The 57,032-nt window shown below is 66.1% G+C and carries 53 protein-coding genes and 4 pseudogenes (2 of these 57 cut by a window edge); 32 read left to right on the plus strand and 25 right to left on the minus strand.

From position 1 onward, the window contains the following. From E5P3_RS32620 to E5P3_RS32660, 9 genes are all read left to right on the plus strand, one after another. A protein-coding gene (locus tag E5P3_RS32620) for an IS3 family transposase (protein WP_162584305.1) occupies positions 1-1,111 on the plus strand; the annotation gives its coding sequence in 2 pieces (ribosomal slippage) (positions 1-228 and positions 228-1,111; 1,137 coding nt in all) (it extends 25 nt beyond the left edge of the window). A 39-nt stretch (positions 1,112-1,150) separates the two neighbouring features. Next, on the plus strand, positions 1,151-2,020 hold the full coding sequence (locus E5P3_RS32625) for a type IV secretion system protein (RefSeq protein ID WP_232073580.1): 870 nt from the start codon (positions 1,151-1,153) through the stop codon (positions 2,018-2,020). Positions 2,021-2,174: 154 nt separating this feature from the next. Next, entirely contained in the window at positions 2,175-2,897 is a 723-nt protein-coding gene (locus tag E5P3_RS32630; protein ID WP_162590193.1) for a virB8 family protein, read from the plus strand. Beyond that, entirely contained in the window at positions 2,894-3,736 is an 843-nt protein-coding gene (locus E5P3_RS32635) for a TrbG/VirB9 family P-type conjugative transfer protein (protein ID WP_162590194.1), read from the plus strand. The genes E5P3_RS32630 and E5P3_RS32635 overlap by 4 nt, the downstream gene beginning before the upstream one ends. Then, on the plus strand, positions 3,733-5,079 hold the full coding sequence (gene virB10, locus E5P3_RS32640; protein ID WP_162590195.1) for a type IV secretion system protein VirB10: 1,347 nt from the start codon (positions 3,733-3,735) through the stop codon (positions 5,077-5,079). The genes E5P3_RS32635 and virB10 overlap by 4 nt, the downstream gene beginning before the upstream one ends. A gap of 163 nt (positions 5,080-5,242) precedes the next feature. Then, complete coding sequence (gene virB11, locus E5P3_RS32645) at positions 5,243-6,196, plus strand: P-type DNA transfer ATPase VirB11 (protein WP_232073582.1); 954 nt, start codon at positions 5,243-5,245, stop codon at positions 6,194-6,196. Next, the gene (locus E5P3_RS32650) at positions 6,162-8,114 is read left to right on the plus strand and encodes a type IV secretory system conjugative DNA transfer family protein (protein WP_162590196.1); all 1,953 of its coding nucleotides are present in this window, start codon (positions 6,162-6,164) and stop codon (positions 8,112-8,114) included. The genes virB11 and E5P3_RS32650 overlap by 35 nt, the downstream gene beginning before the upstream one ends. Positions 8,115-8,167: 53 nt before the next feature. After that, positions 8,168-9,358: an LPD7 domain-containing protein gene (locus E5P3_RS32655; protein WP_232073583.1), complete on the plus strand. Its 1,191-nt coding sequence runs from the start codon at positions 8,168-8,170 to the stop codon at positions 9,356-9,358. 348 nt (positions 9,359-9,706) lie between these two features. Further along, positions 9,707-10,354 (plus strand): TraX family protein, encoded by a 648-nt coding sequence (locus E5P3_RS32660; RefSeq protein WP_269474023.1) that lies wholly within the window; start codon positions 9,707-9,709, stop codon positions 10,352-10,354. 252 nt (positions 10,355-10,606) lie between these two features. Here E5P3_RS32660 and E5P3_RS32665 read toward each other — a convergent pair whose 3' ends face one another. The 3 genes from E5P3_RS32665 to E5P3_RS32675 form a co-directional block, all read right to left on the minus strand. Beyond that, positions 10,607-11,680, minus strand: coding sequence for a relaxase/mobilization nuclease domain-containing protein (locus E5P3_RS32665; protein WP_162590197.1), 1,074 nt, complete (start codon positions 11,678-11,680; stop codon positions 10,607-10,609). Continuing rightward, positions 11,673-12,251, minus strand: coding sequence for a hypothetical protein (locus E5P3_RS36000; protein WP_232073585.1), 579 nt, complete (start codon positions 12,249-12,251; stop codon positions 11,673-11,675). Before E5P3_RS36000 ends, E5P3_RS32665 begins: the two co-directional genes overlap by 8 nt. Positions 12,252-13,433: 1,182 nt before the next feature. After that, a complete protein-coding gene (locus E5P3_RS32675; protein WP_232073586.1) occupies positions 13,434-14,540 on the minus strand; it encodes an ArdC family protein in 1,107 nt (368 codons plus the stop codon). Positions 14,541-15,505: 965 nt separating this feature from the next. Between E5P3_RS32675 and E5P3_RS32680 the strand changes: the two genes are divergently transcribed. The 8 genes and pseudogenes from E5P3_RS32680 (at position 15,506) to E5P3_RS36010 (ending at position 23,280) form a co-directional block, all read left to right on the plus strand. Continuing rightward, positions 15,506-16,042, plus strand: coding sequence for a hypothetical protein (locus tag E5P3_RS32680; protein ID WP_162590198.1), 537 nt, complete (start codon positions 15,506-15,508; stop codon positions 16,040-16,042). A 201-nt stretch (positions 16,043-16,243) separates the two neighbouring features. Continuing rightward, a complete protein-coding gene (locus E5P3_RS32685; protein WP_232073587.1) occupies positions 16,244-16,552 on the plus strand; it encodes a ribbon-helix-helix domain-containing protein in 309 nt (102 codons plus the stop codon). After that, a pseudogene (locus tag E5P3_RS36005) lies at positions 16,503-16,837 on the plus strand (type II toxin-antitoxin system RelE/ParE family toxin). Before E5P3_RS32685 ends, E5P3_RS36005 begins: the two are co-directional and overlap by 50 nt. A gap of 434 nt (positions 16,838-17,271) precedes the next feature. Beyond that, positions 17,272-19,086 (plus strand): S41 family peptidase, encoded by a 1,815-nt coding sequence (locus E5P3_RS32690; RefSeq protein ID WP_162590199.1) that lies wholly within the window; start codon positions 17,272-17,274, stop codon positions 19,084-19,086. 70 nt (positions 19,087-19,156) lie between these two features. Beyond that, positions 19,157-20,386, plus strand: a complete 1,230-nt coding sequence (locus E5P3_RS32695; RefSeq protein ID WP_162590200.1) for a cytochrome P460 family protein — start codon at positions 19,157-19,159, stop codon at positions 20,384-20,386. Positions 20,387-20,389: 3 nt separating this feature from the next. Further along, positions 20,390-22,045, plus strand: a complete 1,656-nt coding sequence (locus tag E5P3_RS32700) for an amidohydrolase family protein (protein WP_162590201.1) — start codon at positions 20,390-20,392, stop codon at positions 22,043-22,045. Between the two features lie 13 nt (positions 22,046-22,058). Beyond that, a complete protein-coding gene (locus tag E5P3_RS32705; protein WP_162590202.1) occupies positions 22,059-22,922 on the plus strand; it encodes a hypothetical protein in 864 nt (287 codons plus the stop codon). Between the two features lie 148 nt (positions 22,923-23,070). Next, complete coding sequence (locus tag E5P3_RS36010) at positions 23,071-23,280, plus strand: hypothetical protein (protein WP_162590203.1); 210 nt, start codon at positions 23,071-23,073, stop codon at positions 23,278-23,280. A gap of 150 nt (positions 23,281-23,430) precedes the next feature. On the opposite strand, the gene E5P3_RS32710 is transcribed toward E5P3_RS36010, so the two are convergent. Both E5P3_RS32710 and E5P3_RS32715 read right to left on the minus strand, forming a co-directional pair. Next, positions 23,431-23,628: an SDR family NAD(P)-dependent oxidoreductase gene (locus tag E5P3_RS32710; protein WP_162590204.1), complete on the minus strand. Its 198-nt coding sequence runs from the start codon at positions 23,626-23,628 to the stop codon at positions 23,431-23,433. Positions 23,629-23,713: 85 nt separating this feature from the next. After that, the gene (locus E5P3_RS32715) at positions 23,714-25,132 is read right to left on the minus strand and encodes an FAD-dependent oxidoreductase (RefSeq protein WP_332107414.1); all 1,419 of its coding nucleotides are present in this window, start codon (positions 25,130-25,132) and stop codon (positions 23,714-23,716) included. Between E5P3_RS32715 and E5P3_RS36015 the strand changes: the two are divergent. Further along, positions 25,051-25,347: pseudogene (locus tag E5P3_RS36015) on the plus strand (transposase); the annotation flags it as partial. The gene E5P3_RS32715 and the pseudogene E5P3_RS36015 sit on opposite strands and share 82 nt — an antisense overlap. Before the next feature lie 153 nt (positions 25,348-25,500). On the opposite strand, the gene E5P3_RS32725 reads toward E5P3_RS36015, so the two are convergent. The 7 genes from E5P3_RS32725 to E5P3_RS36020 form a co-directional block, all read right to left on the minus strand. Then, entirely contained in the window at positions 25,501-25,893 is a 393-nt protein-coding gene (locus E5P3_RS32725; protein ID WP_162590206.1) for a hypothetical protein, read from the minus strand. Continuing rightward, the gene (locus E5P3_RS32730) at positions 25,890-26,183 is read right to left on the minus strand and encodes a type II toxin-antitoxin system Phd/YefM family antitoxin (RefSeq protein ID WP_162590207.1); all 294 of its coding nucleotides are present in this window, start codon (positions 26,181-26,183) and stop codon (positions 25,890-25,892) included. Before E5P3_RS32730 ends, E5P3_RS32725 begins: the two co-directional genes overlap by 4 nt. A gap of 177 nt (positions 26,184-26,360) precedes the next feature. After that, positions 26,361-26,711, minus strand: coding sequence for a nuclear transport factor 2 family protein (locus tag E5P3_RS32735; RefSeq protein WP_162590208.1), 351 nt, complete (start codon positions 26,709-26,711; stop codon positions 26,361-26,363). 217 nt (positions 26,712-26,928) lie between these two features. Beyond that, entirely contained in the window at positions 26,929-27,252 is a 324-nt protein-coding gene (locus tag E5P3_RS32740) for a hypothetical protein (protein ID WP_162590209.1), read from the minus strand. Between the two features lie 82 nt (positions 27,253-27,334). Next, the gene (locus tag E5P3_RS32745; RefSeq protein WP_162590210.1) at positions 27,335-27,796 is read right to left on the minus strand and encodes an SMI1/KNR4 family protein; all 462 of its coding nucleotides are present in this window, start codon (positions 27,794-27,796) and stop codon (positions 27,335-27,337) included. A 230-nt stretch (positions 27,797-28,026) separates the two neighbouring features. Further along, complete coding sequence (locus tag E5P3_RS32750) at positions 28,027-28,422, minus strand: hypothetical protein (protein ID WP_162590211.1); 396 nt, start codon at positions 28,420-28,422, stop codon at positions 28,027-28,029. 128 nt (positions 28,423-28,550) lie between these two features. Further along, positions 28,551-29,054 (minus strand): H-NS family nucleoid-associated regulatory protein, encoded by a 504-nt coding sequence (locus tag E5P3_RS36020; protein WP_232073589.1) that lies wholly within the window; start codon positions 29,052-29,054, stop codon positions 28,551-28,553. Positions 29,055-29,347: 293 nt separating this feature from the next. On the opposite strand from E5P3_RS36020, the pseudogene E5P3_RS36365 reads away from it, so the two are divergent. From E5P3_RS36365 to fahA, 10 genes and pseudogenes are all read left to right on the plus strand, one after another. Then, positions 29,348-29,728: pseudogene (locus tag E5P3_RS36365) on the plus strand (anthranilate synthase component II); the annotation flags it as partial. Between the two features lie 79 nt (positions 29,729-29,807). Beyond that, positions 29,808-31,445, plus strand: a complete 1,638-nt coding sequence (gene pabB / locus E5P3_RS32760) for an aminodeoxychorismate synthase component I (protein WP_332107415.1) — start codon at positions 29,808-29,810, stop codon at positions 31,443-31,445. A gap of 1 nt (position 31,446) precedes the next feature. Continuing rightward, a complete protein-coding gene (locus E5P3_RS32765; protein WP_232073591.1) occupies positions 31,447-32,316 on the plus strand; it encodes a DMT family transporter in 870 nt (289 codons plus the stop codon). A gap of 480 nt (positions 32,317-32,796) precedes the next feature. After that, positions 32,797-33,528: a TetR/AcrR family transcriptional regulator gene (locus E5P3_RS32770; protein ID WP_162590212.1), complete on the plus strand. Its 732-nt coding sequence runs from the start codon at positions 32,797-32,799 to the stop codon at positions 33,526-33,528. Beyond that, positions 33,525-34,469, plus strand: coding sequence for an ABC transporter substrate-binding protein (locus E5P3_RS32775; protein ID WP_162590213.1), 945 nt, complete (start codon positions 33,525-33,527; stop codon positions 34,467-34,469). The genes E5P3_RS32770 and E5P3_RS32775 overlap by 4 nt, the downstream gene beginning before the upstream one ends. Continuing rightward, entirely contained in the window at positions 34,466-35,248 is a 783-nt protein-coding gene (locus E5P3_RS32780; protein WP_162590214.1) for an ABC transporter ATP-binding protein, read from the plus strand. Before E5P3_RS32775 ends, E5P3_RS32780 begins: the two co-directional genes overlap by 4 nt. A gap of 100 nt (positions 35,249-35,348) precedes the next feature. Continuing rightward, complete coding sequence (locus E5P3_RS32785) at positions 35,349-36,095, plus strand: ABC transporter permease (protein WP_162590215.1); 747 nt, start codon at positions 35,349-35,351, stop codon at positions 36,093-36,095. Next, positions 36,092-36,880, plus strand: coding sequence for an ABC transporter permease (locus tag E5P3_RS32790; RefSeq protein ID WP_162590216.1), 789 nt, complete (start codon positions 36,092-36,094; stop codon positions 36,878-36,880). The genes E5P3_RS32785 and E5P3_RS32790 overlap by 4 nt, the downstream gene beginning before the upstream one ends. 136 nt (positions 36,881-37,016) lie before the next feature. After that, complete coding sequence (locus tag E5P3_RS32795) at positions 37,017-37,835, plus strand: cyclase family protein (RefSeq protein ID WP_162590217.1); 819 nt, start codon at positions 37,017-37,019, stop codon at positions 37,833-37,835. Between the two features lie 6 nt (positions 37,836-37,841). Further along, the gene (fahA, locus tag E5P3_RS32800; RefSeq protein WP_162590218.1) at positions 37,842-39,176 is read left to right on the plus strand and encodes a fumarylacetoacetase; all 1,335 of its coding nucleotides are present in this window, start codon (positions 37,842-37,844) and stop codon (positions 39,174-39,176) included. A 298-nt stretch (positions 39,177-39,474) separates the two neighbouring features. On the opposite strand, the gene E5P3_RS32805 is transcribed toward fahA, so the two are convergent. Beyond that, entirely contained in the window at positions 39,475-39,810 is a 336-nt protein-coding gene (locus E5P3_RS32805; RefSeq protein ID WP_162590219.1) for a hypothetical protein, read from the minus strand. 442 nt (positions 39,811-40,252) lie between these two features. Here E5P3_RS32805 and E5P3_RS32810 point away from each other — a divergent pair, with 442 nt between their 5' ends. After that, positions 40,253-41,164: an AraC family transcriptional regulator gene (locus E5P3_RS32810; protein WP_232073593.1), complete on the plus strand. Its 912-nt coding sequence runs from the start codon at positions 40,253-40,255 to the stop codon at positions 41,162-41,164. On the opposite strand, the gene E5P3_RS32815 is transcribed toward E5P3_RS32810, so the two are convergent. Next, positions 41,152-42,066, minus strand: a complete 915-nt coding sequence (locus tag E5P3_RS32815; protein ID WP_162590220.1) for an AraC family transcriptional regulator — start codon at positions 42,064-42,066, stop codon at positions 41,152-41,154. The genes E5P3_RS32810 and E5P3_RS32815 overlap by 13 nt on opposite strands. Positions 42,067-42,202: 136 nt before the next feature. On the opposite strand from E5P3_RS32815, the pseudogene E5P3_RS32820 reads away from it, so the two are divergent. From E5P3_RS32820 to E5P3_RS32830, 3 genes and pseudogenes are all read left to right on the plus strand, one after another. Next, a pseudogene (locus E5P3_RS32820) lies at positions 42,203-42,968 on the plus strand (SDR family NAD(P)-dependent oxidoreductase). Between the two features lie 12 nt (positions 42,969-42,980). Then, positions 42,981-43,379: a VOC family protein gene (locus E5P3_RS32825; RefSeq protein WP_162590221.1), complete on the plus strand. Its 399-nt coding sequence runs from the start codon at positions 42,981-42,983 to the stop codon at positions 43,377-43,379. Beyond that, the gene (locus E5P3_RS32830) at positions 43,376-44,371 is read left to right on the plus strand and encodes a saccharopine dehydrogenase family protein (protein ID WP_162590222.1); all 996 of its coding nucleotides are present in this window, start codon (positions 43,376-43,378) and stop codon (positions 44,369-44,371) included. Before E5P3_RS32825 ends, E5P3_RS32830 begins: the two co-directional genes overlap by 4 nt. 154 nt (positions 44,372-44,525) lie before the next feature. On the opposite strand, the gene E5P3_RS32835 is transcribed toward E5P3_RS32830, so the two are convergent. The 11 genes from E5P3_RS32835 to E5P3_RS32885 form a co-directional block, all read right to left on the minus strand. After that, positions 44,526-46,166, minus strand: coding sequence for a Fic family protein (locus E5P3_RS32835; RefSeq protein ID WP_162590223.1), 1,641 nt, complete (start codon positions 46,164-46,166; stop codon positions 44,526-44,528). Between the two features lie 557 nt (positions 46,167-46,723). After that, positions 46,724-48,172 (minus strand): IS1182 family transposase, encoded by a 1,449-nt coding sequence (locus E5P3_RS32840; protein ID WP_162587111.1) that lies wholly within the window; start codon positions 48,170-48,172, stop codon positions 46,724-46,726. A gap of 308 nt (positions 48,173-48,480) precedes the next feature. Further along, positions 48,481-49,299, minus strand: a complete 819-nt coding sequence (locus E5P3_RS32845) for a GntR family transcriptional regulator (RefSeq protein WP_162590224.1) — start codon at positions 49,297-49,299, stop codon at positions 48,481-48,483. Between the two features lie 100 nt (positions 49,300-49,399). Continuing rightward, positions 49,400-50,368, minus strand: coding sequence for a Bug family tripartite tricarboxylate transporter substrate binding protein (locus tag E5P3_RS32850; RefSeq protein WP_162590225.1), 969 nt, complete (start codon positions 50,366-50,368; stop codon positions 49,400-49,402). A 62-nt stretch (positions 50,369-50,430) separates the two neighbouring features. Then, positions 50,431-51,558: a flavin reductase gene (locus E5P3_RS32855; RefSeq protein WP_162590226.1), complete on the minus strand. Its 1,128-nt coding sequence runs from the start codon at positions 51,556-51,558 to the stop codon at positions 50,431-50,433. Between the two features lie 8 nt (positions 51,559-51,566). Beyond that, positions 51,567-52,799: a bifunctional 3,4-dihydroxy-2-butanone-4-phosphate synthase/GTP cyclohydrolase II gene (locus E5P3_RS32860; protein WP_162590227.1), complete on the minus strand. Its 1,233-nt coding sequence runs from the start codon at positions 52,797-52,799 to the stop codon at positions 51,567-51,569. Positions 52,800-52,829: 30 nt separating this feature from the next. Then, positions 52,830-53,462: a 3-isopropylmalate dehydratase small subunit gene (leuD, locus tag E5P3_RS32865; RefSeq protein WP_162590228.1), complete on the minus strand. Its 633-nt coding sequence runs from the start codon at positions 53,460-53,462 to the stop codon at positions 52,830-52,832. After that, positions 53,462-54,895 carry a 3-isopropylmalate dehydratase large subunit gene (leuC, locus tag E5P3_RS32870; RefSeq protein WP_162590229.1) on the minus strand — a complete coding sequence of 478 codons (1,434 nt, stop codon included), beginning with the start codon at positions 54,893-54,895 and terminating at the stop codon, positions 53,462-53,464. The genes leuD and leuC overlap by 1 nt, the downstream gene beginning before the upstream one ends. Positions 54,896-54,920: 25 nt before the next feature. After that, positions 54,921-55,784, minus strand: coding sequence for an isocitrate lyase/PEP mutase family protein (locus E5P3_RS32875; RefSeq protein ID WP_162590230.1), 864 nt, complete (start codon positions 55,782-55,784; stop codon positions 54,921-54,923). 147 nt (positions 55,785-55,931) lie between these two features. Then, complete coding sequence (locus E5P3_RS32880; protein WP_162590231.1) at positions 55,932-56,507, minus strand: isochorismatase family cysteine hydrolase; 576 nt, start codon at positions 56,505-56,507, stop codon at positions 55,932-55,934. A 46-nt stretch (positions 56,508-56,553) separates the two neighbouring features. After that, on the minus strand, positions 56,554-57,032 hold the 3' portion of the coding sequence (locus E5P3_RS32885; protein ID WP_162590232.1) for an SDR family NAD(P)-dependent oxidoreductase. It continues 295 nt past the right edge of the window; 479 of the gene's 774 nt are visible here — the last part of the coding sequence; the start codon falls outside the window, past its right edge; the stop codon is at positions 56,554-56,556.

The following is a 57,032-nucleotide window of genomic DNA, read 5'->3' on the forward strand; positions in this document are numbered from 1 at the left end:
AGATCATTGGCTTCCTGCGTGAGGCCGATGCGGGCATGCCGGTCAAGGAGCTGTGCAGGAAGCATGGCTTCAGCGAGCCGAGCTACTACGCCTGGAAGGCTAAGTTCGGTGGCATGAACGTCTCGGACGCGCAGCGCCTGAAGTCGCTGGAGGCAGAGAACACTAAGCTGAAGAAGCTGCTGGCCAACTCGATGCTCGAGATCGACGCCATGCGCGAGGTGCTCAAGGGAAAGTGAAGGCCGTGGCGGCGCGGCGCGAGGTCGTGCGGCAGTTTCGGGGTCTGGGCCTGAGCGAACGCCGGGCCCTCAGGCTGGTGGGCATGAGTGCCAGCACGCTGCGCTACGAACCCCGCGACGACGGCAATGCGGCCTTGCGCGAGCGCCTGAAGGAGCTCGCGGGGCAGCACCGCCGCCACGGCTACCGCATGCTGCACAGCCGGCTGCAAATCGACGGTTGGGCCATCAACGTGAAGCGCACCTACCGGATCTATCGCGAAGAGGGCTTGATGGTGCGAAAGCGGCGGCGCAAGAAGCTGCCGGTGCCAGAGCGCCAGCCACTGGTACGCCCGACACAACCCAACGAGGTGTGGAGCATGGACTTTGTGTTTGATGAGCTGGCCAATGGCCGGCGGGTAAAGACGCTGACGGTGGTGGACGACTGTTCCAAGGAGTCGGTGCAGATCGTTGCCGACACATCGATCCCCGCGCTGTACGTGACGCGCGTGCTAGACCAGGCCAAGGCCGAGCGGGGCTTGCCCAAGGTGATCCGCACCGACAACGGCCCGGAGTTCGCCGGACGCACGATGCAGACCTGGGCGGCGAAGAACGGCGTGGAGCTGCGCTTCATCCAGCCCGGCAAGCCGGTGCAGAACGCCTACATCGAGAGCTTCAACAGCCGCTTCCGCGACGAGTGCCTGTCGCAGCACTGGTTTGCCAGCTTGAGCCACATGCGCAGCGTCATCGACAACTGGCGCGAGGACTACAACCATCGCCGGCCGCACAGTACCCTGGGGTACGTGCCGCCGGCCGTGTTCGCCGCGCGTTGCTGCCAGCTCGCTGGCAGCAACGCGCAAACAGTCGCATCAACTACGATGCAAACCCCTGGACTCTAGATCGAAGTGCTACGAATGCCGGGGGCAGCGCAGGAGGGCGTGAAGCGCATCCTTGTGCTCGGCATCGTGCTCGGCCTAGGCCTACGGCTCTGGACATACAACGATGTAGCCGTTGACACCTTCACCCGTGGGCCTGACCAGCTCGCTGCTGCCGTTCTCGGATCGCCTAAAACAATATCGATGGTGGACCAGATCTGGATCGACGGGAACTTGGTCGCAGAGCAGTTGCTGAGCAAGGGGAGCGTCCTCAATGCGAACTTTGCCTACTATCTTGCAGGCTTCCTCGTCTACCTTCTAGTTGGCCTCACCGTTGTGCTGACAGCTTTCCTGTTAGCTCTGTCCAAGGTCGCCCTCGCCTTGATCCTGGCTTTGGGGCCGATGTTTATCGTGCTCCTATTGTTCGACGCCACCAAGCGCTTCTTCGAGGCGTGGGTAGCACAGCTCGCGAACTACGCCCTCGTGACCATCGTCGCAACTCTGGCGGCAGCCCTCCTGCTAAGCGTTCTCCGCTCGTATACAAACAATGCTGTGTCGCTCGGCGGCGCGATCACCATTGCCGAAGGTGCCAGAGTTTGCATCGCCTCGGCACTAGTCTTTCTAGTAATGCGGCAAGTGATGTCGATCGCGGCAGGATTGGCAAGTGGGATAGCGCTGAGCTCGTTCAATGCAGTCAGCCGCCTCCTGAATTGGGCGACGAGTGGTGCCAAGCGCACCAGCTATGAGTTCAGCCGCGGCGTGCTCGACGGCCTGCGGCGAGAGCCCGGCGGTCGCTGGGATTCCTTCCGCCGCCTGGCGGGCAATCGCGTCGGCGCAGGCATGGCCTCTATTGGCCAGATCGGCCCGCCACGCCGCGGCGGCGCCGTGCTCCCAAGGGAGCACGTCACGTCGAACCACTCGCGCAATCTGTAGCAGCGGAGCGCCCGAATGAAGCCCTCGTCCACGCTTTTCCTGCTGTCCCTCCTCTTGGCGGCGTGCGGCACCCGCCCGCCCAAGCCGCCGGAGTGCGAAGGGCCCCTCACACCGATCAACGCCCCGGCCGGTGCTTTCAACTCAGGAGCGGCCCATGCGCCGGGACGCGGCTCTTGAGAACTACCTGCTCGAGGCCCAGAGCTGGGAGCTTGATCGCGCGCGTCGCGCAGAGCGATCGGCCAAGGTCGCCTGGATCGTCGCCGCGGTGGCAGCTGTGATCGCAGTGCTCGCAGTCGCCGCCGTCAGTGGCCTCACGCCGCTGAAGCAGCCCGTTCCATTTCTCATCCGCGTCGACAGCAGCAGCGGGATCGTGGACATCGTGCCCACCTATGAGGGCACCACCGACATCGAGCAGGTGGTGACGCGCAACTTGCTGCAGAACTACGTGATCGCGCGCGAACGCTATTTCTACGGCACTGCCGAAGCTGACTATGAGCTGGTCGCTTCCCAGAACTCACCGCGCCTCAACCAGGAGTGGGCGGCCCTGTGGGCCACCAACAATCCTGCTTCACCCCTGAACGTCTACAAGGACGGCACGTCCATCCGAACGCAGGTGCGCTCGGTCACCTTCCTCAAGCTGGATAGTGGCAAGGACAGCCTGGCCCAGGTGCGCTTCACCCGCTCGACGCGGCCCGGCGGCACCGGCGAAGATCAGGCGAGCCACTGGGTCTGCACGATCGAGTTTGCCTATGTGCAGCCATCGAAGGATGACAAGATGCGTTCGCTCAATCCGCTGGGCTTTCGCATCGTCGAGTACCGCCGCGAGCCCGAGGTCGCCCCCTCAGGCCCCGCGGCACGCAGCCAGGATGCGCGATGAACGGCAAAGGCGCACGCGGCACGTTTCCGTTCGCCCTCGGACTGGCGGCAGGCCTGGCGCTCACAGCGCCGTTCGTCCCCGCGGCGACCGTGCCGCCGGCCGGCAAGGTCGACGCGCGCGTGCGCGTGGTCGCCTACAACGCAGACGACGTCATCACGTTGCAAGGCTACGTGGGTTATCAGATCCATCTGCAGTTCGCCGAAGGCGAGGAGTTCGTCAACCTGGGTTCGGGGGACAACGGCGCCTTCGATGTCGGCGCCGAGCGCAACCATTTCTTCATCAAGCCCAAGGAGGTGCGCGCCTCCACCAACCTCACGGTCCTTACCACTCGACGGGCCTACCACTTCGACTATGTTATCTCTGCCCACCCCCCCGCCGGGGCTGCAGCCAGGCGCATGGTTTACTCGGTGCGCTTCAGCTACCCGGAGGACGAGGCCCTAGCCGCCGCAGCAGACCACGAGCGCAGACAAGCAGATGCGCGCATGAGCCGGGCGGCCGCCGACCGACTCCGCAACACCGATTACTGGTTCTGCGGCAGCGAGTCGCTCAAGCCCATGAGCGCGTACGACGACGGGGTGCACACCCGACTGCGCTTCCAGGCGCGCTCCGAGTTCCCGGCCATGTTTGTCCAGAACGATGATGGGTCCGAATCGCTGCTGAACTTCAACGTTGACGACGACGAAGTTGTCATCCACCGCGTGGCGCGCCGCCTCGTGCTGCGCCGAGGCAAGTTGGTCGGCTGCGTCGTCAACCAGTCCTTTGCCGGCGGGGGCGCACGAACCCCGGCCCGCACCAACGCGCCAGGCGTGCGGCGCATCACCACGAGAGACGAGCCGTGACCCGGCAGGATCGAAGGCGCAGCCGCTTCCAGGCGCATCGGCCAGAGGATGACGCTCCACCTGATATCGATCCGGACACCGGAGAGGTACTGTTCGGAGAAGGCGCCGGGGGCGGGGGAAATGAGGCATCGCGAACGCCCGCAGAGCGCACGACGATCCAGGGCGAGCGCACCATCCCGTCAGTCAATCGCGAGCGCTCAATCCAGTCACGCATCAGCGGCGGCCTGGCACTGGCGGCGATCATCCTATTGGGCGCCGGCTTCCTGTTCTGGTACTACAACACGCAGTACGCCAAGACCCGCCATGCCGAGGAAGCCTCAAGGAAGGCCGCCGCGGCACGCGCCGGTGGCGAGATGAAAGTGCCGCCGCTCGGCCGCATCGGGCCGCCGAGGGCGCCGATGGAGCCACAGCCGGACTCCACGAACCCCACGCCACCCTCACCTCCCGGCCCAGTGAGCACCGCGAATGGCGGTCCGCCTCAGAAGACGCCCGAGCAGATCGCGCTGGAGCGCCAGCTCGGCGTTCCCGTGCTTCGCCGCGCGCAGACGGCGCAGACGGCGCAGCCGGCAGGCGCCTCAACACCGCACGGGTTCCCGGAGTCGCCCATGTTGTCCGCGGGCGTTCCAGGCATGGCGCAGCTGATGGGCGCGTTGCAAGCGCCGGCGACGACCTCTGGTGCCGCGGCTGGCGGCAATCTCGCCGCCAGTCTCCGTCCCACCCCCACCCCGGCGGTCGCCGCCCAGACCCTGCCCACGCGGCGCATGCTGTTGCCCAAGGGTGCCTTCATCGACTGCACTCTGGAAACCGCCATCGATTCCACCTATGAGGGCATGACCACCTGCATCGGCGCGAGCGACATCTATGGCGCCGATGGCAAAGTGGTGTTGCTGGAGCGCGGCACCAAGTACGTGGGCGAACAGCGCGGGACGCCGCGGCAGGGGCAAGGTCGAGTCTTCGTCGTGTGGAACGAGGCCCGCACGCCCGCCGGCGTCGTGGTCCAGCTGGCGTCTCCCGGCACCGACGAACTGGGGCGCAACGGCCTCCAGGGCTATGTCGACACCCACTTCTGGGATCGTTTCGGTGCGGCGGTCCTGATCTCGGTGATCGACGGAACGATGCAGGCCATCGCCGCCCACCAGCAAAGCGGTACCAATGTTGGCAGCGGCGGCGGCGTGGTGCTCGGCCCGCAGGGCAGCCGCGAGGTGATCACGGAGGTGCTGCGCAGCACCGTCTCGATCCCACCCACCATCATCAAGAACCAGGGCGAGCGCATCCAGATCCTGGTGGCGCGCGACGTGGATTTCAGGAGCGTCTATGCGCTTCGAACCGACGCCACCCCTTGACCGCGAGCGCGGCCCCGCGACGGGCGGCGGACAGCGGGCGAACCGACCCGCGCCTGAGGCTGCGTCTGCACAACCGCCCTCGTCCCTTGCCCTGTTTCTGGGTCCGCTCGGCCGGCTGCTGGACGATCCCGAGGTCACCGAGATCTGCATCAATGAGCCCTGAGTGGCCTTCGTGGAGCGGCAGTCCGGTTGGGTGCGCGAGCAACTGCCCTTCGCCAGCTTCGACTGGTGCATGTCCATCGCCAAGCTGGTGGCGAACTTCACGCGCCAGCGCATCTCGGCGAACGAGCCCCTCCTGTCCGCCACCCTGCCTGGCGGTGAACGCATCCAGGTCGTGCTGCCGCCTGCCACCCTGGACCGGACCGTCTCGATCACGATCCGGCGTCCGTCCAGCGCCCTGTGGACCCTCGAGGATCTGGAGAGCCTGCGCATCTTCGAGGCCACCCGAAGCCTTCCCGCGACCCGCGCGCGGCAAAGCGACATGGAACCCCTGTCGCCGCAAGACCGGGAACTCACGGATCTTCTTGCGCGCAGACAGTTCGTCTCCTTCCTGCGCCGCGCGGTCCAGCTGCGCAAGAACATCCTGCTCTCGGGCGCCACGGGCTCCGGCAAGACCACCGTCAGCAAGGCGCTGATCCTCGAGGTTCCTTGCGAGGACCGTCTCATCACCATCGAGGACGTGATGGAGCTGTCGCTGCGCAACCAGCCCAATCACGTGCGGCTCTTCTACTCGCAAGGCGCCCAGGGGCAGGCCGAGGTCACCCCGGGCCAGCTGCTGGCCAGCGCCAAACGGCAGCGCCCTGACCGGGTGTTCGTGTCCGAGCTGCGCACGGGTGAAGAGGTCTACGACTACCTGGTGTCCGTGAACACCGGCCATCCGGGCTCCATCACCAGCGTCCACGCAGACAGCGCGGAGATGGCCTTTGTGGCGCTGGCCCAGCTGATGAAGCGCAGTCTGGCCGGCCAGGGCATGAGCACGCGCGAAGGCGTTGAGCTGGCCCAGCTGAGCGTGGACATCGTCGTGCAGTGCGCGAGAGATCGCCAGGATGACCGGCAGCGGCGCATCGTGCAGGAGATCTGGTATGACCCGGACACCAAGCTCCGACAGCTGGCCTAGCCTGTTCCAGATCGCAGTCGCGCTGCTGGCAGCGGCGGTGGTAGGCCTGTACGTCGCCGGCTACGCCTTCCTGATGGCCATGAAGCTTCCACCGCAACATGCAACGCTGCTGACCATTCATCAGTACTGGAAGGCATACGGCAAGCGGCCCGACGTTCGCCGCACGCTCATCGCGACGACGGCCGGCTCCCAGGGGATTCTGGTGGGGCTGGTGGGCTTCGCGATGTTGCCCCGGCGCCGCCCGCTGCATGGGAATGCTCGCCTCGCCACCCGCCACGAGATCGAGCAAGCGGGCCTGCGCAACGAGAACGGCATCATCCTTGGCCGTCTGGGCAGCCGCTACCTGGTCCTGCCCGGCCAGCAGGGTGTCGAGCTCGAGGCCCCGCCGCGCAGCGGCAAGGGCGTCGGCGTCGTCATCCCGAACCTGCTGAACTGGTCCGGCTCTGCGATCGTCAGCGACATCAAGGGCGAGAACTTCATGCGCACGGCGGGTTTCCGCCAAGCCCATGGGCAGGAAGTACATCTGTTCGATCCCCTGTCCGAGCACGAGCGCTCGGCCCGCTGGAACCCCCTCGGCTACGTGTCCGAGCTGCCCTACCGCTGCATCGACGACCTGCAGCGCATCGCCACGATGCTCTTTCCCGACCCCTTGGCCGGCGACCCCTTCTGGACCTCGTCGGCGCGCTCGCTGTTCCTGGGCATCGCGCTCTACCTCTTCGAGACAGAGGGCGCGACGCGCACCCTGGGCGAGGTGCTTCGCCAGGGCATGGCGAGCGACGCCGAAGGCTTCCAGAAGCACTGGAAGCGCGTGATCGACGCCTGCGAGCGCGCCGGCTATCCATTATCGCAGGAGGCGGTGCAGAGCCTCTACGACGTCATCGACCTTGCCCCGACCACCGCCTCCAGCATCCGCAAGACTTTCACCAGCCGCCTGGACCTCTGGCTCAACCCGATGATCGATGCCGCGACCTCCGCCAACGACTTCGACCTGCGCGAGTTGCGCAAGCGCCCGATCTCCGTTTACGTCCAGATCAACCCGGACAACATCGCCAGGCTGCAGCCGCTGCTGAATCTGTTCTTCCAGCAGGCGATCGGCCTGCAGACGCGCGAGCTGCCAGAGAACAACCCGCTGCTTCGCCACCAGGTGCTCCTGATGCTGGACGAGTTCCCGGCCCTGGGGCGCATTCCGGTGATCGCCGAATCGACGGCCTTCCTGCCCGGCTACAACGTGCGCACCGTCGTCATCGTCCAGTCCCACTCGCAGCTGGTCGAAAAGTACGGCGTCGAGGGCGCCAGGTCGATCCGCAAGATGCTGGCCGCGCGCATTGTCTTTCCGCCCAAGGAATACGACGATGCAGAAGCCATTTCCCGCGAGCTGGGCACCTGCACCGTGCATCAGAAGAGCGTGAGTCGCCCCATGTGGGGTGGCGCCGGCAAGGGGCCGACAGTGAGCATCAGCGAGCAGCCGCGCCGCCTCTTGCTGCCGCAGGAGGTGAAGGAGCTCGGCCCCGATCGCATGCTCCTGTTCTACGAAGGCCTGCGCCCCGTGATGGCGCACCGCATCTGCTACTTCCGGGACCGGTTCTTCGCCAAACGCGAAATGCCGCCGCCACGGGTGCCAAAGCTGGAGGTGAACAGGTCCAGGCGTGCCATCGCGCCCGCTCGCGCGGTGACGTCTGGGGGCCGCAAGGACGCCAGGGGCATGAATTCCGGATCCATCACCGAGGCCACGCCGAAAGGCGGCGGCTGCGCGCTGACGAAGGAGGGCAGCACGTTGAGCGGCGATGTTCTGAACGAAGACCTGAAACTGGACGACTTCTCGTTCGACTTCGGCGACGTGGAAATTCCCACCGAGAAGCTCAGCGACGACGACCTGAAGCGCCGCGCCGACGAGTTCATGGCGCGACTCCTGGACTGAAGCCGCATCGAGTCGCTCCAAAGCCTCATGAACGTAGCCGAAAGGACCCGCCCGTGTCCACAGACCCGCATCTCGAAGCCCCTGACAGCGCATTTGCAGGCGCGGCCCGCGGGGCCTTCGCCGGTACCGTACGTGGTGACACTCCGCCCGCGACCCACCGCCGGCTCAATGTGCCGGACGCCATCGAACGCCGCTACCTGCACGTGGATGACAGATACTTCTTCGCGGACCGGACTCTCGCGTTCATTGACGACGGCGACCGCATCCGCGTTCGAACCGAGAACCGCGAGGTTCTGCACAGCGTCGTGGCGATTTCGGAAGCGCGCGGCTGGCGGGCGATCGAGCTCAAGGGCACCGCGTCCTTCCGCCAGGGCATGTGGCGCGAAGCGGCGTTGCGCGGCATCGCGGCCCGAGGCTACGAGCCGACCGAGGCTGAAATCCTCCAGGTGCGGCGCACGTTGAAGAAGCGGCACCCATCCCACGAGATGGGACAGGGTTCGAGTCCGCAAGCGGCATCGGCGCACAGCGAGGCACCGACCGCAACCGCCGAGGCCGGCAGCAATGCCGGTGGGCATCCCCCGGGTGCAGCGCCAAACGGTCGATCGCTGCGCGAAGGCCCTAGACCGCCCGTCAGAGGCATGCTCGTGGCAGCGGCCGCGGCGCCGTACCAGTTTGATCCGGCGCAACGCATGTCCTTCTATGTGACGGTTCGCACGGAAGTCGGCGAGCGCAGCGTCTGGGGTGCGGACCTCGAGCGCGCGCTCGCCGAATCGGCCTCGCGGCCGGGCATCGGCGACCAGGTGGTGCTGACGCAGCACGGCAGCCATTCGGTCCATCTGCGCGTGCCCGCCCGCAATTCGGATGGCGACCTGGTCGGCGAGAAGAAGATCGTTGGGCAACGCGCCCGATGGAGCATCGAGACCCCGGACCACCTCCGCGCGCTGGAACACCGCGCCGAGCTCGTGCGCACCGGTGAGTTCCTGTCGGATGCGGCCCTGGCCCAGCAGCCGGAACTGGTTACGGCAGCGGGGTGCGTCCAGCTCGCCGAGCAGTACGCCCGGCGTGTCACCGCCGACAAGGCCTCCCAGCAGCGCCTGGTGCAGCTGATTCGCGAGCGCATGGCCGATGCGCTCGCGCAAGGGCACTCGATCCACCTCCCGGATCGCCGCATGCACCCCGCGCCCATGCAGGTGCGCCAGCGAACCGTTCGAGCCCGAGAGGAGTTGAGCCATGAGCGCTTCTAGCCATCGTTGGGGACCAGGGCTGCGCTCCACGGCTCTGGCAGCAAGCCCCACGCTCGCGCTGACGACACCTCGCGCCGGTTCAGTACTGACGGGAAGACCATGCAGACCGGCAGCAACTACCACACGTCGTCGGCCGCGCAGCGCAACGCCGAGAACGTGCTGGCCGTGCGCAACGCACAGGCGCTTGCCTCACGGTAAGGGGCCGAGTGGCGACGGCTATGGAACGGGGGCGCCGAGTTGCCGCCCGCGTTCAGAATCATGAGAGTTCCCGGTGCTCGCATCGCCAAGGCTCGAGGGCTCCGGCCGCCTGTCCCGAGGAAATGCCAGGCGTCGACGAAGGCCTGGGCGATCTCGAACGGCTCGCTCGAAGCGCTCAAATGGATTGGCCTGGTACTCATGGCGGGCGACCACGTCAACAAGTACATGTTTCACGAGGCCGCCCCTGCAGCCTACGCGCTCGGACGCATGGTGATGCCGCTCTTTGGCTTCGCGCTCATGGCCAATCTGGCTCGACCCGGCGCACTTGAGGCCGGGGTCCACGTGCGCGTCATGCTGCGCCTGGCGATCTTTGCGCTGCTGGCCACCCCTGCCTTCGTCCATCTGGTGGGTGTGTGGCCCTTGAACATCCTGGCGACCCTCCTCCTTGCGACGCTGATTGTCTGGCTGCTTGAACGCGGCGGCACAGCCAACCGCTGCACTGCATTCATCGCTTTTCTCCTCGGTGGGGCGATGGTGGAGTTCTGGTGGCCGGCGCTCCTCTGCTGCTTGGGTGCCTGGGCGTTCCTGCGCAGGCCCAGCGGGCTTCGGCTGCTGGCGTGGGCGCTGGCGATGGCATCGCTGGCCCTCATCAACCGCAACTTCGCAACGCTGGCCGCCCTGCCCTTGATTTGGTGCGCGAGCCGGGTAGACATGCCGCTGCCGCGCAAGCGCTGGGTCTTCTACGTCTTCTACCCGGCCCACCTCTCGCTGATCGCACTCGTGCGGCAGCTGATCTGAACGGCCTCACTGACGCAAGCGAACAGACAGCCGGCAACGAACCTCCGCAGCGCGCCTCCGGCACCAGCCAGGAGGGATCGTTCCTGCCGGTGCGACACAGGGGGCTCGTACAACTCGCGCTCGACACGGACAGCCTGAGCCTTCGCATGCGCATCGACGGCGCCTTCGCGGGAGAAGCCATGCAGATGGTCCACGCTCGGGCCATGGAGCTGTCGGATGTGGTCGACCGACGCTGTTCCTCTCCGTGGCCCCTTACCGGTCCAGCCCCCGACTTCTGCCCTGCTCTATCCAGCGCTCAGCCAATCGCTGCGCATCGGTCTGCACGGCCGGTATACGCGCAACGAAGCGGTCGACCAGTGCAGCCAGTTCGCCTTCGCCCTGCATACGAAGCGCATCCGCAGTCGCGTGCCAGTCCGCCTCCACGGCCCGCCGCGTGCTCTGCATTGCCTCCTGGCCGGCATCCAAGGCGCCCCGCCCCGACCACAGGACCCGGAGTACGCCATCGAGCTTCGCGCGCATGAAGATCGAGCTCCTGGACGGTTGACGCCTGGCCCGTTCTTCAACCGGCAACTGCCCGAACGCCCGAAGTGCGCGCAGCCGATGATGGATCGCATCCCGGTACGGCTTGCGGATCTGTCCTCGTACCTGCCTCGGCGTCGCATTGGCCGCCACGCCCTGCTCGCGCATCAGCGCGGCGAACTGTTCGCGCCATTGCCGCAAGGTCGCCTTGCGGATGTACAGGCGCCTGCCAGGCTCGAACTCATGCTCGCACTTGACCACCAGGTGCACGTGCGGGTGTGCCTGGTCGGTGTGCAGCACCATGGCATAGCGGTGCTGCAGCGCGAAGTTCTCGCGAGCGAAGACGCGCGCCGCAGCCAGCACCCCCTCGGCAGGCGTGCCCGCCGGCATCGACAGGACGATGTTGTGGACGAGCTTCGCACGGGTGTCCTTCCGGCCCTCGGCCGGCTTGGGCTTGTAGTGGCTTCTGCAAAGATCCAGCTGCCAGTCTGCCGTGATCTCCTTGGCGGCGCCCCGGCCCTGCACCGACAGCCCCTCGTCGGTTTCCACCGGCAGCTTGCCGTGCCGGCCGATGTAGCGCAGGTGCGCTTCGACGCCACCAACATCCCGCCCACCGCCGGAGACCTTCACCATCACCTCGGGCGTGCGGCCTACCGTGCGCTGGATCTGCGCGATCTGCTCGGCGCCGAGGTGCAGGTTGCCAGGCGGGCCCCGGCGGCCATAGCTCACGATGTCCAGCGCCAGGTCGCGCGATCCGTCCGCCGACGCGCACGTGCGTCGCCCGACCCCCACCGTCTGCTTAGGCATGGCCGATCTCGCCGCCAGTCTCCCAACTGACCAGGTTCCGGCGCACGACCGCGGCCGTGGCTTCGCGCGCCGCCTCGATCTCGCGCCTGGCAGCCGAGATCGCATCGCGCAGTTCGTACGCCAGCGGATCCGCCAGCATGTTCGGCATGCCGAACCTTTGAAGCTGCCGCCCGAGCGCAGCCAGTTGCGCGCCAGTCGCCTTGAGCAGATCCAACTCGTTCGGCGGCAGCACCGCTGAGCTTCGAACATGGTTGTGAACCAGCATGGCCAGGTAGCTGCCGGTCTTCATCCCGCGGGCGCAGGCCCGCTCTGCCGCGAGCATTCGATCGCCATGGCGAAGCCGCAGCGTGACGCGATCCTCCCGAACACCATCGATGGTCGACATTCGGTCGAGCCGTTGCCCGCCCGCTTGTTGCACCGGGGCGTCGTTGGCCTGCAGCACTTCATCAATCAGTTTGGCGAGCAGGCCCGACTCGCTGAGCTGATGGTGCGCGGCCAGGGCGGCAATCCGGGCCCGCTTGTCGGTCGATACCCGGGTCCCAATCACGCTCGATCGAGAGGTCTTGGTCATCGCTACGCAGTGGCTGTTAACAAGGTCTGACGGCAGTCTATCCTGCCCTCAATGCCGCACAAGGCCTGAGCTGTTCGGCATGCCGACAGCTTCGATTCCCATCACACCCAAGGTACAAGCTAGGTGTACTTCCTCACCTTCGCGCGAGCTCGTCGAGGGGGCAAACGATGACAGCAGCCGCTGGCCTGCGAGACAGAGTTCCACCATCAACATCGACAGGCCTGCGACAACTTCAACGCTCGCTCTGGATGTCGATCGCCTCTTCGTCATTCCTGCGGGAAGCGGACATCGTCCGCACTCCGTGGCGGCTGGCCGCAGCGCCAGCTTCATGCAGTGATTTCACGGGGAGCTCCTATGGCAAACAGACAAGTTCGCTCGGCTCCATCGTGGGTTGCACGCCCGTCCACAGCTATCCAGACCTTGCACGGGCAGTCCACCCGCTGCATGAACCCGCCCCGGGGAAAGTCCAGGACGGCATTCCTTCCCGTCGTGCCGGGATCGCCGGTGCTGTCCGTCAGGCAACAGCGCGACGTGGATAGCGTGTTCGCAAACCGGACAAGGACGGCGAGCCGCACTTTCTATCACTGCTTGAAGGCTTGGGTGTGCTGCACCAGTCCACGCCTGCATTTGCCAGGAAACATCGGGATCCTTTTTCGAGGACTCGGACTTCCCCATCCGGCGCGGCAAAAAGTCCCTTGGCAGAGGTGAGCCCCAGCTCGAACACCGTCAGGTATTTCTGAGCCAGTTCGGCGCGAGCGTAATGCCAGGGGTCGCCAGGCGCGTTCATTGGTTTGAATCTTCCTCATCTCGTTTGAGGAGTATCAAGACTGATGAAACCAAGTGAAACCCGGGTGCCCAAGCCCGGCGTTGCGCGCTGCGCCCCACCCATTTTTCAGCCACCGACCTCCCTGTGCCAGAAACGCACGCCGCCACCGCACCCCTGCCCGCAAGCGAACCAGGCGCCGACGCAAGCGGAGCCGACGAACGACGGCTGCGTCCTTCTCTCCCAATGCCTGCGCGCACGCGCTCCATGAGCTGCCGGCTGGCCTCTGATGAAGGCCTCGAAGCTGGGCGCGGCAACGTGCACTCTTCGACTCCGACGGGTCGATTCCACCACCTCCGATGTCTGGGCGCGGAACCCGCATTGAAGCCTTGGAAATTCGCGGCCCGACTACATGAAGATCACGACGCCTTCGGCTGACCAACAGAGATCCCATCTTCCGATGGAAGCAGCGGCCCGTCCAGCAAGGGCATCTTACGGGCAAGGATGTACTCGAATGCCTCGCCCGCGTGCCGTGCAGCCGTGAAGATCGCGGTGCGATCGCTTCTCAACACCTGCAGCCAGCTGTCTAGATAGGCGGCGTGTCCCTCGATGGTGGCATCGACCAGGCCGCAGTGTCCCATCACGAACGCCGAGCCCAGCTCAGCCACCAGTTCCTCGAAGGCATAGGCGTGGTCGCCGAACCGTTTGCCGAACTGTCGATGCAGCCGGCTCGGGTGTCCGCTCCAGTGGACCAGTTCGTGCAGCAAGGTGGCGCAGTACGCCTGCCCGCTGGTGAAGCGCCGCGGCCACGGCAGCCGGATCTCGTCCAGTTCGGGCAGGTACATCGCCTGTTCGAAGCCATGCCGGATGGTCGCATTGCAGCCACCCAGCAGGCGCAACGCACCTTCCACGGGGCCCCGCGGCGACTTCACCGGATCGCCGCACAGGTCGATGACCTCGGGCGGCAGCCCATCGATCTGCGCAACGTTGAAGACCCAGAACGGCATGCACAGCAAAACATCGCCTCGCGACACCTCTTGCGCCCTGCCCTCCTCTTCCCCGTCATGAACGCTTGCGTCGTCCTCTGCATCTTCACCCCTGCGCGCTTTGCGCTCGAAGTGCGCGCACATCACACCGCGCTCTCCCTTGCGCACCTGCGCGCCAAGGCTCGATGCTTGCTTGTAGGTCAGCCAGACGTTCGATGCATAGCCCTGCTCGATCGCGGCTTCCCACAGCAGCAGGACGTTGACCCCGCGGTACGGCGAACCGGTCTTGCCATTGCGCGGCATGCCGCGCGAGGCCGCCCGCGTCCAGCGCTCGCGGAACACGTTGCCACCCTTCTCCAGCATCGCGATGATCCGGCCGGTGATCACCTGCCGCACGTCGATGCGTGCGCCAGTCCGGACAACAGATCCCTGGTCTTCAGCTATGCCTGCTTTTGGTGAGTCCTCGGGGGGTACGGGGGGAACGCCCGTGGCTGTTTGCTGGTCTGCATCGCGCAGCCGGGACAATGAGGTTGTAGGCATGGCTGGGCCTTTCTGCGGCGCGTGCCGCGGTGGTTGAACATCTGCTTTCGGAGCCGCCTCGACGCATGAAGAGCGAGCGCAAAAGGGCCGATGTCCAGGGACCGCCCGGAGGCCGCAGCCGAGCACAGCGAGGACCGGGCGAGGACGGTGGCGCAGCCCTTGCCCTGGACATCGGCTCGTGCGAGCTATGCGTCGGCCAAGAGGCGGCTTCGAAGGCGCAACCGCCGCGGCGCGCGACGCCGGTACAGGCCATCCATACCCCGTCCGCGCTCTCCAACGGCCAGCAGGCCGTGCCCTCCCCTGGCGCGCACGCGCCCAAGCTCCAGGAGAGCGATTTCCGCGAGGTAGCCAGTGGCCGCGCTCCAGAGGCCACTCCGATCAAGCCTCGAAGCCGCTCATGCGGCGCAGCAAGCAGAAAGAATGGCGCAGCCAGTGCCGCTATATCACGCAGCGTTGTGCGAGCGACGTCGCGCGGCTTGCGGTGATGACCAAATCACCGAGCTCGCGCTCAGAATCGTCGCAGCGCTGCTAGACGCCAATCCGCCAAGAGCATCGGTGATCGGGCAGGCCCAGCAGCCCGCGGAGTTGTCTTTCTAGACTCGTAGTCCCCTTACGAAGGAGAGCTCGAATGAGAGCAGCGACGATGTCCAACATGGGCTCGCTGCAGGGGCGAGCGGATGTGGCAGGATGCCGCCAACACCAGACCTTCGCCAATGACCTTGCATCAAGCAGTTGCGAGGCCAGGTTCTCAAGATCCGAGCGCCACGCGTCGCCCGAGGCCTCTCCGCGCTCCCGCATAAGCGAAGATCGCACCCGAGAACTGGGCGAAGGCCGACCCGGCCAGTGGCGCGGATCGCCTTTTCAAGGCCTGGCTTGCTTGATAGCCTGTCGGCTGGTGGCCTCATTGGGTTGAAGGCCAAGATGGGGCAGCTTCGCCGAGGTTAGAAATTCTGTGGTGGGAAAAGATGAAATCAATCGTGCATCTCGCGCTCGGCGTTCTGCTGCTTTCTACTGTGGCGTTCAACGCAGGCGCAACGGGGACGAACAAGCTTTGCAACGGACGACAGACGGACATCGTCTTTGCTGTAATCCACGAGAATCCGGACGATGCGGGTTCGAGATGCGATGTTCAGGGATCGCGATGTTCCGTGACGCTCCAAGGCTGGTACACCATGAGGCCGGGAGCCTGCATGGATGTGGACGTGGGAAATCAATGGGAGTCTTATCTGTCGATCTTCGTCAAGGATACGGCGGCCGGCCAGTACAGGCCAGAAACCTTCCCAGTCAACGACAGGTTCTACAAGGACCGGAGCGAGAAGAACTCCGGCGTCGTTGACGCCACTGCATGCATGCCTGTCGGGGCGTTCAAGAAAAAGCTGCCTGGAGCCCTCGCGCGCATGCTGAATTCGGCACTCGCATGCGATCCCGGCGAGGCGCTGTATCCGGTCAACTACGTCATGCGCGGCGCACCGCAAACCCACGTCGTGGTCACGTTGAACTAAATGGGCTGCATAGGCGGTGTCGCCGCGGCCGGTCCTTCGCCCCAAACGGCCTACGTCTCAGAGTTCGGCTGAACGCCAGAGGGCAGAATGCGGGCCAGGACCGGACACTCCGAGGTAGGGCCTGTTGGGGATGCATGGCGACGACAGAAGTCCGACGCCTCGTGCCCTGCCAAATTTTGCCAAACCGCACAAGCTTGCGGCATGAGCACCATGAACGTGTCCTTGCCAGACGCGATGAAGTCGTTCGTAGATGATCAGGTGGTCGAACGCGGCTATAGCACGAGCAGCGAACATGTACGCGAGCTCATCCGTAAGGACCAGCAGAGGCTGGAACTGCGCGGTCTGCGCCTTCGAGGAGGCCACTCGGCGCCCGCCGCCGAGGCGGACAAGGCCTACTTCGATGGTCTGCGTGAGAGGGTGCGAGCCGCGGCAAAAAGGAAGACCTGGCCGACAGCAAACGGTGAAGGCCAAAGCGGTCGTCCCGCGAGGGCAGGCAAACCGAGACATTGAAGACGCTGTCGCCTACGACCTGGGAGAGGGTGCGCAGAGTGCCGCCCTTAGCTTCATCGACGAACTCGAAGAAGCCTATGTCCACATCAGAAGGTGCCCCGGCACGGGGGTTCCACGCGCTACGCACACGAGCTCAACTTGCCAGGGCTGCGCTCTTGGCCACTGGCTCGCTTCCCACACATGGTCTTCTGCTTCGAGCAGACAGACCGCATCGACGTTTGGCGCGTCCTCCACGGCAGGCGGGATAGACCTGCATGGATGCAAGCGTCCGAAATCGACTCCTGACCAGCCTTGCAGGCGGTCGGCAGCGATCGGCCAACGAATCACAAGACAGGCAGGCCGCTGCGGCAAGCGGTTGAGCTTCGGACATATCCCCTTTGTCTGATGCGCCATGCCCGCCAGCGCGTCAGGATGCGCCTCGGGGAGTTTGGACGCGGGATGGACGTCCCTCATGGGACAACACCCATCGACGAACGTGAGGAGCGACCATGGTTCAGGACCGCTTGGCTGCTGCGCAGCGGGGTGTTGCGCTTGCCGAAGTCATCGAGACTGCGCCCGTCGTGCGCGCAAGCGCGAAACGGGCTGCGCGCGCCGCAAGCCCTGTGGGGCGTGCTGGCGGGCCGGCGGCAGCGGGCGCCCGGCGAGCGCCGTCGAAGGATGCGGCAAGCGCCTTCACCGGCCCATTCCTCTCGCCCTCCTCCTTGACGAAGGCCGAGCGGTTGAAGCTTGTCGATGGCATCGAGCGCGTCATCGAAGGCGTGTTCGCGCACCTGCCGCTCAAGCGCGCGCGCTACGGCATCGACCCCGTCCAGAGGCTGCGCATCCTGCGCACGCAGGTCGAGCAGCTGTCGAGCTACGAGTTCCACATCGAGCTGGCCGACGTGGTGACGCGGCTGCGCGACGCGCACACGCGCTACGCCGGGCCGGCGAGCTTGTCGACCAAGGTGGCGGCCCTGCCGTTCCTGGTCGAGATGTTCGGCGCTTCCGACGCGCCGACCTACGTCGTGACACGCGTGGGCGCAGGCCTTGACCCGGCCTTCAAACCGGGCGTGGTCCTGGAGTTCTGGAACGGCGTGCCGATCGACAAGGCGGTTCGTCGGCACGCCGACGAGGAGGTCGGTGGTCGGCCCGACAGCCAGCGTGCATGGTCCGTGCTGACCCTGACCTTGCGGTCCTTGCAGTACGGACCTCCGCCCGACGAATACTGGGTCGTGATCGGCTACCGCAGCACCGCAGCCGACGGCACGCCGTCCCGGTCGCCGCGCGAGATCAAGATACCCTGGCGCGTCGTCGACCCCGGCGAGATCGACGAGATGCAGTCGGGCGGCCCGACAGGCAGCGCGGCCAAGCGCCTGCGACGCACGCGTGCGGTCGATCCGGCGGCCGAGATCACGCGACGCGCCAAGATGCTGCTTTTTGCGCCCGGCGCACTGACCGGCGAGCAGGCCGATGCGCGTCCGGCAGCCAGAGCGTCCTCCGGCCGCAAGGTCCCGAAGGCCAAGATCATCGAGACCGAACTCACGGGCACGCTCAAGGCCCAGTCGCTGGCCGTGCCCGGCGGCGCGATCGGCTACCTGCGCATCTACGGCTTCGACGTCCCGCCGGAGGACTTCATCCCCGAGCTGCAGCGTCTCATTCCCCTGCTGCCGGACAACGGACTCATCATCGACGTGCGCGGCAACCCCGGCGGCTACATCCTTGCGGCGGAGCTGGCGCTGCAGCTGTTCACGCCCAAGCCGATCCAGCCGACGCGCTTCTCGCTCCTGAGCACGGCCCTGACGCGCGCGCTCGCCGCATTGCCCGGGATGGCGCAAGAGCTCGGGCCGTGGAAGCAGTCGCTGGAGGCGGCGGTGCGCAACGGCGAGCTCTATTCGCAGCCGCTGCCCATCACGAGCTTCGCCGAGTGCAACGCGATCGGCCAGCAGTACGGCGGGCCGGTCGTCCTGGTCGCCGACTCGACGACCTATTCCTCGGGCGACCTCTTCAGCGCCGGGTTCGTGGACAACGGCATCGGCCCCTTCGTCTGCGTAGGCGAGGCAACCGGCGCCGGCGGCGCGAACGTCTGGGACTACGAGGACCTGCGGCCGCTCATGGCGGGCACCCCCTTCGAGCTGCCGGCGCTGCCCGACGGCATCGGCATGTCCTTCGCATTCCGCCGCGCGACCCGCGCGGGACCCTCCGAGGGCCTGCCGATCGAGGATGTCGGCGTTGGCGGCATGCCCTACGTGATGACGCGCGACGACCTGCTGGCCGGCAACCCCGACCTGCTGGCCCATTGCTTCGAGCTCCTGCGGCAGCAGCGCCGCAGCAGCCTGGCTGCCGATGCGGGCGATACCGCACGCGAGATCACCGTGCGCCACGCCGGTCTGACCCGGCTCGACGTGCTGTTCGACGGCCACCCGGGCAGCAGCCTGCGCCTGCGCGCGCGCACGCCGGTGGTCGTGCCGTACCCGGCGGACACCCGGGTGATCGAGCTGTTCGGCTTCGACGGCGAGCAACTGCTGCAAAAGCGCCGCGTGAATGCACGCCGCTGATGTGCATGGACCAACGACCCCGAGCCAGAAACCGACGAACAGCCATCAGCAGCGATTCAGGAGCACCCCGATGACTTCTCGCCCCTCGTGGGCCGCCCTCCTCGCGGCCACATCCTTTTTCTGCGTCACCGCCTCGGCCCAGTTCCCTGACGCTCGCGACACGCCGCCGGCGGGATGGACCGGTCCGGTCTTCAGGCTCAAGCAGGACTATCCGCAGACACTGCCCTCCGTCGGCGCGCGCCCGTGGATGAGCTTCGACTTCCGCACCCAGCCCGACGAGTACATCTTGGCGGTGCTGGACTACGCGCTGGAGGGCAACAAGGAGGTCGACTTCGTGGTGCAGAACAACACGACGCGCGGCTGGTACCACGCGCCGTGGATGCACGTCGGCGCGGCCGGCCGCGAATTCGTGCGCGGCCTCACCCGCGAGCGCGCATCGCGCCCGGGCGAGCTGGCGCCGACCCAGACGGGCACCTTCGAGAACTGGGCCGTGAGCGTCTACAACCCGCGCGGCGGCTACACGCTCGGGCGCGTGTGGAAGGACCCGGACGCGCCGAACCCGAGCGCCGCGAAGTTCCCGGTGGGCGCCGTCAGCGTCAAGCTGATCTTCACCGAGGCGCCGGTGAGCCAGGTGCCCTACCTCGCGGGCTCGGTCGAATGGCAGGCCGACATCAACCGCAGCCGCAACACCAACCCGCGCCCGACGCTGCGCCTGCTGCAGGTCGACGTGGCGGTGCGCGACAGCCGCGCAGCGTCGACCACCGGCTGGGTCTTCGGCACCTTCGTCTATGACGGCAATGCCCCGGGCGCCACGCCGTGGGACCGGCTGGTGCCGGTCGGCCTCATGTGGGGCAACGATCCCACACGGGTGGGTACGGCCCGGCCGCTGCAGCAGACCAAGATCAACGCAGGACTGCAGATCCCGCAGCACCTGGGCTTCGAGAAGCGGCTCAATGGGCCGGTCGACAACCCGCGCTCATCGTGCCTGTCCTGCCATTCGACGGCACAGGTCCAGACCAACCTCTCGCGCCCGACACGCGCCGCCATTCCACCGGCCAACGCGTCGGCGGCGACGCTGCGCCTGTACTTTCGCAACATCAAGGCCGGCACGCCCTTCGATTCGAACGCGCTCGCGCTGGACTACTCGCTGCAGCTGCAAAACGGGATCGCCAACTGGGCGCAGACAGAGGGCCCATCCTCCGGTCCGCAGAGCAGCGCCAGGGCGACCATCGGTGCGGGACCGAGGCGGCTCGACCGCTCGCACGGCATCGCCATCCGACCCATCGGCCGGGACGAGTGAGCCATGGCCACCCGCAAACCCATCGATCCGGCAGAGAGCCCCAAGCTCGTGCTCCAGGGCCGCATCGTCACGATGAACGGCGCCTTCAAGGTGATCGCGGACGGCCGCGTCTACACGCACAACGGCGACATCATGGCCGTGCAGGAGGCAACGGCGCCCGCGCCTCCCGGCTTCGGCAGCACCGCCGTGACGGACACCGGCGGCACCCTCTTTCCCGGCCTGATGGACCTGCACAACCACCTGCCCTACAACGTGCTGCCGCTGTGGCAGGTGCCCAGGAAGTTCAGCAACCGCGGCCAGTGGGGCCGCCACGCCGAATACCACAGCAAGATCTCCGCGCCGATGCAGACGCTCGCGGCCACGCCCGAGCTGCTGGCGTCCATCTGTCGCTACGTCGAGGCCAAGGCGTTGATCGGCGGCACCACCACCGGCCAGGGCATCACGCTGGCGAACCAGTCGGGAATCCGCCGCTACTTCCGCGGGGTGGTGCGCAACGTCGAGGCCACCGACGACGAAGCCTCGTTGCCCGCGGCCTCGACGCGGGTGCCGGACGTCGCAGCCAGGGATGCGCAGGCCTTCCTCACCCGGCTCAAGAAGGAGAAGACCTGCTACCTGCTGCACCTGAGCGAAGGCACCGACGCGACCGCGCGCCGCGCCTTCCAGGCGCTGCAGATCGGCGGCGCCAGCTGGGCGATCACGCCCTCGCTTTGCGGCATCCACGCCGCGGCGCTCCAGGCGCCGGACTTCCAGGTGCTCGCTGCCAACGGCGGCGGCATGGTGTGGTCGCCCTTCAGCAACCTGCTGCTGTACGGTGGCACCGCCGACGTCGGCGCGGCCAAGGCAGCCGGCGTGCCGATCTCGCTCGGCTGCGACTGGGCGCCCTCCGGCAGCCGCAACCTGCTCAACGAGCTCAAGGTCGCACACCTCTTCAGCGAGGCCCAGGGCGGGATCTTCACGGCGCGCGAGCTGGTCGCGATGGTCACCCGGGAGCCGGCCGGGCTGCTCGGCTGGGAGCGCCTGGCCGGTACCCTCGAGGCGGGCAAACGCGCCGACCTCATCGTGGTCGAGGGCAGTTCGGGCGACCCGTACCAGCAGCTCATCCGCGCCAAGGAATCGGACCTTGCGCTGGTGATGATCAATGGCGTGGGCCGCTTCGGCGACGCAGCAATGATGCGCACGCTGGGCTTTGCCGGCGAGGCGCTCAGGGTGGGCGGCGCCAGCCGCATGCTGTTTCTCGCGCACCCGGCCGAGGATCCGCTGACGCAGAAGCTCTCGCTCTCGGCGGCAGCCGATCGTCTGACGCGCGCGCTGCGCGGCCTGCCCGCGCTCGCGCGCAAGGCCGAGCGCCCGCGGCCGATCTCGCCCCTGGCCCTGGCACGGGGAGGCGCCAACACCTGGCGGCTGGCGCTCGACGAGATCCTCGACACGGGCGTCGACCTGCGCGCCAACCTGCCGGTGCACCTGCCCGGCGGTCGCACCCTGCGGGCGGCGGCGATGCGGCCGGTGTTCGGGCAGACGCGGAAGCTCTCGGCCGCCGTCATGCCCCTGGCCATCGATGCGCTGAGCGTGGCGGGCGATGCAGGCTACCTGGACGCCCTGGATCTGCAGAAGAACGTCCCCGACGCGATCAAGGAGGGCCTGCGCGACCTCTGGTCGTGAACGCCGCCCCGCCATGGCCCTGCTGCGCGACGCATTGAACGACTTCACCACCGGCTGGCGCGACGACCTCACGCCCGCCTGGCGCACGGCGCTCGCCGGCGCGAGCCCCGACCCGCTCGCCGTCGGCGGCACCCTCACCTACGACGACTCGCAGCCCATCTACCCTTCGCGGCGCAGCAAGCCCTTGCCCGAAGCGCGAGCCGATGCCCACGTGTTCCGCGCCTTCGACGGCCTCGCGCCCTCGAAGGTGCGTTGCGTGCTGATCGGCCAGGATCCCTACCCGGCACTGCGCCGCGCGACCGGCCGCTCCTTTGAGCAGGGCGACACGGACACCTGGAACCTGCCGGCGGCGTCGGTGGCCAACAGCTTGCGCGTGCTGCTTCGCATGCTGGTGGCAGCGCGCACCCAGGATCCGACGGTGCTGAAGATGAGCTGGGCCGCCTTCGCCCGCCACATCGGGACGCCCGGCGTGGCGCTTGAAGCGCCGCGCGCCCTCTTCGACAGGCTGCAGCAGACGCAGGGCGTGCTCTTCCTCAATGCCGGACTCACCCTCACGCGCTACAAGCCCGGCGGCGCGCCGGAACAGTTGCGCGGCCACATTCCCTTCTGGCGGCCGGTGGTCGGCCAGGTGCTGAGGTCGATGGCGGTGCGAAGGCGCGGACAGGTGGTCTTCCTCTGCCTCGGCGCGCTTGCGCAGAAGCTGCTCGTCAACGAAGGCGTGAGGCTGGCCGCCACCCAGGCGGGAACCTGGGACACGCGCGCTGGCGAGGTCGCACTGCCGCATCCGGTGGCGCCGGGCTTCATCAACGGGTCGAACCCGTTCGAAGCGGTCAACGCCAAGCTCCAGTCCTTCGGGGCACCGCCGATCGCCTGGTAGGCGCCAGGCCGAACTGGCCTTTGTGACGGGCCGCGACGCGCCAAGCCAAGCCGATGTCGACCGGCCGCGATTGAAGGGAGAATGGCTCGCGCAGGTTGATCCAAGCCTGCGATCCCGAATGAATTAGATTCAAAACATTGGCATTTCCATGGGCAAGTACGTCGTTTCGCCCGCGACACACCCGACCGACTGTGGCCGCTTTCGTGCCTCCTTCTCGGTCCATCATTCCCAGGGTAACGGCAGCTACTGCCGAGTATTCCGCTTTGACAAAGCCTTTGCCTCGCGCGAAGCCGCCCGGGTTTTTGCAGTCACCCAAGGCTGGCTGCAAACGTGCATGCCCCACCCTCCTAAGTGCTGATGATCTGCTGGCGTAGATCCCATGCTCCCTTGCCAGTTGCTGCGGCCTTCCGATCCGCACAACCTTGTTCCAACGGCGCGACATTCGTTGCGCGCCTTCATTCAGAAAGGCTCCTGCCATGAGCGTCAAAATCTACGTGGGCAACCTGCCCTACTCCGTGACCCCACTGGATCGCTGCATAGCGGCCTGGGCGGACCGCCTCAGCTCATCGCAACGTGCAAGCAGCCTGCCCTCAGCGCGAGCCGCGAGTACCAGCCCACGCTCCGATTGCGCGAGGCGGGCGCAGACGGCGCGTCCGATACCGCCGCTCGCGCCCGTAACAACAACGAGTCGGCAGTCGTTGCTCATGGACGCTCCTTGGCACGGCGACCGCGGCAGGGTCGCCAGCTGCGTCTTGTGCGCTCACGGACTGCGCTTGCCCAACCTGGCCGGCTCACGCCATGAAGTCTGGTACGCGTCGTTCGTCTGGTGAAATGCGAGCATTGGCGCGAGGATCGAAAAGATCGTCCCAGCAGTGCCAAAAGTGCCATGCTGCATCAGCGCAGACATGCTCCGCCGGCCAGGAACGCGGCTTGCAGCGCAGGAACGGCAACATCGCGCACGCGCCCCCCGACGCCGCCTTCCAGAGCAAGCGCAGCCGCAGTTCCGGCAGCCTGGCCACCGCCATGGAGATCGTCATGACGCGGACTGCCGCGAGTGCCTTGTGGGTCGCCGAGAGCCCGCGCCCGGCAACCAGGACGTTGTCCAGCGCAGTCGGTATCAGGCTTCGATACGGAATTTGGTACGCATGATCATCCCCGAGGGCGGCGTAGACCAGTTCCCCGCCTGCTGCCGGATGGATGTCGATCGGGTATGCACCGGCCGCAATTGCATCGTCGAACTCGTACGGTCGAAGCAGTTCTTCGGCAGTCAGGACATGGTCGCCCTCCATCCTGCGGGTTTCCCGCACCCCGATTTGCGTGCCGAACGCAATGAGGCGCCCGTGCTCACAGCCAGGCACAGCTGCGCGCAAGTAGCTCGCCGCTCGCCAAGCCTGCCTTCGACCTTCGATCTCGGCGCGGCCGAGCGCGAGCGGATCGGTCGCGTCGATGCCCAGACGGCTGATGTTGAACCATCCGTCCGACGAGAAGGGATCGCGTGCGGAGTGCAGCGCGGCACGGGCCAGATCGCCCTGCTCGTAACCGCGACGTGCCAGCGCATCGATCTCGGCGGGTTGAAGGGCGTCAAGCCTCCCGAAGTCGATCGGCCCGTAGCGGAACATCATCGTGGCCGGCTGCAGTGCTTCGCCTTCATCCAGCTCGAGGAAGTTCGCGCCGGCGGATCGGAGCGCATCCATGTCGCCTGACGCGTCGATCCGCACACGCGGCTTGATTGCCAACACGCCGCCTTTCGTCAGAACATCGGCGGTCTCCACGCGACGGCCGTGACATTGGACATCCAGCACGCCGGCGTGAAGCAAGGGCTGTATTCCGGCCTCGGTAACCATGTCGTCCAGCACGAGTTTCAGCACTTCAGGCGCGTACTCCACGCGATCCATCTTGTGTCCGGTCGACATCACAAAACAATGGTGCTCGCCGGCGGCACCGTAGCGCCGCAAGCGCTCGACCACCTCGCTAGCCAGCCCCGCGACGACCCTGCGGCCGTTCACCGTTTGCCAGCTGTTGAACTGGGCCACTGCACCCGCCGTTGCGTTGCCGCCGAGGAAACCGTAGCGCTCCAGCAGCACGACATGCGCACCGTGCCGAGCGGCAGCCACTGCGGCCATCGTGCCCGCAACGCCGCCACCGCATACCAGCACGTCGCAGTGCAGCAACGATGTCGATCCACGCGATCGGGTTGTCGAGCCGGACATCTCAATCTGCCTACAAGCAGTCGCGCAAGGACAGGAAGAAGGTTGAGATGCTGTTTGCACACCTCAAGCGCATCCTCAAACTGGATCGGTTGCGACTGCGTGGGCTATCGGGTGCGCAAGACGAATTCCTGCTAGCGGCAACCGCTCAGAACTTGAGGCGCATGGCGAAGCGCTTGGTACCAAGCGGGCAAGTGATGCAGTTCAGGCCGGCATGAAAGGCCCCGAAAAGGACCTCGCGTCAAACTAGATCCAGCGACGAACTCGAAACCCATCAAAAAGTACGGAGCCTCGCGCGCAGCGCAGCGATGATGACGAGTTTTTCAACAGAATTGGCCGACTGCCGGCGGTCAAGTCTTCGTCAGCGCTCGTCAGGTGGATGGCCTGGGCAACCCGTAGCCCAACTCCCGCTCGTGCCGCATCGAGAGCAGTACCACGTCTCCCTCAGAATGTGCGTATAGCAAGACGTGGCGAGCCAGCACCAGCTCCCGCAACTCGGGCAAGCCAAGTGCCTGGGCAATTTGCCTTGCCTGTTCAGCTTGAAACTGTCCCCAGCCCGACTTGGCATCAAGGAATCGAGCAGGCCGCCCGCTTGTGGGTGCGAATGAAAGAAGCGCCCGCGCTTTGACCACTTCAGCCTGCAATTTCTTGAAGCGCACAGGCGCAGAAGCGGCGTCCTGCTCCTCCATGAAGCTACGCGCAGCGTGCAGGCACACCAGAAAGTTCGGGACCGCCCGAACCCTTGCGTTGACGGGAATGCTCACGGCGCCGGTGCGACGCCGAGTGCCTGGTCCAGTTCCTCGTCAGACACGAACTGTCCTGCCAAGGCCTGCCGCAGGCCGGTGATGGCGTCTTCAGCCAGCACAAGGCTGGCGTGCTCCGACTCGAGGGCATGGTAGTAGTCCAGCCGGCGCGCATCGACCAAGGCAACGTAGCTCGCCCCGTTCTTCGTCAGCACCTTCTCTGAGCCGCTGCCGACCACGTCTTCGGCCAGTTCGGTGAGCCGGGCGCGCGCTTCGCTGATGGGAACAATGTCTGATGCTCTCAACGCCATATTGCAGTATCCGTTAAGGTTTGCTTTAATGCCAGTCTAGCAGCCAAACCTGTACCCTGCAATCGCCGCCGGAGATGTTCGGCCCTGCGGAAGTCCGTGGTTGGCCGACTGTAGCCGCCCAGGCTGCCATCGTGAATGGACCTGAGCCGACAAGCCCTCCTCCAACTCCCGCCGTCTTTACGGTGCAAGGACGACGAAAGCCTGCAGTTCGGCCATCTTGCCATCACGGAATCGCCAGACATCGCAGTATGCATGAGGGCGTGTGTTCCCCTCCTCGTCCGTCAACGTGATCTCGCCGAGTGCGGCAACGAAGTCGCCGTCGCCGATCATGTGGTGAACCTGGAAGCGGGGCGGCTCTTTGTACGTTACGGCCATCCACTCGCGAACGGCCTGCTTGCCTCGCAGGATCGTGTCACCCACGAAGTTCCAGACGGTGTCTTCGGTGCAGAACTTCAAGAATCCTTCGAAGTCGCCATCCATGATGGCGGCGTTGGCGGTCGCGAGGATTGTCTTGTGATCTTCGGGCATTTCAGCGTCTCCATCCATGAATGGCGGTGGGGGCCCGCGCGTGTGATCAATGAATCAGGCCCGTGACGTGCATTTCGAACCGGCCCGAAATCACATTTTGGCAAGCCCAAACAATCGCGGCCCGAGGAAGGAGCAATGGAACGAAAACCAGCCCAAGCGAGGAGCTGCTGCGCGCGAATCGTGAGCTCCGTGACGACAGGTTCTGGCCGAGAGGAGGCTAGCCCTTGTCGCGCGACCGCTCACTGCTCTTGTCCCAGAGCACCACATGATTGAAGTCGGTCGCAAGGAGATGCAAGAGCCTAAGAAACGGCGACGGTACGGCATATGCAACCGCCATCCCCGCGCCTATAAACGCAAGGCTCATCGTGGCCAAGAAATCATACCCACGGTCTGGAACGAACTGCAGCAGCACTATCGTCGCGAACGCCGACGGAAACGCGGACACCTTGGCCGCAAGAGCCCGCGCCTTGTTTCCTTTGGAGCAACTCGCGAGGTGTCTCAGCTTGGCGCGAAACGCGGGTGTGAAAAGAATCCAGTCCATGATTTGACGTCGGCTTCAGGTCGACTGTAGCCTGACATGGGACGAGGCGGAAGTCAGCGCGGAAGGTCCGGTTGTGGCCGTTTCAGGCTTCGGGAGCATCGGCCGGAAGCACCCACGCGCGGAGCCAATGCTCGAAGTCTTGGGCCACTGTCTGAGCACTCTTGGTGTTGAGCTGGAAGCACACGACGGCCATCTCGCCAGACGAATCGGCCGATGCCAAATCGATGCAGTGCGGGGCGTCGCCGTCCGGCTGGACGACCAGGAGCGTGGGCGGTAGCGCGAATTCATCGCGGGCCCGCATGGTCTCCCCAAACGCCGAGCCGCCCGAAAGGTCCATGGCGTCTCCATCCATGATGCCGGCGACCTCGATGCCGTTCAGATTCAGCGCGCCCGTTGAGGCCAGGAACTGTCGGTAGCTGGGTGGCAGCCGGACCTCCAGCGAACGTTCGAGTGCTTGAATCTGCGCCTCATCCGCACCGCCAGCCGTCCAAACATCCTTGCCTTCCGCCATCGCGGCTTCGAGCCTCTCGCGCACAGTTTTCATGGTCTCCTCGAATGACTGGTTCTGGCCCGTTTGCGGCGGATGGCCTATGCACCATAGGTCGTCCCAGACGGGGGTCGGAGTTCCGGATTTCGCGCACAGCCTCATGGCTCCCCTCTGCGGGCGCTCGTTCGTCCGCGCTGCTGCGAACAGGTCCGCCACCGCCACCCCCTGCCCCGCGCCCGGCTGGACCGGCCGCCCTGCATTCGCGCGTGAACATCACGGCGCCCCGGTCACCGGATGGCAAGCAGGGCTTGGATTCCGGCGGCTGCGACGAGCACTCCGATGCCAAGGAACCCGAAGGCTGCGGGCGTGCGCGTGGCGGGTTGGACGGCCAGTGCCAACATGCATCCGACCAGCAGGAAGGGAAGCGGCACGAAGACGGGGAGCGACAGCAGCATCGTGGCCGCCAGCGCACGCCAAGCTGCGGCCCCTCCGGGGTCGGTCCAGGGCAGGCCGATGAGCGGAAGGACGGCGACCACCATGCATAGAAAAAAGCCCGGAAAAAGCCAGTCCCACGGTGTCCCCCTCGCGCTTCGCACGACGACCGGCTGCTTGGCGGCAGCGCCGGCATCACCGGTCCGCGAAGGGGCGGTGTTCTGAGCGGATGTGGCGGCATGCGTTGTCATGCCCCGCATGTTGCAGTGGCGCACGGCGCGCGGACCCGATTTCCCGCCGCAGTATCGCCTTGCGGTACTCGGCGTCGCAACCCCGGACCCGGCAGCTCTGAGTCGCCCCGGATGAGCGCGGCGCGCCCCTATGCCGTCAGGGACTCCAGGGATTGGCCGGCTGCGAGCGCTTCCTTGAGCCACCGCGGCTTGGGCCCGCGTCCGCTCCAGGCATTGCCGGCCTGGTCGCGGTAGCGCACTTGCGAAGCCACCTTCTTCTTCCCCGCACCTCGGCGGCCGGAAGCGGCTGCATCGACCTTGCCCGGCTGCGTGCGGAACGCACCGATGCTGCGGCCGCCATCGATGGCCTCGCGCAGCCAGCGCGGGCGAGGACCGCGCCCAGACCAGGTGTTGCCCTTGCCGTCCGCGTAGCGGGGGGACGCGCCAGCGCCGGTGGCAGAGTCGGCGCGGGCCCCTGACCGCCCGGGCTTCGAGGTGCTGCCCAGACCGAGCTGCTCCGCAGTCAGGCCGTAATGCGCGATCGCGACCTTGATGCGCGCCACCACGCCTTCTGCCTCCTTCTTGCGCAGCTTGTCGGCCTGGCGCTGAAGTGCCTCGATCTGCCTCTGGATCTTTTGATAACTCTCAGTCATTGGCAACTCTGGTGGATTGAACGGGATTGGACTTCCGTTGCATTGTCAAAGAACGCAACATCTTTTCCGGCGAGTCCTCCATCGTACCTAACTCCGATGCGGCAGATGTGAATGTTGCGCATGCGCAAGGCTCACCCTTGCAAGGACAGAGAGCTCACGCGCAACTCCAACGGCGGAAGCGTCCTCGCAGTGCCTACCTGGGGCATCCACCTTGCAACTGCCAGATTCGACAGTTGTCCGCCCGAAAGCGCCGCTCAAACATGGAGTCGTCTGCAATCCCCAAGAGGTCTCTAATGCGCACCCTCCTGATCGACAACTACGACTCCTTCACCTACAACCTCTACCAGTACCTCGCGGCCTGCAACGGCGAGCCGCCCTGCGTGGTGCGCAACGACGAGCTGAGCTGGGACGAGGCCGAAGCCATCGGCTTCGACAACATCGTGATCTCGCCGGGCCCGGGACGCCCTCAGCGCGCCGAGGACCTCGGCATCTCGGCGGACGCGCTGCGGCATTCGAAGGTGCCGGTGCTCGGCGTTTGCCTGGGCCACCAGGCGATCGCGCACCACTGCGGCGCCACGGTGGATCTGGCGCTTCGTCCGATGCATGGACGTATCGACCGCGTCTCGCATGCGCAGCGCGACCTCTTCCGCGGCATTCCCGACCGCTTCGAGGCGGTGCGCTATCACTCGCTGGCGGTCACGGACTTGCCGCCCTCGCTGCTGCCGCTCGCATGGAGCGGCGACGGAAACGCTGATGGCGCTGCGCCATGCGACCCGACCCTGGTGGGGCGTGCAGTTCCACCCGGAGTCGATCTGCACCGAGTTCGGCGCACGCCTGCTGCGCAACTTCCGCGAACTGACCGAGGAGTGTCGCGCGGCCCCGCCGCCGCGCGACACTGTGGGAATGCCCCTGCCGCCAAGGATCACCCCGCGCGCCGCGCCGCTGTTTTGCCACGCCGAATGCCTCGACACGCAGATGCCGCCCGACGAGCTCTTCGCCCGCGCGTTCGCCGGCACCGATGCCGCCTTCTGGCTCGACAGCAACCTGGCGCAGGGCGGGCACTCGCGCTTCTCCTTCATGGGCGATGCGCAGGGACCGCGAGCCCAGGTGCTGAGCTACCGCTCAGCGCCGCAGGAGCTCGTCATCCGCCGCGGCCAGGTCCTGGAGACGCGATCGCAGTCGATCTTCGACTACCTGCACGAGCAGCTTTCCGGGCAGCCGCCCGCAGGCGCCTCCGTGCTGCCCTTCGATTTCGCGGGCGGTTTCGTGGGCTACTTCGGCTATGAGCTCAAGCGCGAGCTGGGCGGGCGCCATGCGCACGACGCCCCCACACCGGACGCGATGTGGATCCTGGCCGACCGCTTCGTCGCCTTCGACCATGCCGAGCAGCAGACCTGGATCGTCTGCCTCGACGAGCCTGAACTGCACGAGGACAACCGCGACTGGATGCAGGCGATGGCCCAGCTCGCGACGCAGCGCCCGCCGGACGCGGCCAGCAGCATGCCGGCACGCCGGCATGCAGCCGCGGCCCTGCGCTCGCTGCAGTGGCAGATCGACCTGCCGGCCTATCGAAGCCTGATCCTGCGCAGCCAGCACGAGATCGTCCAGGGCGAGACCTACGAGGTGTGCCTGACCAACCAGCTGGTCGGCGAGGGCCGCATCGATGCGCTGGGCGTCTATTGCGCGCTGCGCGAGCGCAACCCGGCCCCCTACGCGGCCTTCCTGAGGTGCGGCGACGTCGCCGTGCTGTGCGCCTCGCCGGAGCTCTTCCTGCGCATCGCCACCGACCGGACGGTGGAGTCCAAGCCCATCAAGGGCACCGCCCGGCGCGGCGCGACGCCACAGGAGGACGCCCAGATCGCCGCGGCCCTGATGGACGACGAGAAGACGCGCGCGGAGAACCTGATGATCGTCGACCTGCTGCGCAATGACCTCAACCGCGTGTGCGAGGTCGACAGCGTGCACGTCCCGGGCCTGTTCCGTATCGAGACCTACGCCACCGTCCACCAGCTCGTGAGCACGATCCGCGGCCGACTGCGCGAAGGCATGAGTGCCGTGGACTGCGTGCGCGCCGCCTTCCCGGGCGGCTCCATGACCGGCGCACCCAAGATCCGGACCATGCAGCTGCTCGACGAGCTCGAGGTCTCCGCCCGCGGCGTCTACTCGGGCAGCATCGGCTACCTTTCCTTCAGCGGCGCGGCCGAGCTCAACATCGTGATCCGCACCATCGTTTGCGCAGACGAGAGGGTCTCGATCGGGGCAGGCGGCGCCATCATCGCGCTGTCGGATCCGGACGCCGAGGTGGAGGAGGTCGTGCTCAAGAGCCGAGCCCTGTGGCAGGTGCTGCGCGAATGCGGCGCCGCGCTCCCCGACCCGGACGGCCCGCGCTGAGATGGCCGACGCCGCGAACCGCCGCGGGGCGGCACTCATGACCTTCGCCATGGCGTGCTACGTGCTCAACGATGCCTGCGTGAAGCTCACCACCGACCGGCTGCCGCCCGGCCAGGTCCTCGCCGTGCGCGGCATCTTCGCGGTCGCGATCCTGTTGGCCATCGCCGTCGCCCTGCACCGGCTGCAGGGCGACTGGCGCACGCTGCGGCGCCCGCTGGTGGCCTTGCGCTGCGCGCTGGAACTCGCCACCGCGCTCGCCTCGGTGATCGCGTTGGCACTGGTGCCGCTCGCCCTCGTCACCTCGATCATGATGACGGCGCCGCTGATGATCTCGATCGCAGCCATGTCCCTCGGCTGGGAGCGCTGGCACGCCCGCCGGCTCGCCGGCACGCTGGCCGGCCTGCTCGGGGTGCTGGTCATCGTGCGGCCGCAGCACGGTGCGGCATCGCTGCCCGCCTGGGGCGCCGCGAGCGCCCTGCTGTGCGCGGCCCTGCTGGCCGCGCGAGAGCTCGCAACGCGCCGGCTTCCCCTCGAGGCACCGTCATGGATGATCGCGCTGGCGGCCGCTGCTGCAGTCTGCGCGGGCGGCGCTGCGCTGGGCCTGTCCGAGCATTGGCCAACGCTCACGCGGAGGGAGGGCGGCCTGCTCGCCGCCGCGGCCCTGTTCGCCGCCCTGGGCAACTACGCCCTCATCGCCGCCTGCCGGCGCGGCGACCTCTCGGCGATCGTCCCCTTCCGCTACAGCAACATCGTCTGGGCGCTGATCGCCGGTCATGTGCTGTGGAGCCACACCCCGGACCTGCAGGCCTTCCTCGGCATCGCGATGATCGTGGCCGGCGGCCTGCTGTCGATGGGCGGCAGGCGCCCCTGACCCTCTCGACCTCGAACCTCGCAACCCGCCCTCGATGGGTCGTCGACGATCTCGCGCTGCGGCAGCCTGCCGGCATTCACCGGCCATTCGCCCGGATGCAGCATCCTCGCCTGCTCCTCGAAGAACCCACCTACGTGCTGCACCGCCATCTCCTGCCCGCTCCAGCACGCACGGCGATGTTCCGGCGCGAGCACGAGTGCTTCCATCTGTGATCGCCGTCCACCTGGCGCTACTGGCCGGGTAGCGCTTTTCGCCGGCCATCCTGTCGTGTTTCTTCGCCTGCCTGGATGCTCCTGCGGGCATGGGCGCTTCGGCCAGGCACCCGGTGTGCGGCGTGGACGACTGAATGCCCATGTAGTTCTACGTGCCGGGGGCGGACATGGCTTGGCGCAACGGCGTACCGCGCGCCGCTCAACCGAGGCCGGCCTCAGGGTTTGTACGTGTGTTCAATATTTTTGTACAGATGTTCAATACATTCCCATGCACGCCCGCACCCTGCCCGTCAAGCGAAGCGTCCACCGGGCTGCGGCCGCCAGCGCCGAAGCGGCCCGGCCGGACCGGCGTCACGCGATCCTGCTGGCGGCGGAGAAGCTGTTTGCACAGCATGGCTACCACGCAGTCACCATCCGCCAGATCGCCGAGGAAGCCGGCGTGCCGCTGGCGCTCGTCGGCTACTACTACGGCCCCAAGCACGATCTCTTCCATGCGATCTTCGAGCACTGGAGCCACACCATTGAGGAGCGGCTGGCGGGCCTGAGGGCGGTACGCATCGACCCTGCGAACCTGCGCACGCTGCCGCGCATCATCGGGGCCTTTACCGGCCCGGTGCTCGCGCTGCGCGCCAGCGCCGAGGGCGAGTACTACGCGCTGCTGGTGGCACGCGAGCTGTACCACGCGACCGAAGAGGCCGACCGCGTTCTGCGCGGCTACTTCGATCCGCTGGCCGAGGCCTACATCGACGCGCTGCACCTCGCGCTGCCCCACGCGACGCGCGCACAGGTGGCATGGGCGTACCAGTTCGCGCTGGGCGCCCTGCTGCACCACCTGAGCGACAGCCGCATCGAACGGCTCTCGCGCGGCGAGAACCGGCGCAGCGATCCGGCCGCCGCACCGATGCTCGTGAACTTCATCGTTGGCGGCCTGCGCGCCGCGCTGCCGCGGCCCAAGGCACCGCCGCCCAGGAAAACCACCCCAAGGAGACAGAAGACATGATGAAACGACGCTCCCTGCTGTCGGCGCTGGCCGCTGCCTCGGCCGCCGCGGCGCTGCCCTCGCGCGCACAATCCAACCCGAAGATCGTGTTCGGCTACACCGCCGTGTCCGACTTCGCCTCGGTCTTCGTGGCCGCCGAAGAGGGCTACTTCAAGAAGCGCAATCTCGACGTGGAGCTGAAGTTCATTCCGCTGAACTCCACCATTCCCGCGGCGCTGCAGTCCGACTCGCTGCAGATCGGCGGGCCGACGCCTTCGGTGTTCCTGCAGGCGGTGGATGGCGGGCTCGACCTGGTCCTGGTGGCAGGAGGCGGGCTCACGTCGAAGACCATCACGGGCTTCGGCCTGGTGGCGCGCGCCGGCTCGGGCATCAAGAACGCGCAGGACTGCGTGGGCAAGAAGATCGGCGTGCCCGGACTCGGCGCGTTCCTGCACGTGACCTTTCGCGCCTGGCTCAAGGACAGCGGCGTGGACTACCGCAAGGTCAGTTTCGTCGAGGCCTCGTTTCCGCAGCATGCCGACCTCTTGCGCGGCGGCTCGGTGGATGCGGTGGTGTCGGCCGACCCGTTCATGAGCCGCATCACCGAGAGCGGCGCGGGCTACGTGGCGTCCTACTACTCCACCTTCCTGCCCGAGAACAACCAGACCATCGTGCACGCGGCCAAGCGCGAATGGGTGGCGAAGAACCCGGGCGCCGCGCGTGCTTTCCGCGAATCGCTGGTCGAGGCCGCGGCCTTCATGCAGCAGCCGAAGAACGATGCCAAGGTGCGTGCCGCGATCGGCAAGCACATCAAGCTGCCGCCCGAGGTGCTCGCGAAGATCCAGATCTCGCCGCCCGGTGCGACGGTGAACGAGAAGCAGCTGGGCTACTGGGTGGGCCTCATGAAGGACCAGGACATGCTCAAGACGCCGATCGACGTTGCGAAGCTGATCGCCAAGTGAACATTCCCGCCGACTTTCTTCGCTTCGATGGCGTGGCGATCCGGCTCGGCGGGCGCGAGATCCTGTCGCCCACCTCGTTCGACGTGGCGCGCGGCGAGTTCGTGTGCATCGTCGGCCCGAGCGGCTGTGGCAAGACCACGCTGCTGCGCGCGGCCAGCGGGCTCGTGGCCGCAAGTGCCGGTGAGGTGCGACGCCGCGGCGTGAAAGTGACGCAGCCCTCGCGCGAAGTCGCCTTCGTGTTCCAGGACTACGGCCGCGCGCTGCTGCCCTGGCGCACGGTCGAGGGCAATGTGAGCCTCGCGCTCGAGGCGGCCGGCGTGCCCGCTTCGCTGCGTGCGCCGCGCATTGCCGACGTGCTCGGCAAGGTGGGGCTTGCAAGACATGCGCAGAAGTTCCCGGTCCAGCTGTCGGGCGGCATGCAGCAGCGCGCCCAGATTGCCCGCTGCCTGGCGCAGAAGCCCGAGCTGATGATGATGGACGAGCCCTTCGGCGCCCTCGATGCCCTCACGCGCCAGAGCCTGCAGGACGAGCTCGCGCGGCTCGTGCGCGACACGGGGCTCACGGTGCTGTTTGTCACGCACGACCTCGAGGAGGCGATCTACCTTGGCGATCGTGTGATCGCGCTGCAGGCGAACCCCGGGCCGGGGCGACCCAGCCTGGCGCGGATGATCGACGTGAGGATTCCGCGGCCGCGCGACCAGCTCACGACCAAGGAGCATCCGCAATACCTGCAACTGCGGCGCGAGCTCTTCGCCTTCATCGAGCAAGGTCATGACTAGGCACACCCCAAGTCTTCGCGCAGTTCGCCCAGTTCGCGCACCTCGTGCCGCTCCCCCCTCGCCGGCGGCCCGGCACCACCCGTTGCGCGGTGTTCCTGGCATGGTCCGTCCCTTCGTCTTGCCGCTGGCACTGCTGGCGCTGTTCGAGTGGTATGCGCGGCGCGCGGCGGCGCTGGGCAGCGACGCGCTGGCCCCGCCGAGTGCCGCACTCAAGGCTTTCATGGGCGCGGCGCTCGACGGCTCGCTCTGGCGGGCTACCGGCTTCACGCTCGGCACGGCCGCGCTCGGCCTTCTGCTGGGTGCGGCGCTCGGCATCGCGCTCGGGCTGGTGCTTGGGCTCTCGCGCCGCGCGGCTCAACTCGGCTCGCTGTCGATCGAGGTGTTGCGGCCCGTGCCCTCGGTGGCGCTGATTCCGCTCGCGATGCTGACCTTCGGGTTCGGCGTGCGCATGGAGCTGGCCATCGTCGCCTTCGCCACTTTCTGGCCGCTGCTGGTGCTGATGCAGTCGGCAGTGCAGCAGATCGAGCCGCGCCTGCTCGAAGTGAGCCGCGTGCTCGGCCTCTCGGCGCGCGAGCGCGCCTTCAAGATCGTGCTGCCGGCCATCGTGCCGCGCCTCTTCGTGGCACTGCGCCTTGGCGTGGCGGTGGCGCTGGTGGTGGCAGTCACCGTCGAGATCGCGGCCAACCCGCACGGCATGGGCTACGCGATGATGATCGCGCAGCAGAGCTTCGATCCCGCGCTGATGCTCGCATGGCTGGGCTGGATCGGCGTGGTGGGCTTTGCGGTGAACGCGGGCATGCTGCTGCTGCAACGCGTGGTCGCGCGGCGCATGGGGGTGCCGCCATGAGCGCTGGGGGCCGCGTGGGCCTGATGACCTGGCTGGGCTCGTTCGCCGTGCTGTGCGCGCTCGTTGCGCTCTGGTGGATGGCCAGCAATGGGGGCTGGGTGAGCCGCGTGTTCCTGCCGACACCGCAAGCCACGTTGTCGAGCCTGCTCGAAGGGCTCAACCTGTCGGGCGCCTCGGGAGGCGGCGAGCTGCTCGCCTTCACGCAGGCCACCGTTGCTCGCATGGTGCAGGGATGGCTGCTGGCCTCGCTCTTCGGCGTGCTGCTCGGTGCGGCGATCGGCGTGTCGCCCGCGGTGCGGGCATGGGTGCAGCCCACGCTCGAGTTCATCCGCCCGCTGCCCGCGTCGGCGCTGCTGCCGCTGGCCATCTCGATCTTCGGGCTGAACCCCGGCATGGTGCTCTTCGTGGTGGCCTTCGGCGCGATGTGGCCGGTGCTGCTGGCCACGGTGCACGGCTTCGCGGCCGTGGAGCCGCGGCTTTCGGAGGTGGCGCGCTGCTTGCAGATGTCTCGCGCGGCCTTCGTCTGCAAGATGGGCCTGCCCAACGCCATGCCCGACATCCTGGCCGGCATGCGGCTTGCGCTGACCATTGCGCTGATCGTCGCGGTGGTGGGCGAAATGATCGCTTCGCAAAGCGGTCTGGGCCAGGCCATTCTTCTTGCGGCGCGCGCGTTCCGCGCCAGCGACCTTTTCGCGGGCATCGCATTGCTCGGGCTCATCGGCTTCGCCAGCAACGCGCTGCTGGCCAGTGCCGAGAAGCGGCTGCTGCGTTGGCAGCAGCCGTAGAAGGCGCATTCCCGCACGCACAGGACGCGAAAGGACGACCGGATCGATGAACTGAAGCCCTTTGCGCTCTGTGCGAAACCTTCGCGTCCTCTGCGTCGTGCCTCTGCCTTTTCATCCAACACCTCAAAGGAGCCTCATGCCACGCAAATTCGTCGACCTCTCGATCTTTCTCGAGAACGATGTACTTTCCGATCCGCCGGCCTTCGCACCGAAGATCCAGTACTTCACGCACGAGCAGACCTACGAGCAGATCGAGCCCTTCTTTCCCGGCCTCAAGAAGGAAGACCTGCCAGACGGCGAAGGCTGGGCCGTGGAGTTGGTGCAGCTGTCCACGCACAACGGCACGCACCTCGACGCGCCCTATCACTTCCACTCGACCATGGACAAGGCGCTGGGCGAGAAGAAGCCTGCCATCGCGATTCATGACGTGCCGCTCGAATGGTGCTTCCAGCCGGGCGTGAAGCTCGACTTCCGTCATTTCGCAGACGGCTACGTCGTGACCGCCGCCGACGTCGAGGCCGAGCTCCAGCGCATCGGCCACACGCTGCGCCCGCTGGAGATCGTGGTGGTCAACACGCGCGCGGGCTCGCGCTACGGCAACGCGGACTACGTGTCGGCCGGCGCGGGCATGGGCTACGAAGCCACCATGTACCTGCTGGAGCGCGGCGTGCGCCTCACGGGCACCGACGCGTGGAGCTGGGATGCACCCTTCGTGCACACCGCGAAGAAATACGGCCAGACGCAGGACGCCTCGCTGATCTGGGAGGGCCACAAGGCCGGCCGCGACATCGGCTACTGCCACATCGAGAAGCTGCACAACCTCGAGGTGCTGCCGCCCACGGGCTTCTTCATCAGCTGCTTTCCTCACAAGATCCGCGGCGCATCGGCGGGCTGGACGCGCGCGGTGGCGATCTTCGACGATGCATTGATGGCGTCGGTCCCAACGGAAGGCTGAGCACAGATGATCGCGCTCAACCATACGCACGATGCCGGCGCCAGGAGCTGGGTCGATGCCGCCAATATCGAAGGCACGGACTTCCCGATCCAGAACCTGCCCTATGCGGTGTTGCGGCGCAGGGGCAGCCAGGAGCCCTTTCGCGGCGGCGTCGCCATCGGCGACCAGGTGCTCGATCTGGCGGCGCTGTGCGCCCGCGAGCGGCTCGACGGCCTCGCGCTCGATGCGGTGCGTGCCGCCGCGCTGCCGGCGCTCAACGACTTCTTCGCGCTCGGCGCGGCCGCATGGCAGTCGCTGCGCCACGCCGTGTTCGCGTTGCTGCGCGACGGCACTGCGCCTGCCACGATGCAGGCGGTGCGTGAATGCCTGGTGCCGCAAGCCGAAGTCGAATACACGGTGCCCGCGCGCATCGGCGACTACACCGATTTCTATACCTCGATCGACCATGCGCTGAACATCAGCCGCCTGATGAACCCGCAGGGCGACGTGACGCCCAACTTCCGCTGGATACCGACGGCCTACCACGGGCGCGTATCGACCATCGGCATCAGCGGCCAGCGCTTTCGTCGGCCGATGGGCCAGACGATGGCCCCGCGCGCGAAGGCGCCCACGTACCATGCCTGCGCGCGCCTCGACTACGAGCTCGAACTGGGCATCTGGATCGGCCAGGGCAATGCCGCAGGCGAGCCGATTGCGCTCGAACACGCGGAAGAACACATCTTCGGCATCTGCCTGCTCAACGACTGGTCGGCGCGCGACATCCAGTTCTGGGAGATGGCGCCGCTCGGGCCCTTTCTTGCAAAGAACTTCGCCACCACCATCTCGCCGTGGATCGTGACGATGGAAGCGCTCGCGCCCTATCGCCAGGCCTGGACGCGACCTGCGAGCGAGCCCCAGCCTCTGGGCTATCTGGAAAGCGCGGCCAACCGCGAGGGCGGCGCCATCGACATCCGCCTGGAGGTGTGGCTCGAAAGCGAGAAGGCGCGCAATGACGCAAGCGGCCCTTCGCGGCTGTCGCGCACGAGCTTCAGGCACCAGTACTGGAGCGTGGCACAGATGGTGGCGCACCACACGGTGGGCGGATGCAACCTGAACGCCGGCGACCTGTTGGGCAGCGGAACCATCTCGGGACCGGGGCCGGGCGAGGCCGGCGCGATCATCGAGCTGACGCGTGCAGGGCAAAGCCCCGTCACGTTGGCCAATGGCGAACAGCGCGGGTTCCTTGAGGACGGAGACGCCGTGCTGCTGCGCGGCTGGTGCGAGAAGCCGGGGCACGCCCGCATCGGCTTCGGCGAATGCCGCGGAACCGTTCTGCCGGCCGAAGGCTGGGGAGTTCCGTAGCGCCCGACGAAGGAGTGGGAGGTGGCATTCGCATGAGATGCGGAGCGGGAAAAGGATTCAGGAACACAGAGGCTGGCGCCCCATTTGGCGATGGGCGGCCGCGGATGCACGGGGAGTACACCTTGGTCGACGGGCCGAAACTCGCAGACCTCAGATGGCAGGGTAGACTCCGGCGCCCATCTGAGCCAGCAGATCAATCACGAGATCCTCATGCGCCTGCAGCGACTGCGAGCTCTCGTCATCCCAGATCTCCGCCGAGTGAATGCGGTCCCGAAGAGGTCCAGCGACCTCGCCACAGTCACGGTGACTCGGCCGTACAGCGCAGGAAGGTCGGGTAGTCGCCATCGATACGGTCTGCCCACAGCGCGCGCCCGCTCTCGCCGTCGACGAGTTGCAGGGTCAGTCGCACCGTGTCGCCTAGGCGCACCAGGCCGCCATCGAGTACATAGCGCACGCGGAGCTCGCGGCGGACGCGACGCGCGTCGAAGCCGCGGCCGCGGTAGCTGTCCGCGGTCCCCCGTGAGATCACGAAGCTCTCGGGAATGCGCGACAGGTCGACCGTGATCTCGTCGGTGGGCACGGCGGCCAGGTGGTCTTGCGCCGGGTCGCCGCCATCGCTTGCAATGGGCAGCACGACGATCGACAGGCGAGGCAGTGCGGGGTGGCACCACCGGCGCGCTGCGCTGCGGCCACCACCAGGCCAGTGCTGCCGCAGCGAGGGTGGCAGCCGCGAGGCCGCTCCAGAGCGCGGCGGCAGCAGTGCCTCGCCTCACCGGCGCGGCGGCCTCGCCCGCGGCCGTGCCGATCGCCGCCGGAGCCGACGAGGACGCCTCTTCGCCAGCAGGTGTGGCCGGCCCCGCGTCTGCAGCTCGTGAGGCCGGCACAGGCTCGACCGGAGCCGCGAAGAGATACCCGCGCCGTGGCAGCGTCTTGATGTTGTGCTGCCCGCGCTCGCCGAGAACTTGCCGGATGTCGGAGACACAGCATCCCGGTGGTCACCAGTTCTTCTCTCGTCCTTGCCTATTCTTCTCACGACGCTTGCCTCGGGGGCTCTGCGCTCACCCATGATGGGAGGCATGAGCAATGCGATGGCTGAGTTGCGCAGGTTCGCGATGCGCGCGGAAAACACATGGACCGACACCGGCTTGCCACGGGTGGCCGTCGTTTGCGCCGAGGCGTTCGCCGACCAGGTCTATCAGCCCATGCTGCACATCGTGTTGCAGGGCTCCAAGATGCTGTCGATCGGTGATCGCATGCTGAACTGCGAGGAAGGGGCGTACTTCGTCGTACCCGTGGACGTTCCCGCCACCGGTCAGATCCGACCTGGCGGACCCGGCTTGCCTTATCTCGCCATCAGCCTGACCCTCGATCCGGAGGTCATCGCCAGCCTGACCGTTGGCGACGGCACAAGGAACGAGCAGGCGAACACGGTCTGCTTCTCGCCGGTGCAAGCGCCAGTGGAGATGATCGACGCGTGGCTGCGCATGCTGCGGCTCGGTGATCGCCCGCATGAAATCGCAGCCCTCGCGCCGATGGTCGAACGCGAAATTCTCTTTCGCGCATTGCAGGGGCCGCTGGGAGACCAACTGCGTGAGATCGCGCGACCCGACGGACGGCTTGCCCAGATTCGGCGCGCCGTCCAGTGGATCCGGGACCACTACGCCGAACCATTTCTGGTGGAGAGTCTGGCGTCGATTGCCGACATGAGCGTCCCGTCTTTCTATCGTCACTTCCGTGCGGTGACATCCATGACGCCGATTCAGTACCAGAAGCGCCTGCGCCTGCTCAGGGCACGCTGGTTGCTGCTGTTCGAGCCGCGGGATGCCGCTTCGGTCGCCTTCACCGTGGGATACGAAAGCCCCTCTCAATTCACCCGCGAGTACGCACGCATGTTCGGCCTGCCGCCGATTCGTGACATCGCCAGATTCAAGGCACCGGCAATGCCGAACGACGGGGATGCGGCGGGGCTCTCACTTCAAGCGGCCTGAGTCGCCGACGTCGCCGCGCGAGGGGCATACGTGGAGAGTAGCCGCTCCGAGTCGCGTGCGGGGGGCAGCCCGAATGCGCGGGCGTACTCACGGCTGAACTGGGTCGCACTCTCGTAGCCGACCTCCAAGGCGGCCGAGGTGACGCTCTTGCCGCCGACCACCAGCAGCGTGCGGGCTTGCAGCAAGCGGATCCGCTTCTGGTACTGCAGCGGGCTGAGAGACGTGACCGCCTTGAAATGGCGGTGAAACGCCGACTCGCTCATCGCAGCCCTTTCAGCGAGTGCCTCGATCCGCAAGGGCTCCGCGAAATCGCGGCGGATCCATTGGATTGCCAAGCGGACCCGCGCCATGGCGCTGTCGGGCCGTGCGATCTCACGCAGCATCCCGCCCTGCGGACCTTGCAGCACCCGATAAAGAATCTCTCGTTCATAGGCCGGCGCCAACGCGGGGATGTCGTCGGAGTGGTTCGTCAGTCGCAGCATGCGCACCCAACCATCCATCAGTTCCGGCGTCACCGCTGCGACCGAAAAGCCGATCTCGACCTTCTCGGGTTCGGCAAGTTTAGGCAGGTCTGCGAGCAACGCTGCGATCACCGTGGGCTGCAGCGTCAGCGCCACTGCCAGATATGGCTCGCCGGATGCATCTGGCCATACCGTGCCGACAGCAGGCAGGTCGACCGACATGACGAAGTAGTTGGCCGGACAGTAGTGCAAGGTCTGGTCGCCCACGGTCATGGACTTGCTCCCTCGCAGGATGAGGTTGACCATCGGGTCGTAGACCGCAGCCAACTCGTGCTCGGGGATCTTGCCTTGCACCATCGCGACCCGGGGGATGCCGGTCTCCGTCATACGGTTCTGTGCCTTGGCGGTAAGGGTCCTGAGCTCAGCGAGTTGTTCTTCCATGCGATGCATCAGACCGCATCACGCACAGTAGCGCAAGCGCAAAAGCAGTTTTAGGCAGGCTTGCGCCAGAAACGGGCAGGCGCGAAAGCGGTGCGCAACCTATCGTTCGTTCACTGTCAACCAACCTGAGAAACACATGAGCAAGAACACCGACATCGTCATCATCACCGGCGCAAGCCGTGGCCTCGGCGCAAGCACCGCCATTCAGGCCGGCAAGCGCGGCATGGGCGTCATCGTCACTTACAACAGCCACTCCGCCGGTGCCGGCGCAGCTGTACAGCAGATCGAGGCTGGCGGGGGCAAGGCTGTGGCGCTGGAACTTGATCTCGCCAAGGTCGCGTCGTTCGACGGATTTCGCGACAGGGTTGCAACAGCACTCGCAACGACCTGGGACCGCGACCGGTTCGACGCATTGGTCAACAACGCAGGCTATGGCCAGTTCAACGCGATCGAGGCGGTCACCGAAGCCGAGTTCGACGGCTTTGCTGGGCGTGCACCCGAAGGGCCCGTTCTTCCTGACGCAAGCGCTCTTGCCACCGATGGCAGATGGAGGCCAGATCACCAACATGACCAGCGCGACGACCCGTGTGGCGACGCCGGGTGCAGCGCCGTATGCGGCCTTCAAGGGCGGCCTGGAAGTGTTGACGCGCTACATGGCCAAGGAGTTTGGTCCGCGCGGCATCCGCGCGAACTCGGTTTCGCCCGGCGCGATTCGCACCGACATGACCAGCGGCGCGTTCAACCAGATGCCCGAGTTCGAGACGATACTGGCGCGGCAGACCGCCCTCGGCCGGATCGGTGCACCGGATGACGTCGGCCGCGTGATCGCCGGACTGCTCTCCGCGGACAGTGGCTGGATCAACGCGCAGAACATCGAAGTCGCTGGCGGCTACAACATCTGAACGGGATCTCCAATGCTCGACCATGTCTTCATTTCAGTGAGCGACGTACAGCGCTCAATTGACTTCTACACGGCGGCTCTGGCGCCGCTCGGCATCACGCGCCAGCACGACTACGACGGCAAGGACGGGCCGCCTGGCCACCCCGACCTCAAGGGCTTCGGAGCGAAGGGGCGGGTGTTCTTCTGGTTGCGCGAGGGCGTCGTCGACGGGCGAGCCGTTCACATCGGTTTCATCGCGTCGAGCAAGCTCGAAGTCGAAGCGGCCCATGCTGCAGCCATGGCCTCGGGAGCCACCGACAACGGCTCACCGAGCGCGCGGCTCTACTACGACCCTCGCTATTACGCAGCAAATGTGTTCGACCCGGACGGCTACAGCCTCGAGTTCATCTACAAGAGCTGGCAGCAGGCATGAGCCGTCTCCTCATCTATGGTGCTGCCGGCTACACGGGCCGCATGGTGGCCAGGCAAGCGAGGGTTGCGGGACTGGACTTCGTCATCGCCGGCCGCGATGGAACAAAGCTGGCAGGGCTTGCTCTGGAACTGGGCGCGCCGTACCGCGACTTCCAGGTCCATGCCGACAATGTCGACGATGCACTGCAAGGCATCTCCGTTCTTCTCAATTGCGCCGGGCCATTTGCCCATACCGCAGAGCCTCTGATGCGCGCCTGCATCCGGGCGGGCATCCATTACCTCGACATCACCGCCGAGATCAATGTCTACCGGTTGGCAGAACGCCTCGGCTCCGAGGCTGCGAAGGCGGGAACGATGCTGATGCCGGGGGTCGGGTGGGATGTGGTTCCGACCGACTGTCTCGCAATGCATATCACCGCACGTGTTGCGCAGCCGCGGTCCCTGCGCATCGCATTGCAGGTCGCCGGCTCGATGTCCCGCGGCTCGGCTGTGAGTGCCGGTGAGATCGTTGGCGCGGGCTTGATGACCCGGGTTGCCGGTGCACTGGTTCCAAGCCCCGATGCACAACCCGAGCTGTTCGACTTCGGTCAGGGGCCCGTCGTCTGTGCACCGCTTTCCTTCGGCGACCTGGTCACGGCCTGGCATTCGACTCGCATTCCCGACATCTCCATGTTCGTGAACGTGACAGGCGGCGCCTTTCCTGAAGGCGATCTGTCGTTGCTTCCTGATGGTCCAAGTGCAGCGGATCGCGAGGCTGAACCTGCCCGGGCGGTCGCAGAGGTCACGGGCGCAGATGGTGCGACGGTGCGAGCGGTCATCGAAACGGTCAACGGCTATTCCTACACGCCAGTGATCGCAGTTGAAGCGGCCCGGCGCACCTTGGGGGGCGAGCATTCGCCTGGATTTAAGACGCCGGCTCGGCTGTTTGGCGTGAGATTCGCCGAGACCGTTCACGGCACGAAGATCATCGACTTTTGCGAGCTGCCGCGATAGACATGCATTCAGGCAAAGTCCCCCGGAGCGAGGGCTTGGCCAAGAAGGATTCTTCCTGGCTTTCGCATCAGATCGGGCTTATTCAGGGGCTATCTCTGCGAATTTTGCACCTCTACCGAGATGACTCCGTCCCGTGATGACCAAGCAAGAGGATTCAGCCGCGCTGGCGGTGCTTGTCGTCTTCTTCGCTGTCAGTGTCAGAGGCGCCAGTTTGCGGTGAGTCGGCTTGCGCCTCCCTTGCGGCCAGGTTCTGGGCGACGAACGTCGCGAACGGCCTGATGTCGCTCTGGCCGCTCGCTGCATTGAGCGCCGCCATGTAACGGTCGCGGTCTTCGAGACGCAGCACCGTCCATGGGTACCCGCCAGAGGCCAGCATCGCGTTCATGATGAATCGCCCAAGACGTCCGTTTCCGTCCATGTAAGGGTGAATGAAGACGAACGCGAAGTGGCCCAGCACTGCGCGCACTGCGGCCGATTGCTCGTCGCGCAACAGTTCGAACAGCACGGGCATCATCTCCCGCACGGCTTCACGCGGCGGTGGTACGTGCTGGGCGTTGCGAATGTAGACCTGATGGCCGCGGTAGCCGGCGAGATTGCTCGGAGAAAGAATCCCCGCTGAGACGCTCGGCGAGAACATCGCTCGGAACCATGCGCCGTGATCACCTTTGAGCACGTCCCCGGCGTTCGCGCCCGCGAAGATCTTTTCGATCGACTTCTTGACTTCGTTGTGCGCAAGCCAGTAGCCGTGGGCCGCCATGGCATCTCTTGATTGCCGGTCCTGTTCGTGGATGTGCTCGCTCCAGTCCCCGGCTGCCACACGACGGATCAGTTCCGGCGTAACGCGGTAGCCCTCGATAGACAGTGAGTGGTAGGCGTCCGTGACATAGACATCCTCGATCGCCTGCATGAAAGCGGGTACGTCGTCCGGACGGCCTGGCTCCTCGCTCGGGAATGATCTGGCCACGTCGTCGCGCATGGAAGCCCACATGAGCCGCAATCTGGAGACATAGGGGGACTCGATGCGGTCGCCTGGAACGATTCGAGGCGGAATCTCGAATGGGTTGGATTCCGTGACCTGGTTGCCCAGGGAGCGCATGAATCCGACGATATCGTCCGCGATTGCGTGTCGACCCACGGCGCGGAAAGCGCCGGCGAGGCGGCCCGCGATGGTGCGGTGATTGCCTTCTGCGAGCAGACGGCTGAGCTCCGACGCGTCGCTGATCGACAGCAATGCTACTTGCGCGTCCTGGGAGGAAGCTCTGAAGAAGTTCTCAGGCGCCTTCAGAAGCGCCTGGGCCAGGGTCATCGTTCGGATATTGCCGACGCGGTCGCGCCGGTCGGGGCCCGGAAAGTCCTTCGCCTGGTAGTCCATGAGGGAAAAGCCGTTCGGCAAGGCCAGCACGCTGTTCTTGCCCAGTGGCGCGTGAACGACGACCTGGTTGGGCAATAGCGTCGTGCCGGCATGGAGCTTCAAGGAATAGTCGGCGGCAACACACCAGTCCCCGCCGAACCTGGCGTTGCAGTAGGCGGCAATGAAGTCCTTCATACTCGCGATCCATGGCGTCGTGTCGCCTGGCTTTGCCGAAGGGTTAGCGGACATGTACCAGCCCTGGATCACCGGTTGGACGTACCCGGCTTGGAGCAGAGCCTCCCGGTCTGCGCGGGAGAACTCGATGGTGCTGAAGACGTTTTGACCTTGTTGCTGCAGGACATGCAACGCTTCGAGGCCCGCTGCAAGGCGCCGCTGAGCAGGAGTGACCGTCCGCTTAGAGGTGCGGGTCAGACTGGTCGCCATGTCTCATCGCCTTGGTTGTCCTCAGCTCGCTCGAAGCCCTTCGAAAACCGATGGCTAGGTTTTATTGTAGCTAATCGCTAGGGTTTTCCGCAAACCAACGGCTAGGATTCGATGTAACCGGCGGCTAGGATTTGTTGTTGAAACGAAACATTTCCCATTTGAATCAATGACTTGCGCGAGCCGCCGTCAAAATTGAACCTAATCTTGATGGGATGCCGGCTTAACTTTGAACGAACTCAGGACCTGAGTTTCTCCGAGGTTGTCGCACGTGCTAACCCAGGAAATCAACGGCTTACGAGCCCCGTTTTCGAAGTTGCACCCCTCCTTTTTCACAGTTCCGCAGGCGCGCACAGGTGCCGCGAGGGATCCAACGGCCGCTTCCGGGCCCCTTTGCCGCCCGCTGCAGGCCCGGTTAGGGCCGAGGCTGTGTAGAAACGCGCAGCGTTGTCACGCCGGGCGGTTCGCCTACCGAGTTCACCCAGTGTTCTGGTGCGTCAGAACCCGTATTCCAGGCCTCGTGACGTCCGTTGTCTACGCGCACGAAGACACACCGGGGCTCATGCCCCCGCCAGCCGCATCGCCTTCATCGTTCTGGCAATACCCAGCACACTCATCACCCGCTTCAGGTTGTAAGCCAACACGTGAAGACTCATCTCGGTGCCGACGTGCTCCATGGTCTTCATCAAGAAATGCGTCGAACCCATCCAGTACTTCAGCGTTCCGAACACATGTTCGATGGTGGATCGTCGAAGTGTCATCGCATCGAGCTTGCGATCCAGCCGTCGTTGAACGCGTTCCAGCACTTCCTCATGTTCCCAGCGACGAATGCGGCGGTAGTCGCCAGTTGTGCATTGGTCCTTCATCGCGCAGCGTGGGCACGCACTGGTCCAGTAAACGCCAGCCTTGAGACCGCTCTTCTCAAGCGTGCTGTACCGATAGATTGCCCGCTCCCCTGCTGGGCACTGGTACTCGTCAGCGCTGGCGATATAGATGAAGTCGGTCTTGTCGAAGCGCCCCTCAGCCTTGGCATTCGATGTCATCGGCTTGGGCACGAAGGTCGTGATGCCGGCGTCCTCGCAGGCCTTGAGTTCCGTGCCGCTGAAGTAGCCACGGTCGGCGAACGCCTGCACCTTGCTCCTGCCCATCGCTTCGCGCGCGGCCAGCGCCATCTTGCTTAGCTGGGCTCGGTCATTGCCGACGTTCGTCACTTCGTGCGCAACGATCAGGTGGTGCTTGCGGTCCACAGCTGTCTGGACGTTGTAGCCCACTAAGCCTGTGCTCTTGCCTTGCTGGAGCATCGAGCGGGCGTCGGGATCCGTCAGCGAGCGCTGTTGGCCCGGTTCGCTCTTCAGCTGCTCCTTGGTCTCGTCCAGTTGCCGCATTTGCTCGCGCAGTTTGCTGATCTTCTCCTGCAGCCGTTCTGCCTTTGCTCCCAACTCGGCAGGTTGCGTCCGGTCCGCCGTCTCCAAGGCATCCAGGTAGCGCTGAATGCTTTGCTCGATCTGTTCCTTGCGCGCGTCGATCTTCCCAGGCGAGAAGTTTCGGTCTCGACTGTTCACCGCCTTGAACTTGCTACCGTCGATGGCCACGACGCCTTGGGAGAAGAGCTTGAGCTGGCGGCACAGAACGATGAAGCGTCGGCAAACGTTGCGGATCCCAGCGCCATTGCTGCGCCTGAAGTCGGCAATGGTCTTGAAGTCCGGTGCGAGCCGGCCTGTAAGCCACATCAGTTCGACGTTGCGTTGCGCTTCACGCTCCAGGCGTCGGCTGGACTGGATGCGGTTGAGGTATCCGTAGATGTAGAGCTTGAGAAGCACCGCCGGGTGGTAGGACGGGCGTCCGGTCGTTGCGGGATCTGCACCGTCGAAGCCGAGTGTTTGCAGATCCAATTCGTTCACGAAGGCATCGACGATGCGCACCGGGTTGTCTTCACCAACATAGTCATCGAGACACTCTGGCATCAGCGTGACCTGCTGTCGGTCCGCGCCTTCGATGAATCGCTTCATGGGCCACCTCGCTCAAAACGGGTTGACTCAATATAGACGACGGATTGACGTTTTCACACAGCCTCGGCCCGAAGCAACCGTGCTCCTTTGGGGGCCACGTACTGGGTATCCCCTGGGCGCTGCGTGCATGCGGCCAGCCGTGCACGCGCACCGCGTGGGCTCCTCCTAATCTGACTGCCATCTGATCCGCGGGATCAATCGAACGGCCGATCTCAGCCGAAGCCTGTATGAAGGCTCGAACCGGTCAGCTTCCTCTGGTACTGGGCTGCGCAAAGCTCGCCGGCTCCAACCCACCAGATTGCTCCAGGCTAGACCAACACAGTATGTTGGTAGCTTCCCGCTGACAGTGTATTGATGGCCGACGCCGGTATCTCCATGAGCAGCCGTGTGCGTTCAGGCGTGGCAACGCTGGTCAAGTGGTAGGCGGGACGGTCCTGCGCGTCGTAGAAAAGCCGGGTGACCTTGATGAGGGGGCTGCCCACGTCCGTCTTCAACAGGCTGGCTTGTTGCGGGTCCGCCAAGATCGCGGAGAACTCTTGCACCACTTTGCCGAACTTCACGCCCTTGCTGAGGATGATCTCGAACAGTGCGTTCTTCAGCAGGGTCTTGGGCGTGAGGTCCTGCGCCCACTTAGCCAGCACCCACGCGTCGGTAACCATCAAGGGCGTCTTGCCTGCACTGCGCAGCCGCACCACGTGATGGGCGACCCCATTCGGCTCGAGCTCGAGCAACAGCGCGATGTCTCCCGGCGCATGCACGGTCTCCACGGAGAGGACCTGCACTTGCGTGTCCTCCGCCTGCCGTGTGAGCGCCTCCAGCAGCGTCAAGGTGGCCTCACGCCGGGCTCCGTCCTTGCGCGGCAACACGAAGGTGCCCTTGCTCGGCACCTTTCGCACCAGCCCGTGCGACTCCAGATCCGCCACGGCGCGCCTGACGGTGATGCGCGAGACGCCGAACATCTGCTCGAGGTCGGCTTCCTTGGGGATCGCCGCACCCGCAGGAAAGGTGCCGCGCAGAATCTGGTCGCGAAGAACGATGTAAAGCTGGCGGTGCAAGGCAGTGCCGGGAGAGCGCTGCAAGCCGGTCGGCACGACCACAGATGCTGGCGCCGCTTTCTGTGAGCTCATGTAGATGATGTTTTGCACACGTTGATTCTTAGGATATTACATTAGCACCTTGCGACTCACTCCCTTGCGCGGTGCTTCAATCCAGCGGCGACGCCTGCGCTCAGTCGACGCTCATCTTCGAGTCCTTGATCACCTTGCCCCACCGCTCGATCTCTTCGGAGATGAAGGCCGAAAACTCCGCGGGACTGCTGCTGGTCGTGATCAGCACGCCCTGGCTCGTGAACTTGGACGCCACTGCCGGATCGTGCATGGCGGCGCGCATGGACTTCTCCAGCACGGCGAGAACCTCGCGCGGCGTTCCGGCCTTGGCTGTCGCGCCCCACCACACGTTGAGCGCGATGTCCGCGTGTCCGAGTTCCTTCAGCGTCGGGGCCGACGGAAACTGGGGCAGGCGCTGGTCCACGCCCACTGCAAGCACACGCATCTTCCCGCCAAGCACCATGGGGCCCGCAGAGGTGACGGTGTCATACATGAAGTCCACCTTGCCGCCCGCCACGTCCATCAGTCCGGGTGCGGATCCCTTATAGGGAACATGGGTGTTGGTCGAATTTGTCTTGGCGGAGAAGAGCGCGCCGAACAGGTGGCCGCCGGTGCCGACGCCCTGCGACGCATAGGCGAGCGGCTTGCCTGATTTTGCAGCCTTGACGAGATCGTCGAAGGTCTTGTACGGGCTGTCGTTGGGCACGACCAGGAATCCCGGGGAGACCACCAGTTTGGTCACCCCTTGCAGGTCCTTCCGGGGATCATAGGAAAGCTTGCTGGCCAGGCTGGGGTTGAGGCCAAGGGAGGGCAGGTCGCCCATGAACAAGGTGTATCCATCGGCGGGCGCCTGTTTGACGACGCTCACCGCGGGTTGCGCCAGGCCGCCGGGGCGGTTGTCGACGATCACCGGCTGCTGAACGATCTCGCCCAGCTTGTTGCCGACCTCGCGGGCCAGCTGGTCGGTGATTCCACCCGGTGCGTAAGGGACGACGATGCGGATGGGTTTGGATGGAAAGGCCTGCGCCGTTGCGAGCAGCGGACAGGCCGCCGCGAGGGCAATGGACAACCGGATGATCAGTGCTTTCACGAGCTTTCTCCTGGTGGGGGGCGAATCGAAGTGGGGGAAACAAATGGACGGGCATGAAGTTGTCAGCGCAGGGCGGCGGGGCTGGGGTCGGTGGTGGCGCCGGGCTCCACACACCCCAGCCGGCGCGACAAGTCCCGGCAGGTCGCGAGCAGCGCCTGCGGAGCGGCACCGTCCCAGTCGGGGGCGAGCCGGTCGACCTGCGAAATGATGGCCAGGGTCATCACCATGACGCCGCGCGCGTCGAAGATCGGCGCGGCGAAGGCGTTGGTCGGAATCTTGTGAAGGCGCATCGCGAGCACCGGGTCGACCACGCGCGCCAACCCGCGCGCCCGCGCCGCGGCAACGTCGGCCTCGAAGTTCGCGCGCTGCCGGGCTTCGTCTTCTTCGGGACCGCGAAAGAGGCGCAGGTCCTCGTCGATGAAGCTTCGCGTCACCTCCGGGGGCAGGAACGCAGCGAAGGCGCGCCCGGCCGCCGAGATGGTCACGCCGTACACCAGGCCCATGCGCAGGTTCTCGCTGATCGGGTGATCCGAGCGCTCCCAATTCACCACCGTCGGTCCATGGTTGCCCCACACGGAGAGGCAGAGGGTGTGCTGCCCGACGGCCGCGCAGATCGCCGGCATCTCGGCCGCCACCAGCTTCACGTCCTGGATCGACGCCGGCTTGTCCCAGCCGATCTGCGTGGAGACCGGCCCCAGGTCGTGCGCATAGGTGCTCATGTACCGGCCGCCGCCGAAGGCCAACGGCCTGCGGCTGGAATGTCCGACCCGTTCGACGCGCCCCATGAAGACGACGTGGTCCCCGGCCGGATAGGCCGCGACCTTGACGCACTCGAGGTGCGCGGCCGAGCCGCTGATGACGGGTGCGCCGCCCAGGCCGTCGTAATGATCGATGCCCGTGAACTTGTCGTCGTGCGACTTCGCGAACTGGTTCGACACGTGGATCTGGTCGTCGGCCAGGATGTTCACCACGAAATGCTCGCTCTCGTTGAACGCACCATGGCTCTTCGAGGTGAGCGCCTGGCACCAGAGCACCAGGGGCGGCTCGAGCGACACCGAGCTGAACGAGTTCGCGGTGACGCCGTGCGCCTTGCCGTCCGGGCTGCGGGTGGTCACGATGGTGACGCCCGTCGTGAAGGTGCCGAGCACGCTGCGCAGCTGGCGCTTGTCGAATGAATCAAGGGTGGCCATTGGATCTCCTAGGCAATTGAGTGGGCAGCGAGGTTGCAGTCATCCAGCTCGAGCAGATGCCCGAACAGCTGCTGCTTGGCCGTGAGATAGCCCACGTTCTCGCGCTGGGCGGCAGTCACGAGCGGAACCCGCTCGACGATGTCCAGTCCTAAGTTGGCGAGCCCTTCGTACTTGAGCGGGTTGTTCGTCATGAGCCGCATGCGGCAGATGCCGATCTGTCTCAGGATCTGCGTACCGACCGCGTAGTCACGCTGGTCGGCGGCAAAGCCCAGCTCGATGTTGGCCTGCACGGTGTCCGCGCCCCGGTCCTGCAATGCGTAGGCGCGCAGCTTGTGCAGCAGGCCGATGCCCCGCCCTTCGTGACCTCGCAGGTACACGATGACGCCGTGGCCCTCTGCCGCCACGAGGCTCATCGCCCTCGCCAGCTGGGGGGCGCAGTCGCAGCGCAGCGATCCGAACACCTCGCCCGTGAGGCACTCCGAATGCACGCGGACCAGCGGTGTCGTGCGGGCGCCAGGCTCGCCCATCACCAGGGCCAGGTGCTCCTGCCCACCTGGCAGCTCCCTGTAGCCATGCAGCGTGAACACGCCGTACTTGGTGGGCAGGCGACAGCTGCAAACCTCCTCGACGATGGCCTCGTTCCGCTTGCGCCAAGCGATGAGGTCCGTGATGGTGACGATCAGCAGGCCGTGCTGACGGGCAAACGCTTCCAGCTGCGGTCGCCGGGCCATGCTGCCGTCGTCGTTCACGATCTCCACCAGCACGCCGCCGGGGCGAAGGCCCGCGAGCCGGGTGAGGTCGACCGAAGCTTCGGTGTGCCCCGGCCGGACGAGCACGCCACCTTCGCGGGCACGCAAGGGGAAGACATGCCCCGGCCGGGTGAAATCGGAAGGCGCCGCCTGTGGGTCGACCAGGGCACGCAGCGTCGCCGCACGATCGGCCGCGGATATGCCGGTGCTGGTGCCGTGCCGCAAGTCCACGGACACGGTGTAGGCAGTACCCATGGCGTCGGAGTTCTGGGCCACCATCAGCGGCAACTGCAATGCGTCCAGCCGCTCTCCCGGCAGGCCGGCACAGATCACCCCGCTGCCGTGCCGAACCATGAACGCCAGGCGCTCGGGCGTCGCGTGCTCGGCGGCCAGGATGAGGTCGCCTTCGTTCTCGCGGTCCTCGCTGTCGACGACGACGAGCATCTCGCCGCGGGCCAGCGCAACGAGCGCCTGATCGATGGTTGCAGTCATTGCGGACTCCTTATCTTGCAGACCAGGCGATCACGCCGCCGAGGGTTCCAGGGCCAGCCGGACCCAGGGGCGGAGTTCGCGGTCTCGTCGGCACCAGGCTGCGATGTCTTCGGTGTAGCGGCGCGTCATGTCGATCTCGTCCCAGCCGTTGAGGAGGCGGATGCGCGAGACCGGATCCACTTGGAAATCGAAAGACCGCCCCTCGAGCGTGAGCTTGCAGGCCTCGAGATCCAGGTGGATCTCGACACCGCCGGGGGCCAGGAGATCGAGCACCACCTCGATGTCGGCTTGGGCGATGCGTGCCGGCAGCAAGCCGTTGTTCACCGCATTCGCCGCGAAGATGTCGCCGTGTGAAGGTGCCAGCACGCAGCGGATGCCGGCGTCCACCAGCGCATAGACCGCCGCTTCACGCGAGGATCCGCTGCCGAAATTCCGGCGCGCCGCGATGATCTTGGCGCCGTGGTTCCTTGGGTCGTTCAGCGGGAAGTCATTCCGCAGGGAACCGTCCGGCGTGCGGCGAAGGTCGTGGAACAGATACGGCGCGTAACCCGTTTCGGGCGTGCGCGCTTCCTTCATGAACCGGGCGGGCAGGACCTGGTCGGTATCGATGTTGATCTGCGACAGTGCGCAGGCGATCGCACGCAGTTGGACAAGCGGTTCCATCAGACTGCTCCCGGATTCAAGTCGCGAACGTCCACGAGGTGGCCGGCCACCGCCGCCGCCGCCACCATCGCCGGCGACATGAGGTGCGTGCGCGAGCCACGCCCCTGCCGACCCTTGAAGTTGCGGTTGGTGGTGGAAGCGCAGCGCTCGCCCTGCGCCAGCACGTCGCCGTTCATGGCCACGCACATCGAGCAGCCGGAACCAGCCCACTCCAGCCCCGCGGCCGTGAAGATCCGGTCCAGGCCCTCCTGCTCGGCCTGCGTCTTCACCAGGCTCGATCCCGGCGACACCAAGCCCGGCACGCGCGCACGGCGCCCGGCGAGAACGGCTGCCGCCGAACGGAGGTCTTCGATGCGCGAGTTCGTGCACGAGCCGATGAAGACCCGGTCGACCGGTATGTCCCGGATTCGCATGCCCGGGGCGAGGCCCATATAGTCGAGGGCGTCGCGCACATGCCTGGCCTTGCTGGCGTCCGCCATGCGCTCGGGGTCAGGCACGGTGGACGTGACCGGCAATGCGTCCTCGGGCGTGGTGCCCCAGGTCACCATGGGAACGATGTCTGCCGCGTCGAGATGGAGCTCGCGATCGAAGCTCGCGTCCGCATCGCTGGCCAGCGTGAGCCAGTCCTCGGCGGCACGGTCGAAGTCCGACCCTTGCGGCGCGAAGGGCCGGCAACGGACGTAGTCGAGCGTGGTCGCATCCGGCGCCACCATGCCGCAGCGCGCACCGCACTCGATGGACATGTTGCACAAGGTCATGCGGCCTTCCATGCTGAGTGCACGCACGGCGGCACCCGCGTATTCGATGATGTGTCCGGCCGCGCCGTCCGCGCCCAGCCGTGCAACGATCGTCAGCACCAGGTCCTTGGCCGTGACGCCATGCGAAAGCCTGCCATCCACGGTGATGCGCAAGCGCCTGGGCGGCTTCTGCCAGAGCGTCTGTGTCATGAGCACATGGGCAACCTCCGAGGCACCGACGCCGAAGGCCCAGGCACCAAGCGCGCCATGGGTTGACGTATGGCTGTCCCCTTCCACCACCAGCGTGCCGGGCAGCGTCATGCCGAGCTCGGGTCCGACCACATGGCAGATGCCCTGCCACGGGTGGTTCATTCCATAGTGCCGGATGCCGTACTCGCCGGCGTTGGCAGCGAGCTGGTCCATCATCCTGGCCAGCTCGCCCCCGGGATCGGCGCTGGCGATGGGGATCACGCGTCCGCGCGTCGGCGCATAGTGGTCGGCGATGGCCACCGTGAGGTCGGGCCTCGCGACCGTCTCACCCTTGGCGCGCATCTTGTTGAAGGCGTGGAACGAGCCTTCCTGCAGATAGTGCCTGTCGACCCATACGAGACTGGCGCCGTCCTCGCGCGTGGCGATCACATGCGCGTCCCACAGCTTCTCGAAGAGGCTGCGCGGCCTGGACGCGTCTTGCCTCATGCGGCCGGGCTCCTGGGCGAGAAGGTCATTCATAGCTGCGGGCGAGCGCCAGGAGTTCCGGCGTCCCGATGAGATCGTTGAAGGCGTTGAAGTCGAGCATCTGCTCCTGCTTGGGGAGCGTCGTGCCATGCTGCTTGAGGCTGGCGTAGTAACCCTGCAGCTGGCGGGCGGCGAAGCGCACGGTGCCGCCGGGAAAGATCACCACGCGGTAGCCGCGCTCGCTCAGTTCCGGGACGCTCTGGACCGGTGTCTTGCCACCCTCCACCATGTTCGCGAGCATCGGGATGCGCGCGGAGAAGATGCCGCAGAGGCGGTCCATGTCCGCAGGGGACCGCGGTGCTTCGATGAAGAGTGCATCGACGCCCGTCTCCAGGTACGCATCGGCGCGCTCGATGGCGGCCTCCAGGCCTTCCACGGCGATGGCATCCGTGCGGGCCATCACCAGCATTCCGCTCTGACGCGCGTCCAGCGCGGCGCGCAGCTTGCCGCACATCTCGGACTTCGAGACCAGCGTCTTGTTCTCGAGGTGTCCGCATCGCTTGGGGAAGGTCTGGTCCTCGAGCTGGATCATGGCCGCGCCCGCACGCTCGAAATCCCGGACCGTGCGCTGCGTGTTCAACGCGTTGCCGAACCCGGTATCGCCGTCCACGATGAGGGGTGTCCGGACACGGTCCGTGATCCGCGCGCAGGTGTCGACGGCTTCCTTGGCTGTCGTGAGCCCCACGTCGGACCGGCCGAACTGCGTGTACGCCACGGCGCCTCCGGAGAGATAGAGCGCTTCATGGCCCGACTGCTCGGCCAGCAAGGCCGTGAGGGCGTCGTACACGCCGGGGGCCAGCACGGCCGGGCCGCGTTGCAGGCGCTGCTTGAGGGTGGAGCCAGAAGTCATTCAATCCTCACGGTGGCTTGTTGTGGACGGGATTTCGTTCGTGTACCAAGGCGTCGGTCACTCAGCCGGCAAAGCGCCGCCCCACCCGCCGGCGCGGCGGGTGACTTCGCGCTTCGCCGCAGCACTGCGCGGCGGCGGCTCGTTGGTTCAGTCGATGCTGGAGAGTTCCGAAATCGCAATCACGCGCGAGATGGCACGCAGCAGCGCGATGGACGAGTCATGCTCCTCCTGGTTCGCCGCGGCGCAGGCATCCTCGACGACCACGACGCGGTAGTCGCGGTCGTGCGCGTCGCGTACGAGGCTCTGCACGGCCCATGCAGTGCTCACGCCGGCGACCACCAGCTGCTTGACCTCCTGCGCACGCAGCGCCGCTTCGAGCGGCGTGCCATAGAAGGCATTGATGCGCGGCTTCTCGATGACCAGGTCCGCTAGGCCTGCGTTCAGATTCGGGTGGAACTCGGTGCCCGGTCCTCCGATCGCGAGCGCCCCGTAGTCCTTGGCCTTGCCGAACATGGGCGAGAACGCGGGCGCCTCGTGGTAGCCGGGCCTGAACCCCACCTTCACCAGCACCCGCAACCAGTCCTTGGCCTTGGCATGCGCCAGGAGGGTGTTGGCATGCTTAATCACCTGGCGTTTGGCGGCGTGCTCGGCGGAGCGCGCGATCTTTCCACTCGGGTGCATGATGTCGACGATGAAGTCGAGTCCGATGAATGCAGTTTTCACATGAGTTCCAGGTCAATGATGTTCGGGGGGATGATCGGTGGCGTGGTCACGGCTTGCCGCCGTCCACGTTGAGCTCCATGCCGGTCATGAAGGAGGCTTCGTCGCTGGCCAGGAAAAGCACGACCGCGGCGATTTCCTCCGGGCGTCCGAGCCGTTGCAGTGCCCGGACCGAAGCGAGGTCATCGAAGACCTTCGCCTGCGCTTGCGCATCCAGGCGTTCCACGAACTTGCGCGGCATGGGCGTGTCGACAGGCCCGGGGCAGATCACGTTGAAGCGTATCGGCGCGAATTCCTGCGCAGCGGCTTTCGTGAGGGCATTGACCGCTGCCTTCGATGCGCTGTACGCGCCCAGGTTCTTGAGCGGTCTCAATGCGGCGCCCGAAGAGATGTTCACGACGGAGCCCGACCGCCTGTCGATCAGCGGCAGGGCACCCCGGATCATCAGGAACGTGCCGCGGCCATTCACGGCGGCGAGCCGGTCCCATTCGGCCACCGTCGTTTCGACCAGCGGCTTGCCGAGAATGA

The organism is Variovorax sp. RA8 (assembly GCF_901827175.1).
Taxonomy (GTDB): domain Bacteria; phylum Pseudomonadota; class Gammaproteobacteria; order Burkholderiales; family Burkholderiaceae_C; genus Variovorax.

Excerpts from the sequence above, each read along its gene's own strand:
- E5P3_RS32750 (WP_162590211.1), bottom strand. The coding sequence starts at position 28,422 with ATGACAACGCATGCCGCCACATCCGCTCAGAACACCGCCCCTTCGCGG.
- E5P3_RS32630 (WP_162590193.1), top strand. The coding sequence starts at position 2,175 with ATGCGCCGGGACGCGGCTCTTGAGAACTACCTGCTCGAGGCCCAGAGC.
- E5P3_RS32830 (WP_162590222.1), top strand. The coding sequence starts at position 43,376 with ATGAGCCGTCTCCTCATCTATGGTGCTGCCGGCTACACGGGCCGCATG.
- E5P3_RS32740 (WP_162590209.1), bottom strand. The coding sequence starts at position 27,252 with ATGGACTGGATTCTTTTCACACCCGCGTTTCGCGCCAAGCTGAGACAC.
- leuC (WP_162590229.1), bottom strand. The coding sequence starts at position 54,895 with ATGAGGCAAGACGCGTCCAGGCCGCGCAGCCTCTTCGAGAAGCTGTGG.
- E5P3_RS32730 (WP_162590207.1), bottom strand. The coding sequence starts at position 26,183 with ATGGCGTTGAGAGCATCAGACATTGTTCCCATCAGCGAAGCGCGCGCC.
- E5P3_RS32705 (WP_162590202.1), top strand. The coding sequence starts at position 22,059 with ATGGCCCTGCTGCGCGACGCATTGAACGACTTCACCACCGGCTGGCGC.
- leuD (WP_162590228.1), bottom strand. The coding sequence starts at position 53,462 with ATGGAACCGCTTGTCCAACTGCGTGCGATCGCCTGCGCACTGTCGCAG.
- E5P3_RS32845 (WP_162590224.1), bottom strand. The coding sequence starts at position 49,299 with ATGAGCTCACAGAAAGCGGCGCCAGCATCTGTGGTCGTGCCGACCGGC.
- E5P3_RS32840 (WP_162587111.1), bottom strand. The coding sequence starts at position 48,172 with ATGAAGCGATTCATCGAAGGCGCGGACCGACAGCAGGTCACGCTGATG.
- E5P3_RS32765 (WP_232073591.1), top strand. The coding sequence starts at position 31,447 with ATGGCCGACGCCGCGAACCGCCGCGGGGCGGCACTCATGACCTTCGCC.
- pabB (WP_332107415.1), top strand. The coding sequence starts at position 29,808 with ATGGCGCTGCGCCATGCGACCCGACCCTGGTGGGGCGTGCAGTTCCAC.
- E5P3_RS32685 (WP_232073587.1), top strand. The coding sequence starts at position 16,244 with ATGAGCACCATGAACGTGTCCTTGCCAGACGCGATGAAGTCGTTCGTA.
- E5P3_RS32680 (WP_162590198.1), top strand. The coding sequence starts at position 15,506 with ATGAAATCAATCGTGCATCTCGCGCTCGGCGTTCTGCTGCTTTCTACT.
- E5P3_RS32785 (WP_162590215.1), top strand. The coding sequence starts at position 35,349 with ATGGTCCGTCCCTTCGTCTTGCCGCTGGCACTGCTGGCGCTGTTCGAG.
- E5P3_RS36010 (WP_162590203.1), top strand. The coding sequence starts at position 23,071 with ATGGGCAAGTACGTCGTTTCGCCCGCGACACACCCGACCGACTGTGGC.
- fahA (WP_162590218.1), top strand. The coding sequence starts at position 37,842 with ATGATCGCGCTCAACCATACGCACGATGCCGGCGCCAGGAGCTGGGTC.
- E5P3_RS32855 (WP_162590226.1), bottom strand. The coding sequence starts at position 51,558 with ATGGCCACCCTTGATTCATTCGACAAGCGCCAGCTGCGCAGCGTGCTC.
- E5P3_RS32745 (WP_162590210.1), bottom strand. The coding sequence starts at position 27,796 with ATGAAAACTGTGCGCGAGAGGCTCGAAGCCGCGATGGCGGAAGGCAAG.
- E5P3_RS32875 (WP_162590230.1), bottom strand. The coding sequence starts at position 55,784 with ATGACTTCTGGCTCCACCCTCAAGCAGCGCCTGCAACGCGGCCCGGCC.
- E5P3_RS32650 (WP_162590196.1), top strand. The coding sequence starts at position 6,162 with ATGACCCGGACACCAAGCTCCGACAGCTGGCCTAGCCTGTTCCAGATC.
- E5P3_RS32795 (WP_162590217.1), top strand. The coding sequence starts at position 37,017 with ATGCCACGCAAATTCGTCGACCTCTCGATCTTTCTCGAGAACGATGTA.
- E5P3_RS32635 (WP_162590194.1), top strand. The coding sequence starts at position 2,894 with ATGAACGGCAAAGGCGCACGCGGCACGTTTCCGTTCGCCCTCGGACTG.
- E5P3_RS32710 (WP_162590204.1), bottom strand. The coding sequence starts at position 23,628 with ATGAGCAACGACTGCCGACTCGTTGTTGTTACGGGCGCGAGCGGCGGT.
- E5P3_RS32810 (WP_232073593.1), top strand. The coding sequence starts at position 40,253 with ATGAGCAATGCGATGGCTGAGTTGCGCAGGTTCGCGATGCGCGCGGAA.
- E5P3_RS36000 (WP_232073585.1), bottom strand. The coding sequence starts at position 12,251 with ATGACCAAGACCTCTCGATCGAGCGTGATTGGGACCCGGGTATCGACC.
- E5P3_RS32815 (WP_162590220.1), bottom strand. The coding sequence starts at position 42,066 with ATGGAAGAACAACTCGCTGAGCTCAGGACCCTTACCGCCAAGGCACAG.
- E5P3_RS32775 (WP_162590213.1), top strand. The coding sequence starts at position 33,525 with ATGATGAAACGACGCTCCCTGCTGTCGGCGCTGGCCGCTGCCTCGGCC.
- E5P3_RS32835 (WP_162590223.1), bottom strand. The coding sequence starts at position 46,166 with ATGGCGACCAGTCTGACCCGCACCTCTAAGCGGACGGTCACTCCTGCT.
- E5P3_RS32700 (WP_162590201.1), top strand. The coding sequence starts at position 20,390 with ATGGCCACCCGCAAACCCATCGATCCGGCAGAGAGCCCCAAGCTCGTG.
- E5P3_RS32695 (WP_162590200.1), top strand. The coding sequence starts at position 19,157 with ATGACTTCTCGCCCCTCGTGGGCCGCCCTCCTCGCGGCCACATCCTTT.
- E5P3_RS36020 (WP_232073589.1), bottom strand. The coding sequence starts at position 29,054 with ATGACTGAGAGTTATCAAAAGATCCAGAGGCAGATCGAGGCACTTCAG.
- E5P3_RS32770 (WP_162590212.1), top strand. The coding sequence starts at position 32,797 with ATGCACGCCCGCACCCTGCCCGTCAAGCGAAGCGTCCACCGGGCTGCG.
- E5P3_RS32665 (WP_162590197.1), bottom strand. The coding sequence starts at position 11,680 with ATGCCTAAGCAGACGGTGGGGGTCGGGCGACGCACGTGCGCGTCGGCG.
- E5P3_RS32675 (WP_232073586.1), bottom strand. The coding sequence starts at position 14,540 with ATGCCTACAACCTCATTGTCCCGGCTGCGCGATGCAGACCAGCAAACA.
- E5P3_RS32825 (WP_162590221.1), top strand. The coding sequence starts at position 42,981 with ATGCTCGACCATGTCTTCATTTCAGTGAGCGACGTACAGCGCTCAATT.
- E5P3_RS32790 (WP_162590216.1), top strand. The coding sequence starts at position 36,092 with ATGAGCGCTGGGGGCCGCGTGGGCCTGATGACCTGGCTGGGCTCGTTC.
- E5P3_RS32715 (WP_332107414.1), bottom strand. The coding sequence starts at position 25,132 with ATGTCCGGCTCGACAACCCGATCGCGTGGATCGACATCGTTGCTGCAC.
- E5P3_RS32860 (WP_162590227.1), bottom strand. The coding sequence starts at position 52,799 with ATGACTGCAACCATCGATCAGGCGCTCGTTGCGCTGGCCCGCGGCGAG.
- E5P3_RS32735 (WP_162590208.1), bottom strand. The coding sequence starts at position 26,711 with ATGCCCGAAGATCACAAGACAATCCTCGCGACCGCCAACGCCGCCATC.